Here is a 42,164-nt window from a genome sequence, read left to right as displayed (position 1 = left end):
GTAGACGCCGTCGGACGGGAACGCGCCGGACACGGGGGCCGGGGGCCGCTGGTAGTGCGGCGCCATCGTGCAGCCGGTGGCGAAGAGCGCGACTGCCATTGCAGTCAATGCGTGTTTTTGCATCATCACTGTCCCTTCTTGCCTGCGTCGTCGCCGTTATCCGGCTTCTCTTCGTGATGCGCGTGCTCCTGGGCGAGACGCAGCGCTTCGTCGGCGTCTTCCTTCTCGCCGCTGAACACCGCCCGCACCTTCACGAAGAACATCGGGATCATGAAAATCGCGAGGAACGTCGCCGTGATCATCCCGCCGATCACGCCGGTACCGATCGCGTGCTGGCTGGCCGAACCCGCGCCGTTGCTGATCGCGAGCGGCATCACGCCGAGAATGAACGCGAGCGACGTCATCAGGATCGGGCGCAGCCGCAGACGCGCCGCCTCGAGCGCGGCCTCGATCGGCCCCATCTTCTCGGTGACCTGCAGCTCGCGCGCGAACTCGACGATCAGAATCGCGTTCTTCGCGGATAGCCCCACCGTCGTCAGCAGACCGACCTGGAAGAACACGTCGTTCTCGAGCCCGCGCAGCGTCGCGGCCAGCAGCGCGCCGATCACGCCGAGCGGCACCACCATGATCACCGAGAACGGAATCGACCAGCTCTCATACAGCGCCGCGAGACACAGGAACACGACGAGGATCGAGATCGCGTACAGGATCGGCGCCTGCGAGCCGGACTGGATTTCCTGGAACGACAGCCCCGTCCACGAGTAGCCGATGCCCAGCGGCAGCTTCTTCGCGAGCGACTCCATCGCCGCCATCGCCTGGCCGGTCGACTTGCCCGGTGCCGCCTGGCCCTGGATTTCCATCGCGGAGATCCCGTTGTAGCGCTCGAGCTTCGGCGAACCGTAGGTCCAGTGGCCGGTCGCGAACGCACTGAACGGCACCATCCCGCCCGACCCGTTGCGCACGTACCAGATGTTCATGTCTTCCGGCGTCATGCGGAACGGCGCGTCCGACTGCACGTACACCTTCTTGATCCGGCCGTCGGTATCGAGGAAGTTGTTCACGTAGCTCGATGCCCACGCGATCGAGAACGTCTGATCGATGGCAGCCGGTGTGACGCCGAGCGCGTTCGCCTTCTCGCGATCGATGTCCACCTTGTACTGCGGCGTATCGTTCAGGCCGTTCGGGCGCACGCCCTGCAGCGTCGGATCCTTCGCCGCCATCCCGAGCAGCTGGTTGCGCGCGGCCATCAGCGCATCGTGGCCGAGACCCGCGTTGTCCGTCAGCTCGAAGTCGAAGCCGGCGGCCGTCCCGAGTTCAGGAATCGACGGCGGGTTGAACGGGATCACCAGCGCGTCCTTGTAGCCCGCATAGCGTCCGAACATCCGGCCGATCAGCGCCTGGACCTTCTGGTTCGCATGCTGCCGCTGCGAGTAATCCTTCAACCTCACGAACACGAGGCCCGAGTTCTGGCCGCGGCCCGCGAAACTGAAGCCGTTCACCGTGAACGCGGATTCGACGATCTCCTTCTCGTCCTTCAACAGGTAGTCGGAGATGTTCGCGAGCGTCTTCGCGGTCGTTTCCTGCGTCGAGCCGGACGGCGTCTGCACGATCACGAACATCAGCCCCTGGTCTTCGTCGGGCAGGAACGACTTCGGCAGGCGGACGAACAGCAGGCCCACCGCGACGATCACCACCAGATAGATGACGAGCCAGCGGCCCGAGCGCTTGATCACGTGGTGCACGCCCACGTGGTATTTGTCGCGGCTCTTGTTGAAGGTCTTGTTGAACCAGCCGAAGAAGCCCTTCTTCTCGTCGTGATGACCCTGCGGAATCGGCTTCAGGATCGTCGCGCACAGCGCGGGCGTCAGAATCAACGCGACCAGCACCGACAGAATCATCGCGGACACGATGGTCAGCGAGAACTGCCGGTAGATCGCGCCCACCGACCCGCCCGAGAACGCGACCGGCACGAACACCGCAGACAGCACGAGCGCCACGCCGACCAGTGCGCCGGTGATCTGGCCCATGGCCTTGCGGGTCGCCTCCTTGGGTGACAAGCCCTCCTCCGCCATCACCCGCTCGACGTTCTCCACCACCACGATCGCATCGTCCACCAGCAAGCCGATCGCCAGCACGAGACCGAACATCGATAGCGTGTTGATCGAGAAGCCCACCAGCGACATGATCGCGAACGTGCCGAGCAGCACCACCGGCACGGCGATCGTCGGGATGATCGTCGCGCGCAGGTTCTGCAGGAACAGGTACATCACGAGGAACACGAGCACGATGCCTTCCAGCAGCGTCTTCACCACTTCCTCGATCGACAGCCGCACGAACGGCGTCGTGTCATACGGATACTTCACGACGAGGCCATGCGGGAAGTACTTCGACAGCTCGTCGATCTTCGCGCGCACCGCGTTCGCCGTGGCGAGCGCGTTCGCGTTGGTCGCGAGCTGGATCCCCAGCGCGGCGGTCGGTTGACCGTTGTACTTGGTGTCGAAGTTGTAGTTTTCGCCGCCGAGTTCGATCTTCGCGACGTCCTTCAGCAGCACGCGCGAACCGTCCTGGTTCACCTTCAGCAGGATATTGCCGAACTCCTTGGGCGTACGCAGCAGCGTGGCTTCCGTGATGGTCGCCTGCAGCACCGTGCCCGGCGTCGCCGGCGTGCCGCCCAGCTGGCCGCCCGCCACCTGCACGTTCTGGCTCGTGATCGCGCTCGTCACGTCGACGGGCGTCAGGCCGTAGTTCGTGAGGCGGTTCGGGTCGAGCCAGATCCGCATCGCGTACTGCGAGCCGAACAGCGTGACGGTACCGACGCCGTTCAGCCGGCTGATCGGATCCTTCACGTTCGACGCGACGTAGTTCGCCAAGTCGTACTTGTTCATGCTGCCGTCTTCGGAGTTGAAGGCGAGCACCAGCAGGAAGCTGCTGCTCGACTTCGTCACCGACAGACCGAGCTGCTGCACGACCTGGGGCAGAACCGGCGTCGCGAGCGACAGCTTGTTCTGCACCTGGACCTGCGCGATGTCGGCGTTGGTGCCCGGCGCGAAGGTCAGCGTGATCGTTGCGTTGCCCGAGTCGTCGCTGGTCGACGACATGTACAGGAAGTTGTCGAGCCCGCTCATCTGCTGCTCGACGACCTGCGTGACGGTATCTTCCACCGTCTTCGCGGACGCGCCCGGGTAGTTCGCCGTGATCTGGATCGAAGGAGGCGCGATCGTCGGATATTGAGCGATCGGCAGCGTGAAGATCGCCGCGATACCGCCCAACATCAGGATGATGGCGATCACCCACGCGAAGATCGGGCGATCAATAAAAAACTTTGCCATGAAACAAGCCCCCTATTATTGCGCGCCCGAAGCGGCTGCGGCGCTCGCGGGTGCAGCGCCCGATGCGGCGGCTTGAGCCGGTGCGGCGCCCTGTGCCGGAGCGGCACCGCCCGCGGCGTCGGCTTGCGACGGCGTCGCCGGCACGGCCTTCACCGTCATGCCCGGACGCACCTTGTCGATACCCTGCACGATCACCCGGTCGCCCGGCTGCAGACCGCTTTCGACCACCCAGTTCTGATCCTGCATCGACGTCGCGACGAGCGGATGCGGCACGATCTTGTTCTCGGCGTTCACGACCATCGCGATCGCCTGGCCCTTCGGATCGTGCGTGACGCCGATCTGCGGAACCAGGAACGCGTTGTCGTTCACCCCTTCCTCGATGCGCGCACGGACGAACATGCCCGGCAGCAGCACGCCTTGCGCGTTCGGGAAGATCGCGCGGATCGTCACCGAGCCGGTGGTCTGATCGACCGTCACGTCGGAGAACTGCAGCTTGCCCTGCTCCGAGTACGGCTTGCCGTCCTCGAGGATCAGCGTGACCTTCGCCGCGCCCGGACCGCTCGTCTTGAGACGGCCGCTCTGCACGTCCTGGCGCAGCTTCAGGCCTTCGAGGCTCGACTGCGTCAGGTCGACGTAGACCTGATCGAGCTGCTGAACGGTCGACATCAGCGTCGCCTGGCTAGCCTGCACGTAGGCGCCCGGCGTGACCTGCGAAATACCCACGCGGCCCGTGATCGGCGACGTGACGTCCGTGTAGCCGAGGTTGATCTGCGCGGTATCGACGGCCGCCTTGCCCGACGCGACGTCGGCCGCGGCCTGACCCTGGGTCGCCACGGCGTTGTCGTAGTCCTGCTTGCTGACCGCGTTGGCGGCAACCAGCACCTTGTAGCGCGCGACCAGCGCGTTCTGCGTCACCAGATTCGCCTGCGCCTTCGCGAGCGTCGCCTTCGCGCTGTTCAGCGCGGCGGCATAGGGCGCGGGGTCGATCTTGTAGAGACGCTGGCCCGCCTTGACATTGGTGCCTTCGGTGAACTCGCGGCGCAGCACGATGCCGTCGACTCGGGCGCGCACTTGCGCGACCAGATAGGCACTGGTGCGGCCGGGCAGTTCGGTGACGACCGGCACAGCCTGCGGCTGGACCGTGACGACGCCGACTTCCGGCGTTTGCTGCGGCGGAGCCGATTCTTTTTTCCCGCACGCGGCAAGGAAAACGGCAGCCGTCGCGACAGTGATTAAGCGGTGTGGAACCCGTTCAACGCGCATGGAGCAACCTCGTTTGTAACAAATGGATTGGGTGCCGGCCCTCGGGGACACAACACGAATGCGCCTTGCGACGCTTGATCGAACACCTGAATTGCTGGACTGCGGATACGGCAACGGCACGCGACTGCCGTGCCGGGGGACGCCACGTGACACGCGGCACAACACTTGGAGGGAAATCAGCAGAGTCGGATATTAACTGATTGCCGCTTGGGCCATTCGATCGTAGGGTGGTATTGTATATACAGTCATGAATGTATGTAAAAGACCTTTTTGCATCGCACAAAGTTTTACAATTTACCGACAGTTACAAACAGCTTGTGCCGCAGAGCTATGCTAGTTGGCCACTGCGATGCAGCCCTTGTTGTTTACCCCGCCACCGCTCATCACAGGCCCCCAATGGTCAGACGTACCAAGGAGGAAGCGCTCGCCACACGCGACCGCATTCTCGACGCCGCCGAGCACGTCTTTTTCGAAAAAGGCGTGTCGCACACCTCGCTCGCCGACATTGCGCAGCATGCGGGCGTCACGCGCGGCGCGATCTATTGGCACTTCGCCAACAAGAGCGATCTGTTCGACGCGATGTTCGATCGCGTCTTCCTGCCGATCGACGAGCTGAAGTCGACTCCCTCGGCACCACAGACCGACCCGCTCGGCAAGATTCGCAAGATTCTAATCTGGTGTTTGCTCGGTGTCGCGCGCGATGCGCAGCTCAGGCGCGTCTTCAGCATCCTCTTCATGAAGTGCGAGTACGTCGCCGACATGGAGCCGCTGCTCCAGCGCAACCGGGTAGGCATGAGCGAGGCGCTCCACAACATCGAGGCCGATCTCGCGCAGGCGGTCGCGGACGGCCAGTTGCCCGCGTCGCTCGATACCTGGCGCGCGACGCTGATGCTGCACACGCTCGTCAGCGGCTTCGTCCGCGACATGCTGATGCTGCCCGACGAAATCGATGCGGAACGGCATGCGGAGAAGCTAGTCGACGCGTGCTTCGACATGCTGCGCCTCAGCCCCGCGATGCTGAAGGACACGGCCTGACGGCGGCCGTCCGACCCGGGCGGCACGCCCCGCCCTCCGGCCGCGCCCGCTTCGGGCGGATCGCGCGAACGCCGCCCGCCCCGCCCGCTTCCTGCGCTGCCCCGCTAGCCCCTCAAGCGCGCGCCCGCTGGTTCGATGCGTAGACGTTGTCGCGCTCGGGCACGGCACCGGTGCCCAGCGCGTCGATCCAGGCATCGGTCGTCAGCACCGCGGCGAAATTCGACTGCAGCACGACCGTGAACGCGCGATGAATCTCCTCGGCGCTCGCCGCGCCGGCGCTGTTCTCGTACGACAGCGAGCCCGTCGCGTCGGCCAGATACTCGACCTGAAAACCCGCGTGCGCCGCATGCAGCACCGTCGACGCATTGCAGTTGTGCGTCATGTAGCCGACCACCGTCAGCACGCCGATCTCGTGCGCGGCAAGCCAGTCGGCCAGATCGGTACCGGCGAACGCGCTCGCCAGCGCCTTCTCGATGCGGTGCGCGTGCGGCCGCGACGCGACGACGGGATGCAGCGCCGCCCCGTGCGAGCCGCGCGCGAAGATCGGCGACTCGGCCGGCGCCACATGCTCCACGACGACGACCGGCACGCCGGCCGCATGCGCGGCGTCGATCGCGCGGCCGATGTTGTCGAGCGAGGTCCGGACGTCCGGATATTCGATGAGGAAATGGCCGGTCACGTACTCGTTCTGAACATCGATGACGATCAGCGCACGGCGCGGGCTGGATGCGGACATATCGCACTCCTGGGTCGAAGGAAGGGATGGAATGGAGACGGCGGGCAGAGCATCCGCCGCCGCATGACGCCGCGCGCGGAGCGGCGCGACGACGCCATTGTTCGCGACACGGTCGCACACCGACAGTGGCCTGATTGCCAATATTCGATAGAATCGGGCCATCCACTGATTTCTCCATCGGAGCCGTGCCCGTGACGACGCCTACCCCTCGGACGCTGCCCGCGCATATCGTCGCCGTCGTCGCATTCGACGGCATCAGCCCGTTTCACCTGTCGGTGCCCTGCGTGGTATTCGGCGACGAGCATGGCGGCGACGGCCTGCCCCCGTTCGACCTGCGCGTCTGCGCGCTCGAACCCGGCCCGCTCGCCACCACCGGCGGCTTCACGATCACGGCGCCGTACGGGCTCGACGCACTCGCCGACGCGCATACCATCGTCGTTCCGACCTGGCGCGACACCCGCGAAGCGCCGCCCGCCGCCCTGGTCGACGCGCTGCGCGCCGCCCACGCGCGGGGCGCGCAGCTCGTCGGCCTGTGCCTCGGCGCGTTCGTGTTGGCGGAGGCCGGTCTGCTCGACGGGCGTCCCGCCACGACCCACTGGGCATGGGCCGACGAATTCGCCCGCCGCTACCCCCGCGTGAAACTCGACCCGAATGTGCTGTACGTCGACGACGGCACCCTGATGACCTCGGCCGGCACCGCGGCCGGCCTCGACTGCTGTCTGCACGTGCTCCGCAAGCGTTACGGCGCGCACGTCGCGAGCCGGGTCGCGCGGCGGCTCGTCGTCCCCCCGCACCGGCAGGGCGGCCAGGCGCAGTATGTGGAACAGCCGGTCGCCGCGAATCCGCGCGACGGCCGGCTCGCGGATCTGTTCGACTGGGTGCGCGCCCATCTCGACCTGCCGCACAGCCTCGACTCCCTCGCGGCGCGCATGCTGATGAGCCGGCGCACGTTCACCCGCCATTTCCGTCTGGCCACGGGGACGACGGTCGGCGCATGGCTGCTCGCCGAGCGGCTGGCTCGGGCGCAGCAACTGCTGGAAACGACGGAGCAGCCGATCGACGCGATCGCGCACGCGGCGGGCTTCGGCTCGGACGCCTCGCTGCGCCAGCATTTCGCCGCCGCCTTCGACACCTCGCCGTCCGGATACCGGCGGACCTTTCGCGGCGCCTGAGCGGTCCGCAAAAAAACGCCGGCCCGGGCGACTGGCGTCCGGGCCGGCGTTCGGCGTCCTGGTCGGCGACGGCGCTCAGCCGCCGTTGAACCATCGCGCCACGTAGAGCAGCAGCGCGACGAACACGATCATCGCGGCCCACGCCCACAACGGCACGGTGTTCGACTCGCGGTGATGGAGCGCGCTCGCGGCCCGCCCCGTCAGCGCCCCCGCCAGATGGTGCGGCTGACGCCGCCCGCTGCCCGTCAAGGCCGACGGCCGCAGGAACACGTGCTGGCGCCGCGACGGGCGGCCACGGGCAAGATTGGGCGCGAGGCCGTGCTTCGCCTGCACGACCGCGCAGAATTCGGTGAAGAAATCGTCGGCCAGTTCATGCAGCGCATTCTTGATCTGACGGCCGGGCAATTCGGCGAGCGGCCCCGAAGCGGTCGCCCACACCACGTATTCGATCCGGGTCGCGTCGTCGGTGTCGTCCGCGGACAGCACCAGATCGAGCTGCCCGCGCAGCGCGCCGAGGCCGTCGGCGCGGGCCTTGAAGTTGAGCGTTCGACGGATCTGCCCCAGTTCGCCGGGCCGCTGGCCCGTGACGTGCGCGCGCACGTCGTAATGCGCGCGCAGCGGGCCGAGCGGCACCGTCAGCGTCAGCGCGTATTCGCTGCGCGCGAGCCGTGTAAACGATTCGCAATGATCGAGACTCGCGCGCAACAGCGCGAGATCCTGCAGCGCCTCCCAGACGACCGACGGCGCAAGCGGAATACGTAACGCGTCGTTCAGTTCCATGACCCTCTCCCCGATGAACGTCCGCCGTGTCAGGACGTCTCGTCGATCCGATCAACCCGCTCCGCGTGGAAGGCGATGTACCGGCGAATTCCGTGCGCCGCCTCCGGCGGTTCCTCGTAACTCCATGCGGCGTTCTCGACGACGCCGTCTTCCGTCTGCAGGTGAAAGTAGCTCGCCTGCCCCGCGGGCTCGCGATGGGCCGTCTGTCCGGACGGCACGAGCCTGCTCATATTGATATCGCTTCGCGGCAAATAATGCACATCGGGCAAACCCGCCTGCTTCAAGGTCAACGCGCCTGTCGAGTCCGCATAGGTGATGCCGTGGTGGATCACCCGAATCCGGTGGCGATTCGGCACGATCTCGATGCGAGGGCTGGCGGCGTCGGACATCGGATTCCCCTTCGGCGGGCCGCGCGCGCGATACGCCGCCCTAAACGAAAAGCCACGGCATGGGCCGTGGCTTTCATTATCGGCGAAACCCCGCCGAATTGCGCGGGCTTCGTGGCGGCGCAACCGTTACTGCGCACTCCACGAGAACGCTTCCTTCACGCCGCCCTTCGCGGGCACCGTCACGGGGCGGGACTGCACCTTGCCGCTATAGGACGCCTGCACCGTGTAATGTCCGGGCGCCAGCTTCACCAGCATGAACGGGCCGCGGGCATCCGTCTTCAGCACTTCGGCGCCCTTCGCATCGGTGACCGACACGTGGACGTCGGCAAGGAACTCTCCGCCCGCGCCGGTAAAGCGCAGCGCCAGCGGCCAGCGGCCTTCGTTGCGTTCGAACGCGGTGGACTCATCCTGCCCGACGCCGCCTGACACAAAGCTTACAGCGCCCTGCTGATGCACGGCCGGCAAGCCCGACTGCGCATAGGCGCCCCCCACGAGGCCGAAGGCCAGCGTCGCCGCGATCAGGTACTTCGAAACGCGTTGCTGTTGCATGGTGCTTCTCCTTGAGTCTCTGTCGATCGGACGCGCGGACCGGCGGACCGGCCCGCGCGCGGCGCATCCAAGCTTAGCTCAGATCGACCGGCACGAAGATCTGCGCGTCGTCGCGCTGGATCAGCAGCGCAAGACTGTTGCCGGCGGACTTCACCGCATCGCGCAGCTGATCGGCGCTCGTGACCGGGCGGCCGTTCACCGCCAGGATCACGTCGCCCGGCTGGATCCCCGCGCTGGCCGCGGGCCCGCTCGACTGCTGGACGACCAGCCCGTGGGTCAGCGACGTGCCGTTGCGCTCCTGCGGCGAGAGCGGCCGGACCGCGACGCCGAGCCGGCCCTGCTCGACGGGCGAATCGGTGCTGGCTGCTCCCTGGTCGTCGGTGAGCGACGCGAGCGTCACGGTAACACTCTTCTTCGCCTTGTCCCGCCAGATCTGCAGGTCCGCCCGGGTGCCCGGCTTCATGCTGGCGATCTGCGACGGCAGCGTCGTCGAATCGACCACCGGCGCGCCGTTCACCGACAGGATCACGTCGCCCGGCTGCAGCCCTGCCTTCGCGGCCGGCCCCTTCGGATCGACCGAGCTGACGAGCGCGCCGTCGGGCTTCGGCAGGCCGAACGAACTCGCCAGCGTCTGGTTGAGGCCCTGCACCGCCACGCCGAGACGGCCGCGGCTCACGTGGCCCGTCTTCACCAGTTCGTCCTTGACCTTGATCGCCTCGTTGATCGGGATCGCGAACGACAGCCCCTGGAAGCCGCCCGTCTGCGAGTAGATCATCGAGTTGATGCCGATCACCTCGCCGTTCAGGTTGAACAGCGGGCCGCCCGAGTTGCCGGGATTGACCGGCACGTCGGTCTGGATGAACGGCGTGTAGTTCTCGTCGGGCAGCGCGCGCGATTTCGCGCTGATGATGCCCGACGTCACCGTGTTGTCGAAGCCGTACGGCGAGCCGATCGCGACCACCCACTGGCCCACCTTGCTCTGCGACGGATCGCCGATCTTGACGGTCGGCAGCCCGGACGCGTCGATCTTCAGCACCGCGACGTCCGACTGCTTGTCCGCGCCGACGACCTTCGCGCGGTATTCACGCTTGTCGGTGAGTTTCACGGTGACGACGTTCGCGCCGTCGATCACGTGCGCATTGGTCAGGATATAGCCGTCGGGGCTGACGATGAAACCCGAGCCGAGGCTCGTGCTCGGCTGGTCGTTCGGCTGCGCGCCGCCGCCCATGCCCGGCATCTGGCCGTAGAAATGCTTGAAGAACTGGTAGAACGGATCGCTGGGATCGACCGGGATCTGCGGCATGCCGCGCTGCGCCACCTGCTTCACCATGTGCTTCGCGCTGATGTTCACCACGGCGGGGCCGTAGGTTTCCACCAGTCCGGAAAAATCGGGGATGCCCGTCTTGGCCGCCGCTTCGGCCGGCATCAGCGCGGCCGCCGCGGCGGGCGTGATGATCTGCGGCTCCGCGTGACGGGTGCCGGCGACATAGCCGACCGACAGGGCCGCCGCGACGGCAACGGCCACGGCACCACGCGCAAGGAATCGGGAATTCATCGATTAACCTCCTCTTTTGTTAGAACGCAGCGTAGCGACGCTGTCTTAAAGGAGGCTTAACCGAACTTAAATGCGACTGAAGGACGATTGGAGCGCCCGCCGCTAGCCGGCCGCCCCCCGGCGGAACGCAACGCTCACCAGCAGGCCGCCCGCCGCCGCTTCGCCGAGCGTCACCGTCGCGCCCTGCTGCGCGGCCACCCGCTTGACGATCGCGAGCCCGAGGCCGCTGCCCGACACGTCGGTGCGCGCGCGGGCCGACGTATCGCGGTAGAACCGGTCGAACACGCGCTCCCGCTCGTCGGCCGGGATGCCCGGGCCGCTGTCGCCGATCTGCACGCACGCGCGGCCGGCGGCATCGGCCGTCAGCGACACGTCGATCCGCCCGGCGTCCGGCGTGTACTTGATCGCGTTGTCGAGCAGGTTGCCGAACATCACGCGCAACGCGGCGGCATCGGCCGTCACGGTGGCCGGCTGCACCTCCTCGAAGCCCAAGTCGATGTTGCGCCGCTGCGCGAGCGGCGCGTGCGCGGCGACGCACTCGGTCAGCACGGCCTGCAGGTCGACCGGTTCGCTCACCGTCGCGCCGTCCGGCTCCGAGCGCGCCAGCGCGAGCAGTTGCTCGGCCAGCCGCGTCGCGCGGGTGACGCCGCTCTGCAGATCGGCGATCGCCTCGCGGCGCTCGGCATCGTCGTGCGCGCGCGCCACCAGCTGTGCCTGGATCTGCACGGCCGCAAGCGGTGTACGCAGTTCGTGCGCGGCGTCGGCGACGAATGCCTTCTGCGTGTCGAGCGCGGCCGACAGGCGCGCGAGCAGGCCGTTCAGCGCGCGCACGAGCGGCTGAACCTCGAGCGGCAGACGCGAATCGGGCAACGGATCGAGCGCCTCGGGGCGCCGCGCCTCGACGGCGCGCGTCACGCGCGCAAGCGGGGCGAGCCCGCGCCCGACGATCATCCATACCGCCGCGCCGAGGAACGGCAGCAGCACGATCAGCGGCCACAGCGTGCGCAGCGCGACGTTCGCCGCGAGCCGGTTGCGCACGGACAGCGGCTGCGCGAGCTGCACCACGTTGTCGCCGACGATCGCGCCGTAGACGCGCCATTCGCCGCGTTCGGTGCGCTCGGTCGAGAAGCCCAGTTCGGCGCGCGGCGCGATCGGCGCGCGCGGATGCGAGAAATACATCAGCACGCCGTTGCGGTTCCAGATCTGGATGACGATGCCCTCGTCGCCGTTGGTGCGCGAGCCGAACACCTGTGAAAACGGTTCCGACGGCAGCGCGGCGGCGATTTCCTGCAGCTGGTAGTCGAACAGTTCGTTCGCCTCGGCGAGCGCCTGCCGATAGATCAACCAGCCGGCGATACCCACCCCGGCCACCACGATCGCGAGCAGCCAGATCAGCAATTGATGACGGATCGACCTCACGCGCTACGCTTCCTTCACAACCATGTAGCCGAGGCCCCGCACGTTGCGGATCAGATCCGAACCGAGCTTCTTGCGCAGCGCGTGGATGTACACCTCGACGGTGTTGCTGCCGATCTCCTCGCCCCAGCCGTACATCTTCTCCTCGAGCTGGCTCTTCGATAGCACCGCGCCGGGGCGCGCAAGCAGCGCTTCGAGCAGCGCGAACTCGCGCGCGGACAGGGCGACCGGCGCGCCGTCCAGCGTCACCTGGTGCGATGCGGGATCGAGCGTCAGCGCGCCGTGGCGGATCAGCGATTCGCTGCGCCCGGACTGGCGGCGGATCAGCGCGCGCATCCGCGCACCCAGCTCGTCGAGGTCGAAGGGCTTCACCAGGTAGTCGTCGGCGCCCGCGTCGAGGCCCTTCACCCGGTCGGCGACCGCGTCGCGTGCGGTCAGGATCAGCACCGGCAGCACCAGCCCGCGCGAACGGAGCGTGCGCAGCACATCGATGCCGTCGCGCTTGGGCAGGCCCAGGTCGAGCAGCAGCAGATCGTAAGTTTCGCCGCCGAGCGCGGTCAGCGCCGCGTCGCCGTCCTGCACCCAGTCGACCGCGCAACCGTCGGTCTTGAGCGCCTTGCGCACGCCCTCGGCAATCATCCGGTCATCTTCGACTAGCAGTATTCGCATCCTGACTGGCATCCATCGCACGATTCGATAACGTCGGCCATTGTAGCGCCGCCTTTCGCGCCGCCGACATCCCCGGGCGAAAATCGTCACCTGCCGCGGCTTGTCTCTACAATGGGCGCTTTGCGCCGTCCGGCGCGCCCCTCGCTCAACACCTACCGCCTGTCGTCCGTCATTCGTCCATGAAGAAGAATTTCCGCTTCGCCGCGCCGCACCGTGCCCCCGACCGTTCCCCCGCCCACGCGCCGCGCGCCGCGCTGCGCTGCGCGGCGGTGCTCGCCGCCTGCGCGGCGCTCGCCTTCGCCGCCCCCGCCGACGCCCGCAAGAAAACGCCGAAGTACCCGGCCGCCGTGTCGACCGCGCACTCCGTGCTGCCCGGCACCGTGCTGGCCGCGCTGCAGCGCGCGCGGGTACCCGCTTCCAGCATGAGCGTCGTGATCGAGCGGATCGGCGACCGCATCCCGCTCATGTCGTGGAACGCGAGCCGGCCGATGCTGCCCGCGTCGACGATGAAGCTCGTCACGACCTACTCGGGCCTGTCGATCCTCGGCCCCGACTATCGATGGCGCACCAGCGCATACGCGAGCGGCACGGTCGACCCGGCCGGTACGCTGCACGGCAACCTGTACATCAAGGGCACGGGCGACCCGAAGCTCGTGCCGGAAGAGCTGATCGACCTGGTCAACCGGATCCGGCGCGCCGGCATCGTCAACATCGACGGCGCGCTGGTGCTCGACAAAAGCTATTTCGCGGCGTCGACGCGCGACCTGCCGCCGTTCGACGACGACGCAAGCGCGCCGTACAACGTCGGCCCCGATCCGCTCCTCTATGCGTTCAAGTCGCTGACCTTCACGGTCACGCCCACGGACAACGGCACCGTCGCGATCGACGTGCTGCCGCCGCTGTCGAACCTGTCGATCAGCAACCAGCTGCAGGAGGGCAACGGCTCCTGCGCGGCCGCGCGACCGGCCGTCTCGGCGGGCACGGACGGCGTGCTCACCGCGTCGTTCGCCGGCAACTTCCCGCTGCGCTGCGGCGCCACCACGACCAATCTCGCGGTACTGAGCCACACGACCTTCTTCGCGCGCGGCTTTCTCGCGCTGTGGCAGCAGACGGGCGGCACGTTCAACGGCACGATCGCCGAGGGCGCGGTGCCCAGCAACGCGCGGCCGGTGGCGACCCATCAGAGCCCGGTGCTGTCGAGCGTCGTCTACGACATCAACAAGTACAGCAACAACGTGATGGCGCGCAATCTGTTCCTGACCATCGGCGCGGTGGCGGGCAAGCCGCCCGCGACGCCCGAGCAGTCGAGCCGCGTGATCCACGATTTCCTGAAGCGCAGCGGCATCTCGATGCCCGAGCTCGATCTCGAGAACGGCTCCGGCCTGTCCCGCGACGAGCACGTGAGCGCGCTGTCGCTCGCCGATCTGCTGCAGGCCGCGAACGCCAGCCCGGTCGCGCAGGTATTCGTCGACTCGCTGCCGATCGCCGGCATCGACGGCACCATGAAGAACCGCCTCACCAACCAGCCGGTGCTCGGCAATGCGCACATCAAGACCGGCACGCTGCGCGACGTGCGCGCGATCGCCGGCTACGTCGCCTCGTCGGACGGCTCGAGCTACGTGGTCGTGAGCTTCATCAACGACGGCCGCGCGGAAGCCGCGCGCGCCGCGCACGACGCGCTGCTCGAATGGGTCTACGCCGGCCCGCGCTGACCCCGCCCGCGACGGGCGCGGAACCGTTCCCGCGCCCGTCGCAAACGCCTGTTTGAACCGCGCGGGGGCTTTACCCGCAAGGCTTCCGTACAAACCCTGCCCCGAATACTCCCTCTACGGAACCCCTCGCGCCGCGCGGGGCGATTGCGTACTGTGATGGGCTAAATCGGCACACACAAGCAGGGTCCGGCGCACCGACCGGACACACAGAGTTCGCCAGGGGAAAGGAGGAGACGCCCATGCAATTCAATGTCGAATTGCTTCTGCTCGCGCTGGCGCCCGTCTTCCTGATCTGCATCGGCTGGGAAGCGTGGCACCTGGCCCGCACACGTCCGGAGGATCGCGTCTACAACTGGCGCGACACGATCTGCAATGCCGCGCTCGCGCTGATGCACCAGGGCGCCGACAAGCTCGCGTGGCTCTTCGTGATTCCCGTCTATGCATACTGCTACGCCCACTACCGGCTGTTCAGCTGGGACAGCACGTGGCTGTCGTTCGCGGTGCTGTTCGTCGCCCAAGATCTGCTGTACTACGTATTTCATCGCTGCAGCCATCGAGTGCGCTGGCTGTGGGCCGCGCACGTCGTCCATCATTCGTCCGAGCGCCTGAATTTCTCGACCGCGATGCGCCAGAGCCTGATGTATCCGGTCGCCGGCATGTGGGCGTTCTGGCTACCGCTCGCGTTCCTCGGCTTTCCGCCGCAGCAGATCGTCGGCATCGTGCTGATCAATCTCGCGTTCCAGTTCTTCGTGCACACCCAGACGATCCCAAAGCTCGGCTGGTTCGAGTACGTGCTGAATACGCCGTCGATCCACCGCGCCCATCACGCGCGCAATCCGCGATACATCGACCGGAACTACGCCGGCGTGCTGGTGATCTGGGATCGCCTGTTCGGCAGCTTCGTCGAGGAGGATCCGCGCGATCCGCCGCAGTACGGGATCGTCGAGCCGCTCGGCTCGAACAATCCGCTCGTCGCGACCTTCCACGAATGGCGCTCGATGGCGGCCGACGCATGGCGCGTGGGCGGCTGGCGCAACAAGCTGCGCGCGGTTTTTGGCCCGCCCGAATGGGCGAGCGCTTATCATGCGCAGATTGCCGGCGCGCCTTCCCGTCCGCGCGAGCAGGCCGCGCTGAGCGCCGCGCCCGGGGATCGATAACCAGGTTTACCGCCAACGGCCGCCGCGCCGCCCGGCATGGGAATGCGGCGCGGCAGACAAAGCACAGCAAGTCAGGCCATATCTACGAGGAGATGCAGCAATGAACCCACAACAACAATCGTCTCGCGCCGGGCGCCGCCTGCTGCGCACCGCGCAGGTCGCGCTGGCCAGCGCCGCGTTCGTGCTGCTCGCCGCCTGCGGCGGCGGCGACGACAGCAGCAGCTCGAACACCCCGCCGTCCGGCGTGAAGATGCAGATCGTATCGTTCGGCGACAGCCTGTCCGACGTCGGCACCTACTCGCCGCAGATCCTGCTGGGCTTCGGCGGCGGCCGCTTCACGACGAACCCGGGCCAGGTATGGACGCAAGTGGTGGCGTCGTACTACGGCGATACGCTCACGCCCGCCTACGAAGGCGGCTTCGGCGTACCGCTGCAAGCCACCGGCGGCCGCGGCTACGCGCAGGGCGGCTCGCGGGTCACGCTGCAGCCGGGCATCGGCCAGGCGCCGGCCGGTTCGCCCAATGCGGCCTACTCGCAGGCCACCACCGTCCCGATCGCCACGCAGGTTCAGCAGTATCTGCAGCAGTACGGCAGCTTCAACTCGAACCAGATCGTGCTGATCAACGGCGGCGCGAACGACATCTTCTACCAGGCGGCAGCCGCGCAGGCAGCCGGCACGGCCGTCGCACAGCAGCAAGCCGGGCAGGCGATCGCCCTGGCCGCGCAGCAGCTCGCGGCGCTGGTCCAGCAGATCGTCGCGTCGGGCGCGACGCACGTGTACGTGTCCAACGTGCCGGATATCGGCGGTACGCCGCTCGCGGTGTCGGCCGGCACGCAAGCCACCTTCACGCAGCTGTCGGGCCTGTTCAACCAGGTGCTCGCGGGCACGCTGCAGGCGCTCAAGGTCGATCCGACCAAGGCGGTGCTGGTCGACGTGTTCACGTGGCAGGACGGCATCACGGCCAACTACCAGGCGAACGGCTTCTCGGTGTCGAACACGGGCACCGCGTGCAACCTGCAGGCGATGATCGCGGCCGCCACCAAGGCCGGCGTGCCGGCGCCGAGCGCGTTCGGCTCGTCGCTGTTCTGCTCGCCGCAGACCTACACGGTCGCGGGCGCCGACCAGAGCTACATGTTCGCCGATTCGGTCCACCCGACGACGCACCTGCACGCGCTGTACGCGCAGTTCGTCGAGAAGCAGATCGCCGCCAGCGGCGTCGGCAAATAAGTGCGTCGGCGGGCCGCCCGGCCCGCCAGTCCGCCGAAAACAAACCGCCCGGTTTGCATTGCAACCCGGGCGTTTTGTTTTCGGCGGCCCGGCGGGCCGGGCGGCCCGCCGACGCACGTGCACGCGCTGTACGCGCATTTCGTCTAGAAGCAGAGCGCCGCCCGCGGCGTCGGCAAATAAGTGCGTCGGCCGGCCGCCCGGCCCGCCTGTCCGCCGAAAACAAAACGCCCGGTTTGCATTGCAAACCGGGCGTTTTGTCTGTGCCCGCGCCGATGCACGCCGGCACGGCGATCGGCCGTATCGGATTACTCGCTCGCCTCGAACGCGGCGGCCGCGCGGCCGAGCCGGTCGTTCACCGCGATCCATTCGAGCGTGTCCGGCAGCTTCTCGACGAGAATCCGCGCGACCTGGGCACGATCGAGCGCGCGCAGCAGCCGATATAGCTCGCGCGCGTATGCCTGCGGATCTTCCGGCGCCGCGACGAAATGCACGCCGCCCGCCTGCGCCCAGCCGCCCGCGCGCGAACCGCGCGCGACCAGCGCAACCCGCTCGCCGCCGTCGCGCGCGGCGGCCAGCAGCGGCTCGAGCGCCTCGAACGGCAACAGCACGAGCGGCGTGCGCGGTGCATAGTGCGCCTTCAGCGTGCCGGATGCGCGGGGCGCGGTTGCATCGCCGCCGTCGGGCAGGCGCGGCACCGTGCCGAGCACGTCGGCGATCTGCTGCGGCGTGACGTGCCCCGGGCGCAGCAGCGCCGGGAAGCCGCGCGACAGATCGAGAATCGTCGACTCGATTCCTACCTCGGACGATCCCCCGTCGATCACATGCACGGCCTCGCCGAACTCGTCGCGCACGTGCTGCGCGGTGGTCGGACTCACGTGACCGAAGCGGTTCGCGGACGGCGCGGCCACGCCGCCGTGGCCGCCGCGGCGCGCGCTGAATGCGTGCAGCAGCGCCTGCGCGACCGGATGCGACGGGCAGCGCAGCCCGACCGAATCCTGTCCTCCGCTGACCGCCGCCGGAATCCGCGCGGCACGCTTCAGAATCAGCGTCAGCGGGCCGGGCCAGAACGCATCGATCAGCTTGCGCGCATCGCCGGGCAAGGTCTCGGCCCAGTAGCCGGGATCGCCGCCCGGCGGCAGGTGGACGATCACCGGGTGATTGGCCGGGCGCCCTTTTGCCGCATAGATCCGCGCGACGGCGTCCGGGCTTTGCGCATCGCCGCCGAGACCGTAGACCGTCTCGGTCGGAAACGCGACAAGCTCGCCCGCGTCGAGCAGCGCGGCGGCGGCGGCGATCTGCGCGTCGCTCACGGGCGGAATCGGTCGATCGTTGGACATCGTGCCGGCCGCCTCAGTCGAGCGGGATGTGCAGCAGCCGCGCACAGGCCGTCGCCGCATCGACGGCCTCGTCGAGCGTCGGCGCGGTGAAATTCACGTGGCCCATCTTGCGGCCTGCCCGCGCCTCTTCCTTGCCGTACAGATGCAGCCGCGCGGCCGGCATCGCGGCGACGCGATCCCAGGGCGGCGCGACCGGGTCGCTCGCGCCGTCGGCGAACCAGATGTCGCCGAGGATGTTGAGCATCGTCGCGGGCGAATGCTGGCGCGGATTGCCGAGCGGCAGCCGGGTCATCGCCCGCACCTGCTGCTCGAACTGGCTCGTCGCGCACGCATCCACCGTGTAGTGGCCGGAGTTGTGAGGACGCGGCGCCATTTCGTTCGCGATCAGCGAACCGTCGTCGAGCACGAAGAACTCGACGCACAGCACGCCCACGTAATCGAGCGAATCGGCGATACGCACGGCGGCCTGCTGCGCGTCGGCGACCATCTGCGCATCGGCGGCGGGCGCCGGCACCACGGTCAGCGACAGGATGCCGTCGTGATGCGTGTTCTGCGCGAGCGGGAACACCGCCGACTGTCCGTCGGCGCCGCGCGCAATCAGCGCCGACACCTCGTATTCGAGCGGCAGACGCTTCTCGAGCACGCACGCCACGCCGCCCAGCGCCGCGTACGCATCGCGCGCCTCCCGCGCACTACGCACCCGCGCCTGGCCCTTGCCGTCGTAGCCGAGCCGCGCGGTCTTCAGGATGCCCGGCAGCACCGCGTCGAGTTCGGCGTCGGTCAGCGCGGCCAGCTGCTGCATCGATTCGATCACGACGTGCGGTGCAACCGGTACGCCCGACGCGGCGATGAAGCGCTTCTCGGCGATGCGGTCCTGCGCAATCGCGACACACCGGCCGGCCGGCGCGACGAAGGTCGATTGCGCAAGAAAATCGAGGCTCGCGGCCGGCACGTTCTCGAATTCGGTCGAAACGGCATCGCACAGCTGCGCGAGTTCCGCGAGCGCGGCCTCGTCGTCATAGGCGGCGCGCAGGTGCTTGTCGGCCACTGTGCCGGCAGGGCTCGCCGGATCGGGGTCGAGGACGGCGACGCGATAGCCCATCGCCTGCGCGGCGAAGCAGAACATGCGGCCGAGCTGGCCGCCGCCGACCATGCCGAGCCAGGCGCCGGGCAGAGTCGGTAAAACCGGAGTGGGGAGTGCAGTCATGTCAGTGGTCGGTCACGGCGGGCTTCGTGCGCCCGCCGCAGTCAGGGCAATTCGGAACCTTGGCGCGCGAGCGCCGGCTACAGCGGAGGCAGCGACATCGCGTGCGCGGCCTCGTTCTGGCGCACACGGAACGCGGCGAGCCGGTTCGCGTAGTCGACCGAAGTGACGGACAGGATCGACACCGCGAACAGCGCGGCATTGGCCGCGCCCGCCTCGCCGATCGCGAAGGTGGCGACGGGCACGCCCTTGGGCATCTGCACGATCGAATGCAGCGAATCGACGCCCTTCAGGTACTTGCTCGCGACCGGCACGCCGAGCACCGGCACCGTGGTCTTCGCGGCCAGCATCCCGGGCAGGTGCGCCGCGCCGCCCGCGCCCGCGATGATCGCGCGCAGGCCGCGCTCGCGTGCGCGCTCCGCGTAGTCGAACATCTCGTCGGGCATCCGGTGCGCGGACACGACCTTCGCTTCGTAAGGCACGCCGAACTCCTGCAGGATCGCCACGGCATGCTTCATCACGTCCCAATCGGAACTGGATCCCATCAGCACGCCGACGAGCGGCGCGCTATGCGTATGGGCGGTCTGGACTTCGCTCATCGTGCGCTTTCCTTGTGTGATCTCGGCGCGCGCTTACGCGAGCTGCTGGCCCGTGATGCGCTCGAGCGCTTCCTGGTACTTCGCGCTGGTCTTGTCGACCACGTCCTGCGGCAGCTTCGGCGCGGGCGGCTCCTTCTTCCAGTCCTGGGTTTCGAGCCAGTCGCGCACGAACTGCTTGTCGAACGACGGCGGGTTGGTGCCGACCTGGTACTGGTCCGCCGGCCAGAAGCGCGACGAATCGGCGGTCAGCGCTTCGTCCATCAGGAACAGCTGGCCATGGCGGTCGAGGCCGAATTCGAACTTCGTGTCGGCGATGATGATGCCGCGGGTGGCCGCGTAGTCGGCCGCTTCCTTGTACAGGCGGATCGAGATGTCGCGGATCGTCGCCGTCAGCTCGGTGCCGATACGGCGCTCGGTTTCCTCGTACGTGATGTTCTCGTCGTGATGCCCCATCTCGGCCTTCGCGGCGGGCGTGAAGATCGGCTCCGGCAGCTTCTGCGCATTCTGCAGGCCGGCCGGCAGCTCGACGCCGCACACCTTGCCGGTCGCCTGATAGTCCTTCCAGCCGCTGCCGGCCAGGTAACCGCGCACCACCGCCTCGACGAGGATCGGCTCGAGACGCTTCACGACCACCGCGCGGCCCGCGACCTGCTCGACCTCGTCGGCGGTCACGACCGTTTCCGGTGCGTCGCCCGTCAGATGGTTCGGGACGATGTGCGACAGCTTGTCGAACCAGAAATTGGCCATCTGGTTCAACACGCGGCCCTTGTTCGGAATCGGCTCGCCCATCACGACGTCGAATGCCGACAGGCGGTCGGTCGTCACGATCAGGAGCTTGTCGTTGCCGACCGCGTAGTTGTCGCGGACCTTGCCACGGCCGAGGAGCGGCAGCGAGCGGAGCGTGGATTCGTAGAGGGTAGACATCGTCTTTTCGCAGAAAATAGGAGCCAAACAAAAAGGGAAACGCCGTTCCCCTTCGCAGGCGGGAACGGCGGTCTTGCAACCGGTCAGCCGGCCGCCCGGGCGCGTCGCCCCGGGCCGGCCCTACAGCAATTTAGCGCACCACCTGCGCGAGTTCGCCGGCCTTGTACTTCTCGGCGATCTTGTCGAGCGGCAGCGGCTTGATCCTGCCCGCCTGGCCTTCGCAGCCGAACGCGAGGTAGCGGTCGACGCACACTTTCTTCGCCGCTTCGCGCGCGGGCTTCAGGTAGTCGCGCGGATCGAACTTGCCCGGATTCTCGAACAGGTAGCGGCGGATCGCGCCCGTGATCGCGAGACGCAGGTCGGTATCGATGTTGATCTTGCGCACGCCGTGCTTGATGCCTTCCTGGATTTCCTCGACGGGCACGCCGTAGGTTTCCTTCATATCGCCGCCGAATTCGCGGATTTCCGCGAGCAGCTCCTGCGGCACCGACGACGAACCGTGCATCACGAGGTGCGTGTTCGGGATCCGCGCGTGAATTTCCTTGATGCGCGAGATCGACAGGATGTCGCCCGTCGGCTTCTTGGTGAACTTGTACGCGCCGTGCGACGTGCCGATCGCGATCGCGAGCGCGTCGCACTGCGTGAGCTTCACGAAATCGGCCGCCTGCTCCGGATCGGTCAGCAACTGTTCGCGGGTCATCGTGCCCTCGGCGCCGTGGCCGTCCTCCTTGTCGCCCTTCATCGTCTCGAGCGAACCGAGCACGCCCAGTTCGGCCTCCACCGTCACGCCGATCGAATGCGCCATTTCCACCACCTTGCGCGACACATCGACGTTGTACTCGTACGATGCAACCGTCTTGCCGTCCGTCTCGAGCGAGCCGTCCATCATCACGCTCGTGAAGCCGCTGCGGATCGCCGCCATGCAGATCGCCGGCGACTGGCCGTGATCCTGGTGCATCACCACCGGAATATGCGGATACGACTCGACCGCCGCCTCGATCAGGTGACGCAGGAACGCCTCGCCCGCGTACTTCCGGGCGCCGGCCGATGCCTGCATGATCACCGGCGCGCCCACCTGGTCGGCCGCCGCCATGATCGCCTGCACCTGCTCCAGGTTGTTCACGTTGAAGGCCGGCAGGCCGTAGCCGTGTTCCGCCGCGTGATCCAGCAATTGACGCATTGATACGAGAGGCATTGTGGTACTCCTTGAATGAAAACCGTGCGCCCTACGCGGCGGCTTACGGTCTGCCTCGGCGGAACACGGGCAAACCGGCGCGGCTGAGCGTCGAATAGCCGCATTTTATCGCGAAGCGTCCCGGATTCAGACCAAATAGGCCGCCGGCGGGCAATTTCTTACGTTCGCGACCACGCCTTCAAGCAAAAAGGGCCGCGCGGGGCATCTGACCCCACGCGGCCCCGGCTCGCGCGCGCAACCCGCCGCGCGGCGCTCAGTAAGGCTCGCCGACCCGCACGATCTTCAGGGTATTAGTGCCGCCCGCCTGCCCCATCGGCTCGCCGACCGTCAGCACGACCATGTCGCCGTGCTGCACGTAACCCTGCTTGACGACGTTCTCGAGCGCCGCCTGCAGCGCCGAATCGCGGTCGCTGTTGAAATCGACGTGCAGCGGCGTGACGTTGCGGAACAGCGCCATCGCCCGCTCGCTGCCGACCCGCGGCGTCAGCGCGAAGATCGGCACGTGCGTGTAGTGGCGCGACATCCACAGCGCGGTCGCGCCGGATTCGGTCAGCGCGACGATCGCCTTCGCGCCCAGGTGGTAGGCGGTGAACAGCGCGCCCATCGCGATCGACTGGTCGATCCGGGTGAAGGTACGGTCGAGGAAATCCTTGTCCAGCTCGACCTGCTCCGATTTTTCCGCCTCGACGCACACGGCCGCCATCGTCTCGATCGTGACGACCGGGTATTTGCCCGCCGCCGTCTCGGCCGAGAGCATCACCGCGTCGGTGCCGTCGAGCACCGCGTTCGCGACGTCCGACACCTCCGCACGGGTCGGCACGGGCGCATAGATCATCGATTCCATCATCTGCGTGGCCGTGATCACGAGCTTGTTCGACTCGCGCGCCATCCGGATCATGCGCTTCTGCAGCGCCGGCACTGCCGCGTTGCCCACCTCGACCGCCAGGTCGCCGCGCGCGACCATGATGCCGTCCGATGCATCGAGGATGCCCTGCAGCGCCGGAATCGCCTCGGCGCGCTCGATCTTCGCGATCATCTTCGGCTTGATGCCGTACGGAGCGCCGGCGATGTTCGCGAGCTGGCGCGCCATCTCCATGTCGGTCGCGTTCTTCGGGAACGACACCGCGACCAGGTCGGCGCCCAGCGACATCGCGGTGCGGATGTCCTCCATGTCCTTGGCCGTCAGCGCGGGCGCCGACAGTCCGCCGCCCTGGCGATTGATGCCCTTGTTGTTCGACAGCTCGCCGCCGACCTTCACGATCGTGTGGATCTCCTCGCCGATCAGGCGTTCGACCGTCAGCACGATCAGGCCGTCGTTCAGCAGCAGCACGTCGCCCGGTTTCAGGTCGCGCGGCAGATCCTTGTAATCCAACCCGACGCGCTCGTCGTTGCCCAGCTCGCAGGATGCATCGAGGATGAACGGCTGGCCCGGCACGAGCGTCGTCTTGCCCGCCTCGAACTTGCCGACGCGGATCTTCGGCCCCTGCAGGTCGGCCATGATCGCGATTTCCCGGCCGACCTTGCGCGCGGCCTCGCGAACCAGTTCGGCGCGCTGGCGATGATCGTCCGCGGTGCCGTGCGAAAAATTGAGCCGCACGACGTCGAGCCCCGCCTGCATCATCTGCAGCAGGACTTCCGGCGAACTGGAGGCCGGGCCGATCGTGGCGACAATCTTGGTGGCGCGATGCATGAATCTCCTCGTCTGAGTCTGAGTGGGTGCGCTGGATGTACCGCTGCGAGAGCCGGAGCCGCGCGGCCCAGCGGCCGCCGCTCCGGGGTGCGCGCCGGTGCTTGCCGCCCGGCGTCGCTTTGTTCTGAAGGCGGGGCGGACCGACCCCGCGAGCCGCGGCGCCGCCCGAAGCCGGGCGCGGCTCGCGCGCCGCCGGGCCGGGCTGCGCCGCAGCGGCAGCCCAACGCGTGCCGGGGCGCGGCGTGCCGGACGCCGGGCGCGGCCAAGCCGCCGTCCCGACCCGCGCCCGCGCGCCCCGCCATGCTCAGGCTGCCCGCGTCTCGAGCACTTCCACCGCCGGCAGCTTCTTCCCTTCGAGGAATTCGAGGAACGCGCCCCCGCCCGTCGAGATGTAGCTGACCTTGTCGTGGATGCCGTATTTCGCGATCGCCGCGAGCGTATCGCCGCCGCCGGCGATCGAGAATGCCGGCGAATGGGCGATCGCTTCCGCGAGCGTCTTCGTCCCGTTGCCGAACTGATCGAACTCGAACACGCCCACCGGGCCGTTCCAGACGATCGTGCCGGCCTTTTCAAGCTGGCCCGCGAGCGCCTTCGCAGTATCCGGGCCGATATCGAGGATCAGGTCGTCGGCCTCGATCTCGCTGACCTTCTTCACCGTGGCCGCGGCCGTCGGCGAGAATTCCTTCGCCGTCACGACATCGGACGGAATCGGCACCGACGCGCCGCGCTTGCGCGCTTCGTCGATGATCGCCTTCGCGTCGCCGACGAGATCCGGCTCGGCCAGCGACTTGCCGATGGTCAGGCCGGCGGCGAGCATGAACGTATTGGCGATGCCGCCGCCGACGATCAACTGGTCGACCTTCTCCGCCAGCGACTTGAGGATCGTCAGCTTGGTCGACACCTTCGAGCCGGCGACGATCGCGACGAGCGGGCGCTTCGGGTTGCCGAGCGCCTTGCCGAGCGCATCCAGTTCGGCCGCCAGCAGCGGGCCCGCGCACGCGACCGGCGCGTACTTCGCGATGCCGTGCGTGGTCGCCTCGGCGCGGTGCGCGGTGCCGAACGCGTCGTTCACGTAGATGTCGCAGAGCTTCGCCATCTTCTGCGCGAGCGCGTCGTCGTTCTTCTTCTCGCCCTTGTTGATCCGGCAGTTCTCGAGCAGCACGACCTGGCCGGGCGCGACGTTCACGCCGTTCTCGACCCAGTTCGCGACGAGCGGCACGTCGCGGCCGAGCAGCTCGGCAAGACGCTTCGCGACCGGCGCGAGCGAGTCTTCCGGCTTGAATTCGCCTTCGGTCGGGCGGCCGAGGTGCGACGTGACCATCACGGCGGCGCCCGCATCGAGCGCGGCCTGGATCGCCGGCACCGACGCGCGCACGCGGGTGTCCTCGGTGATGTTGCCGTGATCGTCCTGCGGCACGTTCAGATCGGCGCGGATGAACACACGTTTGCCGGAGAGCTGGCCTTCGGCGATCAGGTCGGTAAGACGCTTTACTTGGCTCATGGGACTGATGAGGGTTGATGAGGAAGGCGGTTCGAATGCGGGCGCGGGCAGCCACAACCGGGCGCCGGGCGCGGCCGGGCTGGGCCGCGCGACGCGCACGCGAAAATCCGAGAGGGAACATTCTAGCCGATCCGATCCGCCGTCAGCCCCGTGGCGCGGCGAATTCCCCCTATTTGGGGGTCGTCCGCCATGCTGCGTCGCAGCAATTCGGCGGAAGTCCCGCCGGACGGGTCAGAACACGAAGCGCAGCGCGGTAAAGACCAGCATGCCGACCACGATCGTGCCGAGCATGGTGCGCCGCCACAGGAACCAGCCGAGGCCCGCGACCGCGGCGTAGAAATCGTGGTTCGCGAGCGAGAACGAGATCCCGGCGGGCGTTTCGAGCACGTCGGGCAACACCACCGCCACCAGCGCGGCGGCGGGGGCGTAGCGCAGCGCGCGCTGCACCCGCTCCGGCAGGACGGTCCGCTCGCCGCCGATCAGGAACAGCGCGCGCGTGACCGCGGTCACGAGGGTCATGCCGAGAATCGCCAGCCAGATCTGCGTCGCGCTCATTTCGCGCCCCCGTTTCGGCCGCCGGCGCGAATCCGCCGCCAGTCGGCCCGCTCGACCAGGAAATCGGTGATGCTGCCGGCCGCCAGCGCGGCGAACACCGCGAGCGGCAACGCCAGCCGGTAAGGCAGTTCGAACGCGACCAGCGACACGATCCCGGCGATCGCCACCGCGGCAAGCGTCGAGCGGTTCGCGACCGCGGACACCATGATCGGGATCAGCGCGAGCGTGCCGGCCAGCTCGAGCCCCCAGCTGTCGGGAAAGAAGCTGGCGAGCAGGATGCCCGCGAGCGACGACACCTGCCACGACAGCCAGCTCGACACCGCCATCCCCCAGAAATAGGCCTCCTTGCCCGGCACCCGGCCCGGCGCGAAGCCCTGCTTCTGGAACAGCAGATAGATGACGTCGCCGTTGAAGTAGCCGATCGCGAGGCGCCGCCACAGCGGGAGATAGGAAAAATGCGGCGCGAGCCCCGCGCTGAAGATCACGAAGCGCGTATTCACCATCGCGGCCGTGAGCAGGATCGTCCAGATCGGCAGATTCGCCGCGAACAGCGGCAGCACCGCCAGTTGCGACGAGCCCGCGTAGACCAGCAACGACATGCCGGTCGCCTGCCCGAGCGTCAGCACCGACTTGCTCATCGCGATTCCGGTGACGAGCCCCCACGACAGGATGGCCATCAGCGTCGGCGAGTAGTCGCGGGCGCCCTGGACGAAGGCGAAGCGGTCGGTGGCGGACAGGCGAGCGAGCATCGGGAAGCGGCGCGGCGGGCTAAAAGGCCGGGCGTCCGGCACGCGCATGCGCCGCCGCCCGTTATTCTTGAGGAAATCGCTCGGGGATTATAGCGCCGGACCCCGTCGCATCGACCGTCGCCGACACAAAAGACGCTAAAATGGACGTCTTTTCGGCTTCGCGCTGCACCGGCGTCGCGCCGTACCCCACCGCATCCGTTAGGAGAGACCTATGTCATTGGCCGATCGCGACGCCAAGATCCGCGTGCCGGCTCATACCCGGCACGCCGGCATAGGTGTCGTCGAGGGGGTGCGCGCATACCGGACAGCCGGCGGCCGCACGTCGATCCGCGTGCCGTACGATCGGCACCGGCGCACGGCCCGATCACGGAAAAGCTGCAGTCGGCGTTTTTCGATATCGTGTCGGGCAAAAGCGAACGGCACGCGCACTGACCACGAGAATCTGAGCGCCCGGCCCGCCCGGACGCCCCCTATCGCCCCATAACGAGAAAGCCCCATGAGTGAAATCAAGGAAATGCCGCTGGTCGAGCTGTCGGCCAAGGATCTCCCGGCCTACTGCCCGAACCCGTCGATGCCGCGCTGGAACGCCCATCCGCGCGTGTTCATCGACGTCACGCACGGCGAAGCGCGCTGCCCGTACTGCGGCACGCGCTACAAGCTGCGCGACGGCGAAGTCGTCAAGGGCCATTGAACGCCCGGCGGGTGTCCCGCCCGACTGACNCCGCGCTGGAACGCCCATCCGCGCGTGTTCATCGACGTCACGCACGGCGAAGCGCGCTGCCCGTACTGCGGCACGCGCTACAAGCTGCGCGACGGCGAAGTCGTCAAGGGCCATTGAACGCCCGGCGGGTGTCCCGCCCGACTGACGCGGCACGGCCGGCCTCGCGGCCCGTGCCGCCGCCCTGTTTCTCTCGCAACCCGAACGCGGCGCTTTCGCGCCGCGCTTCATTACGACATCGGAAATCGACTTGATGCGTCGCGCGTTGGTTATCGCACCGAACTGGATCGGTGACGCATTGATGGCGCAGCCTCTTTTCGCGCTACTGAAGAAACTGCACCCCCGCATCGTCATCGACGCCGTGGCGCCCGGCTGGGTCGCGCCCGTGCTCGAGCGGATGCCCGAGATTCACGATGTCTACCCGACCGATCTCGCGCACGGCAAGCTGCAGATGCTGCGCCGCTGGCAGCTCGCGAGCGATCTGCGCGACAACGGCTACGACGCGGCCTACGTGCTGCCGAACTCGCTGAAGTCCGCGCTGATTCCATGGCTCGCCGGCATTCCGCTGCGGATCGGCTACACCGGCGAAAGCCGCTACGGGCTGCTGAACGTACGGCACGCGAACCCGCGCAAGCAGGACGAGCGTCCGGCGATGGTCGACCACTACGCGGCGCTCGCCTACGCGCCGGGCGCGAAGCTGCCCGACACGATGAAAACCCTGCCGCCGCCGCGGCTCGACGCCGACCTGAACGAGACGGCGCGGGTCTCCGCCCGCTTCAACCTCGATACGCGCAAGCCGCTCGTGGTGTTCTGTCCGGGCGCCGAGTACGGCCCGGCGAAACGCTGGCCGCCCGAGCATTTCGCGGCGCTGGCGCAGAGCGTCAGCCAGTCGTTCCCGTATACGCAGATCGTCGCGCTGGGCTCGCCGAAGGATGCGGCCGCGGCCCAGGCGATCGCCGAACGGGCGCCGAACGTGCGCAGCCTGTGCGGCCAGACCTCGCTGACCGAGGCCTGCGCGCTGATCGCCCGGGCCAACGCGGTCGTGACCAACGATTCCGGCCTGATGCACGTCGCGGCCGCGCTGCGGCGGCCGCTCGTCGCGCTCTACGGCTCGACCGACCCGCGCCATACCCCGCCGCTGTCGGAGCTGGCAAAGGTACAATGGCTGCATCTCGAATGCAGTCCCTGCTTCGAACGCGAATGCCCGCTCGGCCATCTGAAATGCCTGCGCGAGCTGAGCCCGGAGCAGGTATTCGGCGATTTGCGCGGCATGCTCGTCGGGCAACGCTGACCGGCCGCCCGGCCGGACGCGGGCCCGCCGCGCAGTCGATTCACCGGTGTACGAAGGCGGCTTCGCGGCCGCCGCCATGTAACGGCGCGCCTCGCGCGCGAGAGATAACCCGATGCCACGTTTTGCCCGCCTCTTCGAAGCTGCCGCCGATACGCTCAACGCCTATTATCAGGCGATTGCCGACGCCAATCTCGACGCCCTGATGGTCCTCTGGATCGACGAGGACTTCGCGAGCTGCATCTGGGCCGACGGCGCGCATCTGCACGGCCTCGACCAGATCCGGAGCGGGCTCGCACAACGCCTGTCGACGCAGCCCGTGACGATCGAGCCGCTCGACATCCGCGTCTACGACAGCCTCGGCACGGTGGTCTACACGGTCGCGGAAGCCCATCAGTACGCCGATCTGACGGCGGATCCCGAAATGGTGTTCGCCACCTACGTGATGATTCACGAGCGCGGCGAGTGGCGGATCGCGCACATCCACGCAAGCCCGATCCCCGAGCAGGCGGCCAACCAGTTCGCCGCCAAGATCCGTCACGGACAAGGGCCGCTCCACTAGGCACGGTGCGCGGTCGCAAGCGATGAGTACGGCGTCCTCTCCCTCCCCCACAGCCGAGCCGCCCGCGCAGGCCGACCCGCTGCGCTACCGCGCCCCGCGCTGGCTGCCGACGAGCCATGCGCAGACCATCGTGCCCGCGCTGTTCGCCCAGCGTCCGGACGTCGCCTACCGGCGCGAGCGCTGGGACACCCCCGACGGCGATTTCATCGATCTCGACTGGCTTGCGTGTCTCGACACCGCGGCGCCTGCGCCGGACGCCCCGCTCCTCGTGCTGTTCCACGGCCTCGAAGGCAGTTCCGGGTCGCACTACGCGCGGGTGCTGATGGCGGCCGCCCGCTCGCGCGGCTGGCACGGCGTCGTCCCGCACTTTCGCAGTTGCAGCGGCGAGATGAACCGGCAGCCGCGCTTTTATCATCTCGCGGACAGCGTCGAGGTCGACTGGATCCTGCGGCGGCTGGCCGCCCGGCATCGCGGGCCGCTCGTCGCGGCGGGCGTCTCGCTCGGCGGCAACGTCCTGCTGCGCTGGCTCGGCGAGCACCGCAGCGACACGTCGATCGTCGCGGCGGCCGCGGCGGTCTCGACGCCGATCGACGTGCACGCGGGCGGCCGCGCGCTCTCGCAGGGCTTCGCGAAGGTCTACACCCGCAGCTTCCTGAAGACGTTGAAGCTCAAGGCGCTCGCGAAGCTCGAACAGTACCCGGGCCTGTTCGACCGACAGGCGATGCTCGACGCCCGCACGATGCACGATTTCGACGACACCGTCACCGCGCCGCTGCACGGTTTCGTCGACGCCAACGACTACTGGACCCAGGCCACCACGCGCCCGCTGCTACCCGCGATCGACGTGCCGACGCTGATCGTCAATGCGCGCAACGACCCGTTCCTGCCGGCGTCGGCGCTCCCCGGCCCGGGCGACGTCTCGCGCACGGTCGTCCTCGAACAGCCCGACCATGGCGGCCACGCGGGCTTCATGACCGGACCGTTTCCGGGCCGCCTCGACTGGCTGCCGCTGCGTATCTTCGGCCACTGCGCCCGGTTCGTCGATCATGGATGACATCGTCAGGCAGGCGCTCGCCAAATGGCCGAACGTGCCGCACTGCACCGGCTGGCTGCTGCTCGATCGGCGCGGCGATTGGCGCATGCGCGACGATGCGGCCCAGGCCGCGGGCGCGCTCGGCTCGCCGATCCGTCACGCCGCACTGATCGGCTTCATTGCCCGCAACTACGAATGCGACGACAGCGGTCGGTGGTTCTTCCAGAACGGGCCGCAACGCGTCTATGTCGAGCTGGCCTATACGCCGTGGATCGTCCGGCTCGCGCAGGGCGACGGAGCGCCCGCACGGCTGTCGCTGACCGATCACACCGGACACGCATTCGAACCGGCGCAGGCATGGCTCGACGATGCGGGCGGCGTACTGTTCGCCGACGCGGCGCAGCCCGCGCGCATCGCCGCGCTGCACGATCATGATCTGGGGTTGTTCGCCGATCATGCGGCGCTCGACGCGGACGGCGCACGGGGCGTGTTCCATTGGCGCGACGGCGTCGACCTGGCGCTGCGGCCGATTCGTCGCGACGAGGTCGCTCAGCGGTTCCGGTTCGTCGCGAGCCCGGCCGCGCACGCGGCGGATCGAACAGCCGGATGAATTCGCCGGGACGGGACGGCGCGGCCTCGTCACGGCGTCCAGCCCCCGGTTGATGTCGGCCGCCCGACGGTTCGCGTCGCGCGCCGCTCCTCCCCTTCCCGTCGCCCCGCCACACACGCCACGCAGCGATCCAACGGTCAGCCGCGCCTGTCGTCGTCCTGCTCTTCCTTGTAGCGCGTCTCGAACTCGTGCAATCGCGCCGTGATGATCGACTGCTCGTAGAAACTCGCCGTCTTGATGTCGCGCGCTTCGCGCAACTGGCGGATCGCCGACGGCCATGCGCCGTCGAGCGCGAATTTTTCCGCCAGCGCGCGGCGCTGCGTCACCCCGTCGCCGCTGCCCACGCTCGCCTGCGCGAGAAAATTCCACCACTCCGGCCGACGCGCGTCCGCCTGGGTCTCCGCCCGCGCGAGCGTCTGCGCATCGGTATAGCGACGCGCGGCAAGCAAGGCCTGCAGATGCGCGGCAATCGCCGCGTTCGACCCCGGCCAGTTTCGCTGCGCGGCTTCCGCGAGCCGCACCGCGTCGTCGGGGCGGCCGGCGCGGCGCGCGATCTCGGCCGCCAGCACGTCGAGGCTCGCCGAGCCGCGCGCCGCCTCGACGTCACCCTGCTCCGCGCGCGCGAAGCTCGCGCGCGACTCGGCGAGCGCCTGATCCGCAGCGTCGTAGCGGCCGGCCAGCATCTCGCCGAACGCCACGCCATACCAGTTCGCCGGCACGTTGGGGGCGATCCGCTCGTCGATCTCCATTCGCATGCGCCGAACCTCGTTCGCGTAGTCGGTCGCCGAACGGTTCTGCAGAATCCGCAAGCGCGCGCGCACGAAACCGTATTCGGACGTCTGGTGCGGCTGACGGTAGGGCGCGCGGCGCGCGCGATCGTCCATGTCGGCCATCCGGTCGCCCGTCAGCGGATGGGTTCGCGCATAGGCAGGAATGCCCGTGTCGCCGATCGACGCGCGTTCGAGCCGCTCGAAAAAACCCGGCATCCCGTACGGATCGAAGCCCGCGCCGGCAAGCAGCTGGAAGCCGACCCGATCCGCCTCCCGTTCCGCCGACCGGGAAAACCGCAACTGGTTGTCGACGGCGAACGCCTGCCCGCCGAACGCGATCGCGCTGCCGAGATCGCCGCTGCGCGCCAGAATGCCGGCCAGTACGCCGAGCAGCATCGTCGCCAGCGCCGCATAGCCGGTTTTCTCGTTCGCGCGAATCATCCGCGCGATATGCCGCTGCAGCACATGGCCCATTTCGTGGCCGAGTACCGACGCCAGTTCCGATTCGGTCTGCGTCATCACGACCAGTCCGCTGTTGATGCCGATGAAGCCGCCGGGCAGCGAGAACGCGTTGATTTGCGGATCGCGCATCGCGAACAGATCGAAATCGGGCGCGTAGCCGCCGATGAAGCGCGCGGTGGCGGCAGCGGACAGGCGGGCCGCGACGCCGTTCAGGTAGTCGCGCACCAGCCAGTCGTCGAGATAATCGGGATCGCGGCGCACTTCGCGCATCACGCGTTCGCCGAGGCGGCGTTCCGCCTGCGGCGTCAGCGCACCGCCGGAGCCGTCGCCGAGATCGGGCAGGTGCTGGATCGCGAGCGGCGCGCGCAAACTGGGCGTGATGCCCGACGTGCCCGACAGGCGGTTTTCCGCGCCGCCATAGGTGCCGAAGACGCCGGGCGCGATGCCGGACGGCAGCGAGGGCACCGTCGAGATCGAATCGGCCCCGAGCGGCGCGGTTTCGAGCGGCAGCGCATCGGTACGCGACTGGGCGTGGCCGCCCGGCGGCCACGCCAGCGCCGCCGAGAGCAAGGCAACGAACAACGGTTTGACGCGCATGGAAGGAATCGGCGGCCGCAGCGCCCGCTCCTCATGCGCGCGGCCGCAGCCTGAATCGAGATCGGTGTCATTGTAACGGCGAGACGCGGCGGTTCGCGGCGCCGATGCCGGATCGGCCGCTGCTATGATAAGCGCCCTCTGAAGGAGCACGACATGTCTGGACTCACACACTTCGACGCGGCCGGCCATGCTCACATGGTGGACGTCGGCGGCAAGCAGGAAACCAAACGCATCGCGCTCGCGCGCGGCACGATCCGAATGCTGCCCGACACGCTCGCGCTGATCCGCGACGGCCGCGCCAAAAAGGGCGACGTGCTCGGCGTCGCGCGCATCGCCGCGATCCAGGGCGCGAAGCGCACGGCGGATCTGATCCCGCTGTGCCATCCGCTCGCGCTGACGCGCGTCGCGGTGGAGTTCGAACTCGACGAAACGCTGCCGGGCGTACGCTGCAGCGCGCAAGTGGAAACCTTCGGGAGAACGGGGGTCGAGATGGAAGCGCTGACCGCGGTGCAGGTCGGACTCCTGACCGTCTACGACATGTGCAAGGCGGTCGATCGCGGGATGACGATCACCGATGTGAGCGTGCGCGAGAAACGCGGCGGGAAATCGGGAGACTGGCACGCTGACGACCAGGCCGATCGCACGGACTGAATCCGGCTGCCGCGGCGCGCGTCGCAGCCTACCCGCTCGATGCCGACGGCGCGGCCGTTCGCCGCCGGCATCGCGCTTACCGCGCTGCGCGATACCGCCGCATTACAGCAGCGACTTCGCCTGCGACAAAATCTTGTCGCACACCTGCTTGGTCACCTGCTCTTTCAAACCGCCACCGCCGCTGAGATCCAGCGTCTTGCCGTTGCCGGCATCGAGAATGCCGTTCGAACCGCTCGTGTAGCCGCTATCCGACGATGCGCCGCCGCCCAGCTTGCTCATCAGCGAATCCTTGACGGACGACGCGCTGCTACTGCTGCCGCCCAGGTAATTGTTCTTGATGCAGAATTGCAGCACGCCCGCGACGTTGCCGGTGCTGCTGGACGTCAGCGACGAACCGCCCGGCAACGCGCCGCCGATGCCGCCGAGATTGCCGAGCGCGCTCGACGAATCCCCCGACCCGGTGGCTTGCTTGAGCATGTCGCCGAGCTGCGCATGCGCGGCCGAAAACGGCACCAGCGCAGCAATCAGGATACCGAATACAGTGCTGCGATATTGGATCGCCTTCATGAATCCTCCCTCCGGAAATGAATGGTCGACCGTCCAGGACGGCGGCTCCAAGCATACCTGAACAAGGGGAAACAAGTACGTTCGAGAGGTCCCCAACCGACCGGGCCCTGTCGAGCGGGCGGTGCCGGCGAGCGCCGACGCAACGCCTGCCGTCGCGCCGCTTCAACGCATCTCGCGCCGGCAAAACCGGCCTGCCGCCGCACGCGCGCCGCGTGGCGGCAACCCGGTGCGCGCGGCACGCATCAGGCGCCCGGCGCGCGCCTATTCGTCATCGTCGTCGTCATCGGTCGACGTACCGGCGGGCGGCTCGCCGTACTTCGCGAACACCGTCGCCCGGAAGCGCTTGAGCGACGGCTGTTCGTCGAGCAGCTTGTAGAGCCCGGCGAGCTGGGTCGGCCAGTCGTGCAACTGCTTCGCGAAAATATGCAGACGTTCGACGGTATCGAGCGCATCCGCGTCGCGGCCGTCGAGCGCCTGCAGCACGGCGTAGCGGCGCAGCACGGTTTCGCCCGGCAGCAGCGCGATCGCGCGCCGGTGCGCGGCGAGCTTCGCCGGCAGATCCTCGCGCGAGACCGGCATCAACGTCGCCGCGCCGTAATCGCCCCAGGCACGGAACAGGAACGACGGAGCATCGCGATACTGCTCGGCCGGGTTCGAGCCGTAGTACAGCACTTCGGTGCGTTGATAATCGCGCAGCACCGGATACAGCGACAGCAGCCCGCCGAACGACAGCACGGCCAGCAGCGCGTACGCCACACCGCCCGGCAGCCGGCGCAGCGGCTTCGTCTCGAGCAGCCCGATCACGAACATCACGGGCAGCAGGAAGAACGTGTATTGCTGCGGATATTCGACGAGCGCGTGCATCAGCACGATGCCGATCAGCGCGAAACCGAACACGCGGCCGCTGGTATGCGGCACCCGCAACGCACGCGCGAACCACAGACACAGGCCGACGAGCAGCACGCCGAGGCCCAGCAGACCCGACTTGGCGAGCAGGTCGATGAAAATATCGTGCGAATTGTTCGCGATCTCGACGCCGCCCAACGCCCGCACCAGCTCGAACTGGTTGATCGGAAACTCGCCCCAGCCGACGCCGAGCAGCGGGTGCTCGCGGAACATCGTGAGACCGTATTTCCACAGGGCGAGACGCGGCGCGATCTGGCCCGCGTCCCGCATCCGGTCGGCGGCCGATTCGGCGAGGCCCAGCTGGTAATGCACGTTGGCCCAGCGCACGACGACATTGACCGCGACGAACAGCACGGCCAGCACCGCCGGCATCGCCCACGCGTGCCGCAGGGCGTCCGCCGGGCGACGCCGCGTTTCTGCGAATGCCATCCAGAAACCGGCGGCCACCATCACGGCCACCTGCAGCCACGGCCCGCGCGACACGGTCAGCGCGAGACCGACGGACAGCAGCACCGACAGCACCGCCCACGCCCACACCTGCAGCCGGCGCGTCTGCACCAGGTACAACGCGCCGGCGAGCGCGAATGCGATGTAGGTGGCGAGGTGATTCGCCTGCGCCATGTTGCCGTAAGGCCGTCTGTCGACCGTCACGCCATAGGTCACGACGAACGGCGAGAGCGCGTCCTCGAGACGGAACAGCTGCGCGATCTGGCAGAACACCGCGAACAGGCCGCCCACGATGAGCGCGCCCGCCATCATCCGCACGGTCTCGTCGCCGAGCCCGGCGCGCGAGAGCGCGTAGCCGGACTGCATCGCGACGAACGCCGTCAGCAGATAGCCGAGTGCGAGCCAGTTCATCGACGGTTGCTGCAGCGGCAGCCACGCGACCTGCGCCAGCAGCACGACTCCGAAACCGAGCGGTACCAGCAGCGCACGAGGCGCGGCAAACGGTTCGGCCGAATGGGTTCGCGCGAACAGCACGATCGTCGCGCCGAGCAGCGAATACAACGCGAACGCCGTGAATTCGGAATAGAAGGTCGGGATCGGATAGGTGTGATTGGTGACCGCGTAAGGCAGGATCAGCGCAATGGCGAGCGAAACCAGCGATAGAGATCGCGAAAGTGAGGAGGGCATGAGCGAACCGGATGTCAGCAACCGGCGCACTATACAAAAAAATCCCCTCCCTGTGCGGCGGTATTGGCGCGGCGTCCCGTAGCGCACCGTTCCGGTGCATGCCCCCACGGGCGCGGAGAGATGGGCGGCCCGCTGATCGTCCCCCCTCCTCGACGCGCCCAGCCTTCCGGGCTAACGCCTCAGGCTCGGCATTCCGGCGGCGCGAGCCGGCCCGCCAGCGTCGGCGCAACCGCAGGCAGCGGCCCCGCCCCCGGCGCGGGCAGCGACGACGCATCCTTGCCGCCCGCGAAGCATTCCCAGGCCAGCGCTCCGGCCTGCACCGCCCCCTTCGACAACGCGACCCGCGCGCTCGGCGCGTCCGCACGATCCGGCGCGGACGGGACCAACACCAGCATGTTGGCGCCGGCGGGCGCGACGCGCGGCGTGAACGCGACGGTGATCTGCCCGGTTGCATCGTCGATCCGGACCGACTCGACATTGCGAGTGGCGGGCGGCGTCATATAGCCGCCCGAGAGGTCGCTGCCGTTCGCCGCGTTCTCGGCCACGGCGAGCCGCGCCGACGCCGCGAGCGCGAGCCCTTCGCCCACCCGGCTGCGCGCCAGGTAATCCTGATACGCGGGAATCGCGTAGGCCGCGACCACGCCGACGATCGCCAGCACGATCATCAGTTCGATCAGCGTGAAGCCGGCTCGGCGCGGCGGTGCCCGCCGCCGGAGCGGGAAACCGGGCCGGGCAGCACAGCGCGGCCCACGCACCCTCGACACGAGGCGGCGAAACAGGGAAACGGAAAAGGCTTCGAACATCACAGGCTCCTCAAGCGAAAACGCCTGCCGGAACAGGCAGGCGTTTCGATCGTAGCCAGCGCCCGCGGCTGCGGGCAGTCGGCCGGACGGCCAACGTGGCGTCAGTGCGGGCGGGTAGCGCCGGAGGCGGACCGGCGCTTCCTCAGCGCATAGCCGATCAGCACCACGAACAGCGCGCCCGCCACGCTCGCCCCGTAGACGGCGGCGGGCGTATCGAGCAGCGGCCAGCGGTCGCCGGCAGGGTCGTTGACCATCAGCCCGCCGGCGATCCAGCCGAGCAGCGCGGCGCCGAACGTGACGATGACCGGGAACCGGTCGAGCATCTTGAGCACCAGCGTGCTGCCCCAGACGATGATCGGGATACTGACCACGAGGCCGAAGATCACGAGCGCGAGCCGATGCGCCGGGTCGGCCTGCTCGGCCGCGCCCGCGATCGCGATCACGTTGTCGAGGCTCATCACCGCATCGGCGATCACGATGGTCTTGACGGCGGCCCACAGCTTGTCGGCCGGCTTGATGTTGTCGTGCGCATCCTCGGCCGGCGCCATCAGGCGAATCCCGATCCACAGCAGCAGGATCCCGCCCGCGAACTTGAGGAACGGCACGTCGAGCAGCACGACCGCGAACGCGATCAGCGCGACCCGCAACAGGATCGCCCCGGCAGTGCCCCACAGCACGCCGCGCACCCGCTGCTCTTTCGGCAGGTTGCGGCACGCGAGCGCGATCACGACGGCGTTGTCGCCGCCGAGCAGAATGTCGATGACGACGATCTGAATCACAGCGCCCCAGTGGAGCGACGCAAGGAATTCGAACATAGGGTGGCGCTGAGAAGAGAAATCGGATCGGGGAAACGGCGGCGCGAACGATCCGTTCATTCCGCCTCGTACGCCCGCAGCCTTACAAAAATGTTTCGCGAGCATAACAAAAAACGCCGGCGAGGCCGGCGTTTTTCGTAGGACTGCTCCGTGGATTTAGAGCGCTGCCTTCAGCAGGCGGCCCATTTCCGACGGATTGCGCGTGACGGTGATGCCGCACGCTTCCATGATTTCCAGCTTCGCTTCGGCCGTATCCGCACCGCCCGAGATCAGCGCGCCGGCGTGGCCCATGCGCTTGCCCGGAGGCGCCGTGACGCCCGCGATGAAGCCGACCACCGGCTTCTTCATGTTGTCCTTGATCCATTGAGCGGCCGTCGCTTCATCCGGACCGCCGATTTCGCCGATCATCACGACCGCGTCCGTATCCGGATCGTCGTTGAACATCTTCATCACGTCGATGTGCTTGAGACCGTTGATCGGATCGCCGCCGATACCGACCGCCGACGACTGGCCGAGGCCGAGCGCCGTCAGTTGCGCGACCGCCTCGTACGTCAGCGTACCCGAGCGCGACACCACGCCGATGCGGCCCTTGCGATGGATGTGACCCGGCATGATGCCGATCTTCAGTTCGTCCGGCGTGATCGTGCCGGGGCAGTTCGGGCCGAGCAGCAGCGTCTTGCGGCCTTCGCGGCGCATGCGGTCCTTCACTTCGATCATGTCGCGCACGGGGATGCCTTCCGTGATGCAGATCGCGAGATCCAGATCGGCTTCCACGGCTTCCCAGATCGCAGCCGCGGCGCCTGCCGGCGGCACGTAGATGACCGAGACGGTCGCGCCCGTTTCGGCCTTCGCTTCCTTGACGCTCGCGTAGATCGGAATGCCTTCGAAATCTTCGCCGGCCTTCTTCGGGTTCACGCCCGCGACGAATGCTTCGCGGCCGTTTGCGTATTCGCGGCATGCGCGCGTGTGGAACTGACCGGTCTTGCCGGTAATGCCCTGCGTGATGACCTTTGTGTCTTTGTTGATCAGAATCGACATGTATAGACCTCTGTTCGATTGGCGTCGCGTGCAACCCGCGCCGCCATGCGTGTTCAATGAAGCGCGTTACTTGCCTTCGGCCGCCGCGACAACCTTCTGCGCGGCTTCTTCCATGCTGTCGGCCGAGATGATCGGCAGGCCGGATTCGGCGAGCATCTTCTTGCCGAGGTCCTCGTTCGTGCCCTTCATGCGCACGACGAGCGGCACGCCCAGGTTCACCGCCTTCGAGCCGGCGATCACGCCTTCCGCGATCACGTCGCAGCGCATGATGCCGCCGAAGATGTTGACCAGGATCGCCTTCAGGTCCGGGTTCTTCAGCATCAGCTTGAACGCTTCCGTGACCTTCTCCGTGGTGGCGCCGCCGCCCACGTCGAGGAAGTTGGCCGGTTCGCCGCCGAACAGCTTGATGGTGTCCATCGTCGCCATCGCGAGGCCCGCGCCGTTCACGAGACAGCCGATGTTGCCGTCGAGCGAGATGTACGCGAGGTCGAACTTCGACGCTTCCACTTCAGCCGGATCTTCTTCGTCCAGATCGCGGTACGCGACGATTTCCGGATGACGGAACAGGGCGTTCGAATCGAAGTTGAACTTCGCGTCGAGCGCGATCACCTTGCCGTCGCCCGTGACCACGAGCGGGTTGATTTCGGCGAGCGATGCATCCGTTTCCCAGAACGACTTGTAGAGACCCTTCAGGATCTCGCGCGCTTGCGGAATCGATGCGTCGGGCACGCCGATCTTCTTCGCGAGATCGTCGGCTTCGGCATCCTGCAGGCCCTTCGACGGCTCGACCGCGACCTTGTGGATCGCTTCCGGAGTCTTTTCGGCCACTTCCTCGATGTCCATGCCGCCTTCGCTCGACGCCATCACGACGACCTTCTGCGACACGCGGTCGATCACGATACCGATATACAGTTCCTTCTTGATATCGGCGCCTTCCTCGATCAGCAGACGGTTCACCTTCTGGCCTTCGGGGCCGGTCTGGTGCGTCTTGAGCTGCATGCCGAGGATCTGGTTCGAGAACTCGCGCACCTGCTCGATCGACTTGGCGACCTTCACGCCGCCGCCCTTGCCCCGGCCGCCTGCGTGAATCTGAGCCTTGACGACCCACACCGGGCCGCCCAGCTCTTCTGCCACCTTGACGGCCTCGTCCACCGAGAACGCCGGCTTGCCGCGCGGGACCGCGACGCCGAATTTCCGCAGGATTTCCTTACCCTGGTACTCGTGAATCTTCATGCGTGATTCCTTCAGTCTGGAGTTGGATTAAAAGTCGATTAAAAGTCGCTTCTTCTTACAGTTTTCGTTCAATCCTTGGAGCCGCTTCCGCCACCCCGCTCCGGCCGACTCGCGCCGTACCAGGTCGGGTAGAACTGCCTCACCACCTCGCCGTCGAAACGCAGCGCCTGACAGCGGCCGAGCTGGAACGGCGGTTTGCCCGCCGCGCCGTGGTCGCCCGCGCCATCGCGCGTATTCCACACATCCCCGGCGAACGCCTGGATTGCCGCGGTCGGCAGGACGGCACACAGCTCGGTGAGATGCGTGCAGCCCGCGACACCGGCAAGAAGTCGGGTCGCATCGCGGCGGAAGTGGTCGAGGAGATTGAGCCCGATAAGGGCCCGGTAGGCGGGATTGGCGGCTTCGCATTGCCCTGGATAGGGCGCCCAGTCCGACGACGCTTCGGCGTCGACGACATTGAGCTTACGATCGATGGTAATGCGTAGCCAGAGTTCATGGATCGGCAGGCCGTTCGGCCGGATGCCCGACGCCAGCGCAACATCGCGCGGCTTATGGTCGGTCAGGCAGGCTTCGATATCCCACAAGCCGTCGTCGCGCTCGTAGGCTTCCGCCCGAATTGCGCGTCGATGGCGCAACTGGCGGGATACGGGCTCGGATAGCGGCATGCGGAAGGAGGAAGCCGAATAGGAAAACCCGTGGATTTTAGCATACTGGGTATTTGGGATATCAGGCCCCATGCCGCGCGGGGCATGGCGCTGGCCAATGCGTGCAGCGCAGCAAAAATCGGTGCGGCGGCGGGCGTTCCTGCGGGGTGCGGGGTGCGGGGTGCGGGGTGCGGGGTGCGGGGTGCGGGGTGCGGGGTGTCGGCTTCGGCTTCGGCTTCGGCTTCGGCTTCGGCTTCGGCTTCGGCTTCGGCTTCGGCTTCGGCTTCGGCTTCGGCAATCAATCGTCGCCGAACATCTCGTCGCCGACCTTCAGCAATTTCATGATCGTCGCCTGAGAAAAGCCGCGCATCGCGAGAAAGCGCACCTGCTTCGCGCGCTCGGCGGGGGTTTGCGGCACGACGCCGAACTTCTTGCGCCAGACGGCCTGCGCGCGCGCGAACTCGCTTTCGCGCAGTTGCGCACCGACTTCCTCGACGAGCGCATCGCCGACCGCATGACGCTTGAGTTCGCTGACGATACGCGCCGAGCCGACCCGGGATGCGCGCCGGTGCACGAGACTCTCGGCAAAACGCGCATCCGACAGCCAACCCTCGCGCTCGAGCGCATCGAGTACCGCGTCGAGGTCGTCTCCCTCGTCCACGTACGACGCAAGCTTGCGCGCCAGTTCCGAGCGGCTGTACTCACGCCGGGACAGATAGGCGAGCGCCCGTCCCTTCAACGACCGGGTGGACTGTCTTGGGCCGGATGCCCGCGCGCCGCCTGCGTCCGCCGATTCCTCCGCGAACGGGGAAGCACGCCGTTTCGAACGATAGGGCGATTGGCTCGTACGGGTGTAGACGTCGCCGCCTGCCGGTGCGCCGGACTGCGCATCGCCCGTCGCGCCGCGATTTCTCTCGACATCGTGCGCGTCGAACGACTCGTCCACATCCGTGGATGCGAAGGGATCCGAACGCTGAAACGAAACGGGGGCATCGTCCGATGCCCCCGTAGCAGGACGACCCGCGGGCCGTCCTTCAGTCGAACCGGGCATGCGCACCTGACGTTCCAGCCGGGCCGACGCATCCGGCGCTTCCTGCCCCCGGCGCCCTGCTCCCGACGAACCTGCGCTACCCCGGTTCTTCTGCATCACTCCTCGTCGTCCATGACTTCGGCTTCTGCGGAGGCTGCGGCTACGGCTGCGGCACCTTGCGGCATCGCGCTCACACCGAGCGACTCGCGGATACGGTTTTCGATCTCGCGGGCGATTTCCGGATTTTCGCGCAGGAATTCGCGCGCGTTGTCCTTGCCCTGGCCGATCTTCTCGCCGTTATAGCTGTACCACGCGCCGGCCTTGTCGACGATCTTCGCCTGCACGCCGAGATCGATGATTTCGCCCTGACGGGAAATACCCTCGCCGTACAGGATGTCGAAAATCGCTTCGCGGAACGGCGGCGAAACCTTGTTCTTCACGACCTTGACGCGGGTTTCGTTACCGATCACCTCGTCGTTCTTCTTGATCGAGCCGATCCGGCGGATATCGAGACGCACCGACGAATAGAACTTGAGCGCATTACCGCCCGTCGTGGTTT

The 42,164-nt window shown here is 67.7% G+C and carries 41 protein-coding genes and 1 pseudogene (1 of these 42 only partly in view); 14 read left to right on the top strand and 28 right to left on the bottom strand.

Translation table 11 applies throughout. The features are described 5' to 3' along the window. Positions 1-125: 125 nt before the first annotated feature. Complete coding sequence (bpeB, locus tag RZR99_RS24920) at positions 126-3,329, bottom strand: efflux RND transporter permease BpeB (protein WP_323122440.1); 3,204 nt, start codon at positions 3,327-3,329, stop codon at positions 126-128. A gap of 15 nt (positions 3,330-3,344) precedes the next feature. Further along, positions 3,345-4,592, bottom strand: a complete 1,248-nt coding sequence (locus RZR99_RS24915; protein ID WP_323122439.1) for an efflux RND transporter periplasmic adaptor subunit — start codon at positions 4,590-4,592, stop codon at positions 3,345-3,347. Positions 4,593-4,988: 396 nt separating this feature from the next. Between RZR99_RS24915 and RZR99_RS24910 the strand changes: the two genes are divergently transcribed. Then, complete coding sequence (locus RZR99_RS24910) at positions 4,989-5,627, top strand: TetR family transcriptional regulator (protein ID WP_323122438.1); 639 nt, start codon at positions 4,989-4,991, stop codon at positions 5,625-5,627. Between the two features lie 112 nt (positions 5,628-5,739). Here the strand turns inward: RZR99_RS24910 and RZR99_RS24905 are convergent, their stop codons facing one another. Further along, a complete protein-coding gene (locus RZR99_RS24905) occupies positions 5,740-6,363 on the bottom strand; it encodes an isochorismatase family protein (RefSeq protein WP_323122437.1) in 624 nt (207 codons plus the stop codon). A gap of 191 nt (positions 6,364-6,554) precedes the next feature. Between RZR99_RS24905 and RZR99_RS24900 the strand changes: the two genes are divergently transcribed. After that, positions 6,555-7,535 carry a helix-turn-helix domain-containing protein gene (locus tag RZR99_RS24900; protein ID WP_323122436.1) on the top strand — a complete coding sequence of 327 codons (981 nt, stop codon included), beginning with the start codon at positions 6,555-6,557 and terminating at the stop codon, positions 7,533-7,535. Between the two features lie 75 nt (positions 7,536-7,610). On the opposite strand, the gene RZR99_RS24895 is transcribed toward RZR99_RS24900, so the two are convergent. From RZR99_RS24895 to RZR99_RS24870, 6 genes are all read right to left on the bottom strand, one after another. Next, positions 7,611-8,315, bottom strand: coding sequence for a CoxG family protein (locus RZR99_RS24895; protein ID WP_323122435.1), 705 nt, complete (start codon positions 8,313-8,315; stop codon positions 7,611-7,613). Between the two features lie 29 nt (positions 8,316-8,344). Then, positions 8,345-8,704 (bottom strand): DUF427 domain-containing protein, encoded by a 360-nt coding sequence (locus RZR99_RS24890; protein WP_323122434.1) that lies wholly within the window; start codon positions 8,702-8,704, stop codon positions 8,345-8,347. A gap of 126 nt (positions 8,705-8,830) precedes the next feature. Next, positions 8,831-9,253 carry a carboxypeptidase-like regulatory domain-containing protein gene (locus RZR99_RS24885; protein ID WP_323122433.1) on the bottom strand — a complete coding sequence of 141 codons (423 nt, stop codon included), beginning with the start codon at positions 9,251-9,253 and terminating at the stop codon, positions 8,831-8,833. Positions 9,254-9,326: 73 nt separating this feature from the next. Continuing rightward, positions 9,327-10,808 carry a DegQ family serine endoprotease gene (locus tag RZR99_RS24880; RefSeq protein WP_323122432.1) on the bottom strand — a complete coding sequence of 494 codons (1,482 nt, stop codon included), beginning with the start codon at positions 10,806-10,808 and terminating at the stop codon, positions 9,327-9,329. Positions 10,809-10,910: 102 nt separating this feature from the next. After that, the gene (locus RZR99_RS24875) at positions 10,911-12,227 is read right to left on the bottom strand and encodes an ATP-binding protein (protein ID WP_323122431.1); all 1,317 of its coding nucleotides are present in this window, start codon (positions 12,225-12,227) and stop codon (positions 10,911-10,913) included. Between the two features lie 3 nt (positions 12,228-12,230). Next, positions 12,231-12,893 (bottom strand): response regulator, encoded by a 663-nt coding sequence (locus tag RZR99_RS24870; protein WP_323122430.1) that lies wholly within the window; start codon positions 12,891-12,893, stop codon positions 12,231-12,233. Positions 12,894-13,072: 179 nt separating this feature from the next. Here RZR99_RS24870 and dacB point away from each other — a divergent pair, with 179 nt between their 5' ends. The 3 genes from dacB to RZR99_RS24855 all read left to right on the top strand — a co-directional run bounded on the left by dacB (position 13,073) and on the right by RZR99_RS24855 (position 16,990). Continuing rightward, positions 13,073-14,605, top strand: a complete 1,533-nt coding sequence (gene dacB / locus RZR99_RS24865; RefSeq protein ID WP_323122429.1) for a D-alanyl-D-alanine carboxypeptidase/D-alanyl-D-alanine endopeptidase — start codon at positions 13,073-13,075, stop codon at positions 14,603-14,605. 239 nt (positions 14,606-14,844) lie between these two features. Continuing rightward, complete coding sequence (locus RZR99_RS24860; protein ID WP_323122428.1) at positions 14,845-15,762, top strand: sterol desaturase family protein; 918 nt, start codon at positions 14,845-14,847, stop codon at positions 15,760-15,762. Positions 15,763-15,862: 100 nt separating this feature from the next. Beyond that, entirely contained in the window at positions 15,863-16,990 is a 1,128-nt protein-coding gene (locus tag RZR99_RS24855) for an SGNH/GDSL hydrolase family protein (RefSeq protein WP_323122427.1), read from the top strand. Positions 16,991-17,295: 305 nt separating this feature from the next. Here the strand turns inward: RZR99_RS24855 and RZR99_RS24850 are convergent, their stop codons facing one another. From RZR99_RS24850 to RZR99_RS24810, 9 genes are all read right to left on the bottom strand, one after another. Continuing rightward, on the bottom strand, positions 17,296-18,327 hold the full coding sequence (locus RZR99_RS24850) for an L-threonylcarbamoyladenylate synthase (RefSeq protein WP_323122426.1): 1,032 nt from the start codon (positions 18,325-18,327) through the stop codon (positions 17,296-17,298). Between the two features lie 13 nt (positions 18,328-18,340). Then, a complete protein-coding gene (locus RZR99_RS24845) occupies positions 18,341-19,534 on the bottom strand; it encodes a 5-(carboxyamino)imidazole ribonucleotide synthase (protein ID WP_323122425.1) in 1,194 nt (397 codons plus the stop codon). Positions 19,535-19,611: 77 nt separating this feature from the next. Beyond that, positions 19,612-20,130, bottom strand: coding sequence for a 5-(carboxyamino)imidazole ribonucleotide mutase (gene purE, locus RZR99_RS24840; protein ID WP_323122424.1), 519 nt, complete (start codon positions 20,128-20,130; stop codon positions 19,612-19,614). A gap of 33 nt (positions 20,131-20,163) precedes the next feature. Further along, positions 20,164-21,054 (bottom strand): phosphoribosylaminoimidazolesuccinocarboxamide synthase, encoded by an 891-nt coding sequence (locus RZR99_RS24835; protein ID WP_323122423.1) that lies wholly within the window; start codon positions 21,052-21,054, stop codon positions 20,164-20,166. A gap of 130 nt (positions 21,055-21,184) precedes the next feature. Beyond that, positions 21,185-22,249 carry a class II fructose-bisphosphate aldolase gene (gene fba / locus RZR99_RS24830; protein WP_323122422.1) on the bottom strand — a complete coding sequence of 355 codons (1,065 nt, stop codon included), beginning with the start codon at positions 22,247-22,249 and terminating at the stop codon, positions 21,185-21,187. Positions 22,250-22,502: 253 nt separating this feature from the next. Next, positions 22,503-23,939, bottom strand: a complete 1,437-nt coding sequence (pyk, locus tag RZR99_RS24825) for a pyruvate kinase (protein ID WP_323122421.1) — start codon at positions 23,937-23,939, stop codon at positions 22,503-22,505. A gap of 304 nt (positions 23,940-24,243) precedes the next feature. Then, a complete protein-coding gene (locus RZR99_RS24820; protein ID WP_323122420.1) occupies positions 24,244-25,440 on the bottom strand; it encodes a phosphoglycerate kinase in 1,197 nt (398 codons plus the stop codon). Between the two features lie 231 nt (positions 25,441-25,671). Then, positions 25,672-25,995, bottom strand: coding sequence for an AzlD domain-containing protein (locus tag RZR99_RS24815; protein WP_323122419.1), 324 nt, complete (start codon positions 25,993-25,995; stop codon positions 25,672-25,674). Further along, entirely contained in the window at positions 25,992-26,744 is a 753-nt protein-coding gene (locus RZR99_RS24810; RefSeq protein ID WP_323122418.1) for an AzlC family ABC transporter permease, read from the bottom strand. Before RZR99_RS24810 ends, RZR99_RS24815 begins: the two co-directional genes overlap by 4 nt. 335 nt (positions 26,745-27,079) lie before the next feature. Here RZR99_RS24810 and RZR99_RS33375 point away from each other — a divergent pair. From RZR99_RS33375 to RZR99_RS24780, 7 genes and pseudogenes are all read left to right on the top strand, one after another. Beyond that, positions 27,080-27,176: pseudogene (locus tag RZR99_RS33375) on the top strand (branched chain amino acid aminotransferase); the annotation flags it as partial. A gap of 64 nt (positions 27,177-27,240) precedes the next feature. After that, the gene (locus RZR99_RS24805) at positions 27,241-27,435 is read left to right on the top strand and encodes a zinc-finger domain-containing protein (RefSeq protein ID WP_323122417.1); all 195 of its coding nucleotides are present in this window, start codon (positions 27,241-27,243) and stop codon (positions 27,433-27,435) included. A gap of 24 nt (positions 27,436-27,459) precedes the next feature. Next, positions 27,460-27,582 carry a zinc-finger domain-containing protein gene (locus tag RZR99_RS24800; protein ID WP_407655499.1) on the top strand — a complete coding sequence of 41 codons (123 nt, stop codon included), beginning with the start codon at positions 27,460-27,462 and terminating at the stop codon, positions 27,580-27,582. Between the two features lie 133 nt (positions 27,583-27,715). Beyond that, positions 27,716-28,753: a lipopolysaccharide heptosyltransferase II gene (gene waaF / locus RZR99_RS24795; protein ID WP_323122416.1), complete on the top strand. Its 1,038-nt coding sequence runs from the start codon at positions 27,716-27,718 to the stop codon at positions 28,751-28,753. 112 nt (positions 28,754-28,865) lie between these two features. Then, positions 28,866-29,312 (top strand): nuclear transport factor 2 family protein, encoded by a 447-nt coding sequence (locus tag RZR99_RS24790; protein WP_323122415.1) that lies wholly within the window; start codon positions 28,866-28,868, stop codon positions 29,310-29,312. Between the two features lie 22 nt (positions 29,313-29,334). Next, the gene (locus tag RZR99_RS24785; protein ID WP_323122414.1) at positions 29,335-30,366 is read left to right on the top strand and encodes a YheT family hydrolase; all 1,032 of its coding nucleotides are present in this window, start codon (positions 29,335-29,337) and stop codon (positions 30,364-30,366) included. Beyond that, positions 30,359-30,955 (top strand): DUF2946 family protein, encoded by a 597-nt coding sequence (locus RZR99_RS24780; RefSeq protein ID WP_323122413.1) that lies wholly within the window; start codon positions 30,359-30,361, stop codon positions 30,953-30,955. The genes RZR99_RS24785 and RZR99_RS24780 overlap by 8 nt, the downstream gene beginning before the upstream one ends. Before the next feature lie 137 nt (positions 30,956-31,092). On the opposite strand, the gene RZR99_RS24775 is transcribed toward RZR99_RS24780, so the two are convergent. Further along, a complete protein-coding gene (locus RZR99_RS24775) occupies positions 31,093-32,784 on the bottom strand; it encodes a M48 family metalloprotease (protein ID WP_323122412.1) in 1,692 nt (563 codons plus the stop codon). Positions 32,785-32,937: 153 nt separating this feature from the next. Between RZR99_RS24775 and moaC the strand changes: the two genes are divergently transcribed. Continuing rightward, positions 32,938-33,435: a cyclic pyranopterin monophosphate synthase MoaC gene (moaC, locus tag RZR99_RS24770; RefSeq protein ID WP_323122411.1), complete on the top strand. Its 498-nt coding sequence runs from the start codon at positions 32,938-32,940 to the stop codon at positions 33,433-33,435. 102 nt (positions 33,436-33,537) lie between these two features. Here the strand turns inward: moaC and RZR99_RS24765 are convergent, their stop codons facing one another. The 7 genes from RZR99_RS24765 to RZR99_RS24735 all read right to left on the bottom strand — a co-directional run bounded on the left by RZR99_RS24765 (position 33,538) and on the right by RZR99_RS24735 (position 40,668). Then, a complete protein-coding gene (locus tag RZR99_RS24765; protein WP_323122410.1) occupies positions 33,538-34,002 on the bottom strand; it encodes a DUF2501 domain-containing protein in 465 nt (154 codons plus the stop codon). Positions 34,003-34,263: 261 nt separating this feature from the next. Further along, entirely contained in the window at positions 34,264-36,042 is a 1,779-nt protein-coding gene (locus tag RZR99_RS24760; RefSeq protein WP_323122409.1) for a PglL family O-oligosaccharyltransferase, read from the bottom strand. 179 nt (positions 36,043-36,221) lie between these two features. Then, on the bottom strand, positions 36,222-36,845 hold the full coding sequence (locus RZR99_RS24755) for a pilin (protein WP_323122408.1): 624 nt from the start codon (positions 36,843-36,845) through the stop codon (positions 36,222-36,224). Between the two features lie 101 nt (positions 36,846-36,946). Beyond that, on the bottom strand, positions 36,947-37,660 hold the full coding sequence (locus RZR99_RS24750) for a TerC family protein (RefSeq protein WP_323122407.1): 714 nt from the start codon (positions 37,658-37,660) through the stop codon (positions 36,947-36,949). 156 nt (positions 37,661-37,816) lie between these two features. Next, positions 37,817-38,698 carry a succinate--CoA ligase subunit alpha gene (sucD, locus tag RZR99_RS24745; protein WP_323122406.1) on the bottom strand — a complete coding sequence of 294 codons (882 nt, stop codon included), beginning with the start codon at positions 38,696-38,698 and terminating at the stop codon, positions 37,817-37,819. A 66-nt stretch (positions 38,699-38,764) separates the two neighbouring features. Further along, entirely contained in the window at positions 38,765-39,946 is a 1,182-nt protein-coding gene (sucC, locus tag RZR99_RS24740) for an ADP-forming succinate--CoA ligase subunit beta (RefSeq protein WP_323122444.1), read from the bottom strand. A 53-nt stretch (positions 39,947-39,999) separates the two neighbouring features. Continuing rightward, positions 40,000-40,668: a DUF2889 domain-containing protein gene (locus RZR99_RS24735; RefSeq protein WP_323122405.1), complete on the bottom strand. Its 669-nt coding sequence runs from the start codon at positions 40,666-40,668 to the stop codon at positions 40,000-40,002. 29 nt (positions 40,669-40,697) lie between these two features. Between RZR99_RS24735 and RZR99_RS24730 the strand changes: the two genes are divergently transcribed. Next, positions 40,698-40,931, top strand: a complete 234-nt coding sequence (locus RZR99_RS24730) for a hypothetical protein (RefSeq protein ID WP_323122404.1) — start codon at positions 40,698-40,700, stop codon at positions 40,929-40,931. On the opposite strand, the gene recX is transcribed toward RZR99_RS24730, so the two are convergent. Both recX and recA read right to left on the bottom strand, forming a co-directional pair. Continuing rightward, a complete protein-coding gene (gene recX / locus RZR99_RS24725) occupies positions 40,874-41,722 on the bottom strand; it encodes a recombination regulator RecX (RefSeq protein WP_323122403.1) in 849 nt (282 codons plus the stop codon). The genes RZR99_RS24730 and recX overlap by 58 nt on opposite strands. Beyond that, a protein-coding gene (recA, locus tag RZR99_RS24720) for a recombinase RecA (protein ID WP_323122402.1) crosses the window boundary here: on the bottom strand, positions 41,722-42,164 show its 3' portion. 646 nt of this gene lie beyond the right edge of the window; 443 of the gene's 1,089 nt are visible here — the last part of the coding sequence; its start codon lies beyond the right edge, outside the window; the stop codon is at positions 41,722-41,724. The genes recX and recA overlap by 1 nt, the downstream gene beginning before the upstream one ends.

Origin of the sequence: Burkholderia alba, from assembly GCF_034721475.1 — a bacterium.
GTDB classification, from domain to species: Bacteria; Pseudomonadota; Gammaproteobacteria; order Burkholderiales; family Burkholderiaceae; genus Burkholderia; species Burkholderia alba.
Note: the sequence above shows the minus strand (reverse complement) of the source record. Positions and strands in the feature narration are given on the sequence as shown.

Bases quoted from the DNA above. Each gene is read 5' to 3' on its own strand.
- RZR99_RS24860 (WP_323122428.1), top strand. From the start codon at position 14,845: ATGCAATTCAATGTCGAATTGCTTCTGCTCGCGCTGGCGCCCGTCTTC.
- purE (WP_323122424.1), bottom strand. From the start codon at position 20,130: ATGAGCGAAGTCCAGACCGCCCATACGCATAGCGCGCCGCTCGTCGGC.
- RZR99_RS24810 (WP_323122418.1), bottom strand. From the start codon at position 26,744: ATGCTCGCTCGCCTGTCCGCCACCGACCGCTTCGCCTTCGTCCAGGGC.
- moaC (WP_323122411.1), top strand. From the start codon at position 32,938: ATGTCTGGACTCACACACTTCGACGCGGCCGGCCATGCTCACATGGTG.
- RZR99_RS24775 (WP_323122412.1), bottom strand. From the start codon at position 32,784: ATGCGCGTCAAACCGTTGTTCGTTGCCTTGCTCTCGGCGGCGCTGGCG.
- RZR99_RS24760 (WP_323122409.1), bottom strand. From the start codon at position 36,042: ATGCCCTCCTCACTTTCGCGATCTCTATCGCTGGTTTCGCTCGCCATT.
- RZR99_RS24910 (WP_323122438.1), top strand. From the start codon at position 4,989: ATGGTCAGACGTACCAAGGAGGAAGCGCTCGCCACACGCGACCGCATT.
- fba (WP_323122422.1), bottom strand. From the start codon at position 22,249: ATGCCTCTCGTATCAATGCGTCAATTGCTGGATCACGCGGCGGAACAC.
- RZR99_RS24915 (WP_323122439.1), bottom strand. From the start codon at position 4,592: ATGCGCGTTGAACGGGTTCCACACCGCTTAATCACTGTCGCGACGGCT.
- RZR99_RS24755 (WP_323122408.1), bottom strand. From the start codon at position 36,845: ATGTTCGAAGCCTTTTCCGTTTCCCTGTTTCGCCGCCTCGTGTCGAGG.
- RZR99_RS24820 (WP_323122420.1), bottom strand. From the start codon at position 25,440: ATGAGCCAAGTAAAGCGTCTTACCGACCTGATCGCCGAAGGCCAGCTC.
- RZR99_RS24735 (WP_323122405.1), bottom strand. From the start codon at position 40,668: ATGGGGCCTGATATCCCAAATACCCAGTATGCTAAAATCCACGGGTTT.
- RZR99_RS24845 (WP_323122425.1), bottom strand. From the start codon at position 19,534: ATGACTGCACTCCCCACTCCGGTTTTACCGACTCTGCCCGGCGCCTGG.
- RZR99_RS24805 (WP_323122417.1), top strand. From the start codon at position 27,241: ATGAGTGAAATCAAGGAAATGCCGCTGGTCGAGCTGTCGGCCAAGGAT.
- RZR99_RS24815 (WP_323122419.1), bottom strand. From the start codon at position 25,995: ATGAGCGCGACGCAGATCTGGCTGGCGATTCTCGGCATGACCCTCGTG.
- dacB (WP_323122429.1), top strand. From the start codon at position 13,073: ATGAAGAAGAATTTCCGCTTCGCCGCGCCGCACCGTGCCCCCGACCGT.
- RZR99_RS24750 (WP_323122407.1), bottom strand. From the start codon at position 37,660: ATGTTCGAATTCCTTGCGTCGCTCCACTGGGGCGCTGTGATTCAGATC.
- sucD (WP_323122406.1), bottom strand. From the start codon at position 38,698: ATGTCGATTCTGATCAACAAAGACACAAAGGTCATCACGCAGGGCATT.
- RZR99_RS24890 (WP_323122434.1), bottom strand. From the start codon at position 8,704: ATGTCCGACGCCGCCAGCCCTCGCATCGAGATCGTGCCGAATCGCCAC.
- RZR99_RS24785 (WP_323122414.1), top strand. From the start codon at position 29,335: ATGAGTACGGCGTCCTCTCCCTCCCCCACAGCCGAGCCGCCCGCGCAG.
- RZR99_RS24790 (WP_323122415.1), top strand. From the start codon at position 28,866: ATGCCACGTTTTGCCCGCCTCTTCGAAGCTGCCGCCGATACGCTCAAC.
- RZR99_RS24885 (WP_323122433.1), bottom strand. From the start codon at position 9,253: ATGCAACAGCAACGCGTTTCGAAGTACCTGATCGCGGCGACGCTGGCC.
- bpeB (WP_323122440.1), bottom strand. From the start codon at position 3,329: ATGGCAAAGTTTTTTATTGATCGCCCGATCTTCGCGTGGGTGATCGCC.
- recX (WP_323122403.1), bottom strand. From the start codon at position 41,722: ATGCAGAAGAACCGGGGTAGCGCAGGTTCGTCGGGAGCAGGGCGCCGG.
- RZR99_RS24780 (WP_323122413.1), top strand. From the start codon at position 30,359: ATGGATGACATCGTCAGGCAGGCGCTCGCCAAATGGCCGAACGTGCCG.
- RZR99_RS24850 (WP_323122426.1), bottom strand. From the start codon at position 18,327: ATGTCCAACGATCGACCGATTCCGCCCGTGAGCGACGCGCAGATCGCC.
- waaF (WP_323122416.1), top strand. From the start codon at position 27,716: ATGCGTCGCGCGTTGGTTATCGCACCGAACTGGATCGGTGACGCATTG.
- RZR99_RS24765 (WP_323122410.1), bottom strand. From the start codon at position 34,002: ATGAAGGCGATCCAATATCGCAGCACTGTATTCGGTATCCTGATTGCT.
- RZR99_RS24905 (WP_323122437.1), bottom strand. From the start codon at position 6,363: ATGTCCGCATCCAGCCCGCGCCGTGCGCTGATCGTCATCGATGTTCAG.
- RZR99_RS24855 (WP_323122427.1), top strand. From the start codon at position 15,863: ATGAACCCACAACAACAATCGTCTCGCGCCGGGCGCCGCCTGCTGCGC.
- RZR99_RS24895 (WP_323122435.1), bottom strand. From the start codon at position 8,315: ATGGAACTGAACGACGCGTTACGTATTCCGCTTGCGCCGTCGGTCGTC.
- pyk (WP_323122421.1), bottom strand. From the start codon at position 23,939: ATGCATCGCGCCACCAAGATTGTCGCCACGATCGGCCCGGCCTCCAGT.
- RZR99_RS24835 (WP_323122423.1), bottom strand. From the start codon at position 21,054: ATGTCTACCCTCTACGAATCCACGCTCCGCTCGCTGCCGCTCCTCGGC.
- RZR99_RS24880 (WP_323122432.1), bottom strand. From the start codon at position 10,808: ATGAATTCCCGATTCCTTGCGCGTGGTGCCGTGGCCGTTGCCGTCGCG.
- RZR99_RS24870 (WP_323122430.1), bottom strand. From the start codon at position 12,893: ATGCGAATACTGCTAGTCGAAGATGACCGGATGATTGCCGAGGGCGTG.